Here is a 52,615-nt window from a genome sequence, read left to right on the forward strand (position 1 = left end):
AATGGATCTCGGCGTCACCAACCGTCCCGGCTCCCGCTTCGGACCGCGGGCGGTGCGGACCATCGAGCGCGTCGGCCCCTATAACCACGTGCTGAAGACCGCGCCGACATTCGAGATGAAGGTCGCGGATATCGGCGACGTAGCGTTCCGTAGCCGTTACCGGCTGGAAATGTGTCACGAAGACATCGAGAAGCGCCTGAACCAGGTGGTCGACGCCGGCGTCATTCCGCTTTCCGTTGGCGGCGACCATTCGGTCACCCATCCGATCCTGAAGGCTGTCGGGCGTGACCAGCCGGTCGGCATGATCCATATCGATGCACATTGTGATACCGGCGGCGCCTATGACCTGACCAAGTTCCACCATGGCGGCCCGTTCCGCAACGCTGTCCTCGATGGGGTGCTGGACCCGACGCGGGTGATCCAGATCGGCATTCGCGGTGCGGCCGAATATCTATGGGAGTTCTCCTTCGAGAGCGGCATGACAGTGATTCATGCCGAGGAGATCGGCAAGATGGGCATCGAGGCGGTAATCGCCAAGGCCCGCGAAGTCGTCGGCAACGGGCCGACCTACCTTTCTTTTGACATCGACAGCCTCGATCCTGCCTTTGCGCCAGGCACTGGCACACCGGAAATCGGCGGCCTGACCAGTCGACAGGCATTGGACATCCTTCATGGGCTGAAAGGCCTGAACTTCATCGGCGGCGATGTCGTGGAGGTCGCGCCGCAATATGATGCGACCACCAACACCGCGCATGCCGGAGCTCAAATGCTGTTCGAGATCCTCAGCCTGATCCGCTTCAGCCCGGCGATATCGACAGGAAGCTAAAATGCTCCATCCCGACAATCTCGTGGGCAGGTGTGAAGGTGGCACGATGCTAGCCATCTGGAGCACTGGAGATGCTTGAGCAGCAATACCAAGGATGGCGCTTGATAGGGAGTGAAGACAGTGACAGTGGATTTTCGATTGCTGAGGGCAGAAGATCCCGCATTGGAAGCCGTCGCAATGCTTATGGAGGAAATGCAGCGACACAATAATGTGTCGTGCCCGTCGAGAGCTGAAATTATAGCCGGATTGAGGAGAGGGCCGCCAAACGCCGAAATCATGGTGGCAGTAGAACAGGATGATGCCTGCATTTTCCGCCTTCAGCGCGATTTATCCGGGACCCAGTCTTCAGGCAGGAATCTTTCTGAAAGAGCTGTATGTGAAGCAGACTTGTCCCAGCGGTGGAATTGGCAAGGCTTTAATACGGGAGCTTGCCATCATCGCTAGAGAAAGAAATCTAGCCCACATCGATTGGACCGCCGAGGCAAACGATCAGCGTCTCCTGCGATTCTACGATCTTCTTGGTGCAACACGTAAACCTGAGAAGCTATTCTATCGACTGGATGGCAAAGCGCTCCTCTCATTGAGCCCCAGGTAGCCACGTTTTGAGCCTCCACTAACTGCTAGAGCGTTTCACTACTTTATGGAGTCGTGGCTGGCGCGGCTGATGGTTCGTTCTCCTTCATTGAGGATCGATCGGGCATGGTGCGTGCTGAGCGGCGAGGGGATAAGGTTGGTGATCAAGGGCGGATCGGTGGATCTGCATCCGGGATCCGCGCCCGCTCGTTTCGTGCCGACTGTCCCACGCAAGCGAGCGGCCGCTTCGAAACTGCGCGGCGGGAACGAACAGGAGCGGTAGAAGGAAGGATCGCGCCGGACTTCCACCTGATCATGGTGACGTTGAACGGCAGCGCTTTGCGTCACGCATCCCGCACCGACGACGGTTTCCGCCATGGTGGCCATGACGCCACGGGAATGACATGTTTCCTGCCTGCAGGTTGTCACCGACAGCTTTCGCTTCGTGACGGCGCCTGGGATTGGGGTGCTATCGCCATGGATCCGGCAGCGGCAAGCCCGAAGCTTAGCTAAAGGGGTGAGAACTAGATGGGGTGGTTGTCGTCTTCTCCATCCTGTGGCTTAAAACCACATCATATAGGCCTATTGCCATGCCGTGAGGGGAGGACGGCAACCGCCCCATCTTGCTCTAACCCAAAATGATTAGGCTGATCAGATATGGGCGGACATGCCCCAGCACCCTCTTTGAGGATGTTGGCGCAATCCGCACATCGCAGAACTCCGAAACTTTTCGTTGAAAATGGCGTGATGAAGATCGTGTTTGGGCATGCTCATTCCATTTCTCTTCAGCGCCAATGCCAAGGGCGAGCGGAAATAGGCGGCGGCCTTTAACGAAGCATCTCTTGTGGAGTGCTTCGCGCCGTCGTCCTCAAACGTCATAAATGATATATAAACGGATCATAACGAAAAAATTGATCCGTAAATGCGTCTTTCGTTTTGACTGGAAGGGATGATTATGTTAGCTGAGCCACCAGCCCAAAGGAAACCGGACGGGGAGTGACGATGGCACGCGCTCAGTTAGATGCACTGTTGGATATCGGGCAACTGCTGAAGGCTACGCGCAAGGTCAAGCGGTTGACCCAGGGGCAGGTCGCCGACATGGCGGGGATATCGCGTCCCCGCTATCGAGAAATCGAGGCAGGAAGCAGTTCCGCACGAACGACGACCCTGATCAACATCGCTCGTGCTCTTGGGCTCGAGCTGATGCTCATCCCACAGGCGATGGTGCCGGCCGTCGATGCTTTGCTGCGACCACAAGACGATCTTGATGATCTTCCGGCATTCGTTGCAAATCCAGATGGTGATCGTAGTGACTGAGGCTTTTCCCAATCCGAGATCAGTCTCATCGCTCGACGTGCTGCTGAACGACGTGAAGGTCGGCACGATCGTAAGGACGCCCGGAGATTTCAACGCGTTCAGCTTCGAGGATAGCTATCGCGCGACAGGTGGAGTTCCCATCGTGAGCCTGTCTTTTCGTGCAGCCAGTGGGGGCTTGCGCAAGGACCCGAAGCCTGTTGCCAGAGCCTTGCCGACGTTCTTCGCCAATCTTCTTCCAGAGGACAAATTGCGCGAGGCGATGGAAAAGCACCACGCAGGAAGTGTTCGCGCCGGTAATGATTTCGACCTGCTCGTCGCGCTCGGTTGGGACCTGCCAGGTGCGATCCGCGTCGTGCCGAGCGACCGGACGGTTGATCACCTCGAAGATGTACCCGTTTTCAAACCGAAAGCACGGTTTTCGCTTGCCGGCGTGCAGATGAAGCTCTCGGTCATCAAGAACACGGGGAAAGGCGGCGGCCTGACCCTGCCGCTTGGTGATGAGCAGGGTTCGTATATCGCCAAGTTTCCTTCCACCACATTTCCCGGCGTCTCGGAGAACGAGTATGCCAATCTTGCTTTGGCAGAAGCGATCGGAATGGAGGTGCCGGAACGCGAACTTGTCGAGCAATCGGAGTTCGAAGGAATTCCAAAAGAGTTCGAGACGCTGTCAGACGGAAAAGTTCTGCTCGTCAAACGTTTCGATCGTGGCGCAAACGGCGAGCGGATCCATGTCGAGGATTTCGCGCAGGTATTCGGCGTCTATTCTTCGCGGAAATACGAGGGCGCCGCCTATCATGATATCGCGGCAGCCTTGAACGTTGCCGTGTCGTCCGCCGCCGCTCTAGAGTTTGTCCGCCGATTGGCTCTGGCTGCCTTGACGGGCAATGGCGACATGCACCTGAAAAATTGGTCATTGATCTATCGAGGTGTCGGCGACAAACCGGATCTCGCGCCTATCTATGACGTGCTCTCGACGATCCCGTACATCCCGTCGGACGCTATGGCTCTGTCGCTCGGCGGCGAGCGTCCTTTCAAGGCATTGAATGCACAGCGATGGAAAGCCTTCGCCAATCGCGCACGATTGCCGGAAGCCGCGGTTTTGAGGGTGGTGGTCGAAACGGTTGAGCGCGTAAATGATCGCTGGTGGTCGCTACCGGAACGCGATGTCGTTCCGGCAAAGGTTCTCGAGCGCACGGATGCACATGTCAGGCTGATGACACCGATCCTCTGCACATGTGCAAACTGAGCGCCCGGTGGCGCAGTGAAAAAAAACGCTGTACCAAACATTTAGGTTGGGGGCATGCATAATGAGTGATCTACCTGGTTTGAATCGCAGTCACCATGGTAGAGATCGAGCATGGGATTTAGGGTTTTCATTCACCGTACAGATTCGATCTATGGCGACAGCCCGGCTGAGCGATACCAGTTCCCGAGCCAGTATCTTGGCCGTGTCCAAGCCTGCGTTGGAGACTGGATCATTTATTACGAACCCCGAAAAGTGGCGGCAACGCGTGGATATTTCGCGGTGGCCAAAGTCGCACAGGTGGTTCAAGATCCCAAAGCATCCCGGATGTATCTGGCTCTGCTCGAACCCGGCAGCTATCTCGATTTCGGCAACGCCGTTCCCTTCAGTGGTCCAGACGGCGTGATTGAGCGCGGCGTTCTGAACGAAGAGGGGCGGATTTCGGGACGCGCGCAGGCAGCAGTGCGACCAATCTCAGCAGCGGATTTCAGCCGCATTCTGTCGAGCGGACTTGAGATCGACCGGAGTTGCCGCGATCCGGGGAAGCTGCTGTGACGTCGGAAGCGAGTGGGTTTTGGGCCAGTGCCCAGGCTACGTTCATATTCGAACAGGCGAGGGCGCGGGTCACGCAGCTTTCGTCGCGTATTGTACGCGATCGCCTGTTTCGTCGATTAATTTTGCAAGCGTACGATAAGCGATGTGCAATAACGGGCTTGAAGCTGATCAACGGCGGCGGCCGGGCCGAGGTCGATGCCGCTCACATTCGCCCGGTTGAAGCGAATGGTCCGGACATCTTATCGAACGGCATCGCCTTGTCGGGAAGAGCTCACTGGATGTTCGACCGCGGTCTTATAGGTTTGTCGGACGACCTGGAGGTTCTGATCTCCCGCCAAGCAAACGATCGTGACAGTATCCAGGGTCTTATAAACAGGACTGGAAAGGCGATCGGTCCGGCTGGTATTCACGAGCGCCCGCATCCAAGGTTTCTACAATGGCATCGTGGGAATACGTTCAAACATTAGTATGCCAAAGGTTCAGATCCTTTCAAGAGGTAGGTTGGCGGACAGGCATCTTCTTTGAGATATAAAACCTTCCAAGCGATATCGAGGACATCAGATATCATGGCGGTGGCCACATACCCACACATGTGTTAATGTGGGCTTTTATAGTTCAGGAACACGTTAGATGAGCCGATTGACGATCGACATAACCGACCAGCAACATCAAAGCCTAAAGGCGCTGGCTGCTTTGCAGGGCAAGACAATCAAGCAGTATGCACTCGAGCGCCTCTTTCCCGGTGACACGGATGGAGAACGGGCCTGGGAGGAGTTGAAGACGTTGATGAACACGCGCATCAATGATGGGCTCGCCGGAAAATTATCGACCAAAACCGTTGGTGAGATCCTCGACGAGGAGATTGCTGAGGGTCGTGTTTGACGGCCTACATTCTTACCGCAGAGGCAGAATCGGATCTGCGGTCGGTAATCCGCGACACGCGTGCGCAATGGAGCGCCGCCCAGGCACGTCGCTACGTCTCAACTTTGGAGCGAGTTATCGCACACCTTGCCGAGGGCAAAGGTCCTTTCAAGGATATGAGCGCGCTTTATCCGGCGTTACGAATGGCGCGATGCGAACATCACTACATCCCTTTGTCTGCTTCGGGAGGATGCGCCCGCCCTGATCGTCGCGATCCTTCATGAACGAATAGATCTCATGAAGCGTTTGGCTGGTCGCCTGAACGAATGATTTTGGACGAAGGCGAGATTACCTGATCGCAAGGTCGATAAATCGGTTACTATCGTGTGGTGAAAAGCGGGGTCGCCAGTTCCGATCCTTTCAAGAGCAATACGATATGAACTTCCACTACAACACGCCTCCGCTCACTCTTCCCGATAGCTGGCCACTCCCTATCAAGTTTCCGGAACGGACGGCTGTAGATTCCGGATTGGACGAAGTTGCAATCCGAATTGGACGCATGTAAAATCCGACCTGAACGCATCGTCAATCCTAGAATTTGGTAGTGATCAGGAGGAAAAATAGATTGAAAGGGGAAAGTCCTTCTGATCTCCTTTATCCGAGGGGCGCAGCCGAGCGAATTAGGGTCGCGCTCGAAGATACGCCAGTTGTACTTGTGAACGGACCGCGTCAGTGTGGCAAGACGACGTTGGCTCGAACCTTGCTCCAGACAGATCGTCCGTATTTCACCTTAGATGACGAAACGACTTTACTATCAGCAAAGACCGATCCAGTCGGCTTCGTTCGTCAGATTGATACCGCCATCATAGACGAGGTGCAGCGAGCACCGGAGTTGTTGCGTGCCATAAAACAGGCGGTAGACAATGATCGGCGGCCTGGACGATTTTTGTTAACCGGCTCAGCAAACATTCTCGCACTCCCGACGATTTCCGATAGTTTGGCCGGGCGGATGGAAGTAGTCACCTTGTTGCCCCTAGCTCAGTCCGAAATTCGACGCAACCAGTCGAACTTCCTCGATTCCGCTTTTGCCGGAACGGTCATAGCCCCTCGCAATCCAACGGTCGGAAATGACCTGATGGAGCGGGTGCTCATCGGCGGATATCCTGAGATGGTCGGTCGTGGCGATCCCCGCCGTCGATCCGCATGGGCTAGAGAATACATACGAGCCATCGTTGAACGAGATGTGCGCGAAATTGCCGACGTCGAACGCCTGGACCAAATGCCACAGCTTCTACGGGCGCTTGCGCATCATTCGGGAAAGTTGGTCAATTTCACCCAATTGGCCGGCCAGGTCGGCATCGATGACAAGACCGCCCGGCGATATATCGGACTCTTTGAACAGCTGTTCCTAGTTCGTCGCATCGAGCCCTGGTTTCGAAACCCTTTGAAGCGTCTTGTTAAGACACCGAAGCTCCTGTTTCTCGATAGCGGTCTCTTAGCTTCGTTTGTCGGAATGACGATCGATCGAATTTCAAGTGACCGAGGACTATTTGGTTCATTGCTGGAAACGTTTGTCGCCGGCGAAATCCTTCGGCTTGCGACCTGGAGCGAAGTCCAATCAACCTGCCATCACTATCGGGATAAGGATCAGGACGAAGTAGATATCCTTCTCGAAGACGAAGCTGGCAATATGGTTGGACTTGAAGTCAAGGCCGCGGCAACGGTGACCGCAGCAGATTTCAAAGGCTTACGCAAAATAGCCGTGGCCACGGGACGCACCTTTAAGGCAGGCTGGGTGCTGTACGACGGCGACAAGATCCTGCCATTTGGTGATAATCTTGCGGCGATACCGCTATCTTGTCTCTGGGGCGATTAAGAGGGGCGTTTAAGGTAAGGGCAGGATTAAGTTCGATTCCCTTCAAGGCGAAATACCTGGCTCGGGCAGGGCGGATTTTCAAATGATCGCATGCTCACAAGAAGTCGTCGAAGTCGATAGGGACTGAAAAGCCAGCCTTGACTCGGTCCATAACGACCATCGTCTTGAACCCCTTGATGTCGGGGTTCTCATAGAAGAATTTGCGTGTGAAGCCCTCGTAATCCTCCATGCTACGTGCGGTCACGATCAGCACGAAGTCGGAATCTCCTGTCACGTAATAGCCGTTCATCACCTCCGGCGTCTGGCGAATCGATTGCTTGAAGCGGTCTACGATGTCGGCGCGTTCGCGCTCCAGCGAAACCAGAACCAGCATCGCTATAGGACGTCCGATCGTCTTCGGCTTCACGACCGAAATATCTGCCTCGATCACGCCCTCCTCGCGAAGGCGCTTCATTCTGCGTTGTACCGCTGTGGCTGACAAACCGACGAGGGCTCCAAGTTCCTCGGTACTGTAGCGGTTATGAGATTGGACAATGCTCAGGAGCCGGGCATCAAGTCTATCAAGCCGCATCGATTTCTCGCAGGTTTTCTTCGCATATTGGGCAAAGAAAGCAGGAATCCAAAGCAAAGACAACCCATCTTGCTGAATAACAGCGCTGCACTGCACATAAGATTCTCGACAAGAACATGATGAGGGGCAAAAATGTTGAACGCGATACCGACAGCAAGTCATGCGTTGAAGCGGTTGGGCGATGCCGCGTTGCTCCGCGATCGGTCGTATGTTGACGGCGCTTGGGTCGGGACGGCGACATCGACGCATGTGCTCGACCCCGCGACACAAGAAGAGATCGCGCGGGTTTCAGACTGCGACAAGACGCTACTCGGCCAGGCCGTGGATGCCGCTGAGCGGGCCTTTGTGGGCTGGCGCGATCGTTTGGCACGTGAACGTGGAAAGTTGCTCTTGAACTGGGCGGGCCTCATTCGCGAACACGCTCGTGACCTCGCGATCATTCTGACGGCAGAACAGGGCAAGCCGGTGAGCGAATCTGATGCGGAAATACTCTACGGCGTCGGATTTATTGAATGGTTTGCCGCTGAAGGTGAGCGAGCCTATGGCGAAACGATCCCTGCCCATAAGTCTTCGAGCCGGCTCTTCGTATCGATGCAGCCGGTTGGCGTCTGCGTAGCCGTGACGCCCTGGAATTTCCCGAGTGCAATGATTGCACGTAAGGCTGCGGCGGCTATCGCTGCCGGATGCCCAGTCATCGTAAAGCCGGCGGCCGAGACACCACTTTCGGCGCTTGCGCTTGCCGAGCTTGCTCACCGGGCCGGTTTTCCAGCGGGCGTGTTTCAGGTCGTTACCGGTGACGCGGTTCTTCTCACCGATGAATTGCTTGCCGACGAGCGGGTACGCGCCTTCAGCTTCACCGGCTCGACCGAGGTGGGACGACTTTTGCTTGGAAAAGCCGCGCGATCGGTCAAGAAAGTGTCGATGGAGCTCGGGGGCCACGCGCCCTTCATCGTCTTTGATGACGCCGATATCGACGAAGCGGTCGACGGCTGCCTCGCGGCGAAGTTTACGACGTCAGGCCAAGACTGCTTGGCCGCGAACAGGATCTATGTTCAGGACGGCATCCACGACGCGTTCGTCGAGCGTCTGTTGAAGCGGGTCGGCGGGCTCAAGATCGGTCCAGGTTTCGAACCGGGTGTCGATATCGGCCCGATGACAAAGCGATCCGTGGTCGAGAAATGCCGATCGCATATAGTCGACGCCCTTGAAAGAGGTGCCACGCTGCTGACGGGCGCCGTGCCTGATCCAGCTGCCGGCAATTTCGTTGCCCCGACACTTCTGGTCAACGTTCGTCCCGACACGCTGATCGTCACCGAAGAGACGTTCGGTCCGGTTGCCCCGGTGCTCAGGTTCGGCAGCGAAGATGAGGTAAGGCAGGCGGCGAACGCCAGTGAGATGGGCTTGGCCGCTTATGTCTACACGCAGGATCTGAAACGGGCGATGCGCCTGTCCGAAGCCCTGGAATACGGAATGGTCGGTGTCAACACCGCCTCGTTTACCGGCGCCCCCATCCCCTTTGGCGGGTGGAAGCAATCGGGGCTTGGCCGTGAAGGCTCACGACATGGCCTGCAGGAATTCATGGAATTGAAATACGTCTGCTTTGGCGGCTTGGCCGCGTAAGGAAATGAAGATGACTGATATCGCTGAAATCGCCGAAATGGACCGCAGGACGGTTCTCCATCCCTTCACCTATCTGAAGGACTACGCCAACGGCAACACCGATCCCACTATCATGGACACCGGCAAGGGCGTCCATATCCAGGATGCGACCGGCCGAGAATATATCGATGGTTTTGCTGGCCTCTACTGCGTCAACATCGGTTATGGCCGCACCGAGGTGGCCGAGGCAATAGCCCGGCAGGCTTACAAGCTTGCCTACTATCATTCCTACGCCGCCCACACCACCGAAGAGCTTGCCCGTCTGTCGGACCGACTGGTGCGGATGGCTCCCGGCAACATGTCCAAGGTCTTCTACGGCCTCTCCGGTTCTGACGCCAACGAGACCCAGGCCAAGATCGTCTGGTACTACAACAACCTCCGTGGCAAAACGCACAAGAAAAAGATCATCGCACGAGAACGCGGCTATCACGGCTGCTCTATTGTCTCGGGATCGATGACCGGACTGAGCTTCTACCACGATCATATGGACCTGCCGGTCACAGGAATCCTGCGCACCGGCGTTCCGCATTATTATCGCGGCGCTCATCCAGGTGAGACCGAAGAGGCATTTTCGCAGCGTCGCGCCGATGAGCTCGAGGCGCTGATTATCGCTGAAGGTCCAGATACGGTCGGCGCGTTCATCGCCGAGCCGGTTCTTGGGACCGGCGGGATCACGCCGCCACCTGCCGGATATTGGCCGAAGATTCAGGCTGTTCTGGAGAAATACGACGTCCTCCTCATCGCTGATGAGGTCATCTGTGGCTTCGGGCGGACTGGCGCGATGTTCGGCTCTGATCTCTACGGTATGAAGCCGGATTTGGTCACGGTCGCCAAGGGTCTGACCTCCGCTTACGTGCCCCTGTCTGCCTCGATCGTGTCCCAGAAGGTTTATGAGGTCATGGAGGAGGCCACGCCGCGTGTTGGCTCTTTCTCCCACGGCTACACCTATTCGGGCCATCCGATCGGGGCAGCAGCCGCAAATGCCGTCCTCGATATCGTAGAGCGCGAGGACCTTGCCGGGCAGTCGGCAAAGAAGGGCGCCTATCTCATGAAACGGCTGAAGGCCGCTTTCGAGCAGAACCCGATCGTCGGCGAAGTGCGCGGGGTTGGCATGCTGGCAGCCGTGGAATTCGTTGCCGATCGCGGCAGCAAAATGGCCTTCGACCCGGCGCTGAAGGTTGGTGCCCGGATATCTCAGGCTGCGCGCAACCGCAATCTAATCGCGCGCGCCATGCCGCATGGGGATATCCTCGGCTTTGCACCGCCGCTGATCATGACCGAGGCGGAAATCGATGAGATGGTCGCGATCGCCAAGGCCGCCGTCGACGAAGTCCTTAAGGAGCTCGACAGCCAGGGTGCCGTGAAGAGCTGATGGATGGTCGCCCCACTGGAGAGCCTGTCCGTATGAGTGACGTCCTAAAGATCCATAATCTTGTCAAGTCGTTCGGTACGACGCGGGTGTTGGATGGCGTCAGCTTCCACATGCGACAGGGTGAGGTCATGTCCCTTATCGGTTCCTCGGGTTGCGGCAAGAGTACGGCGCTCCGTTGTGTCAATTTCTTGGAGACGCCGACTTCGGGGCAGATCGAGGTGTTTGGCGAGGCCGTTTCGGTCAGTGCCGACGAGCACGGTAGCGGCGCGGTCGTCAATGCTGCGAACATCATGCGCTTTCGCCGACAGATCGGCATGGTGTTCCAGAATTTCAATCTGTGGCCGCATCGCACCGCCCTCGGCAATGTTACAGAAGCGCTGGTCTACGTGCTGAAACTTGCAAAGCCGGATGCCATCGACGTCGCGCTCTCGGCTCTCTCCAAAGTGGGCATGGCGGAGTTCAGGGATCGGTATCCGCACCAGCTTTCGGGCGGGCAGCAGCAGCGGGTCGCGATCGCCCGCGTTCTGGCGATGCGCCCGAAGCTGATGCTCTTTGACGAGCCAACCTCCGCGCTCGATCCGGAATTGGTGGGTGGAGTGCTCAAGGTCATACGAACGTTGGCCGAGGAGGGGGCGACCATTCTCCTCGTCACACACGAGATGCGGTTCGCGCGCGATGTATCGAACCGGATGATATTCCTGCAAAAGGGGCGCCTTGAGCAGGACGATACGCCGGAAGAACTGTTTCGCAATCCCGCTTCGCAAGCGGTGAGGCAGTTTCTTTCCAGTGTCATGCCGGCCAGTGCCTAATGGCAGGCCACCACAAAAACCATAAAGGGGTAACGGAATGATCAGCAGCAAATTTTTCAAAGGCGCACTCGCATCGAGCCTTCTTCTGGCCGCGGCAACGAGCATGGCATCCGCGGAGGAGGGCGTCCTTCGAGTTGGGACAGAAGGTGACGCGCCCAAATTCAGCATGGCCGATCCGAGCGGAAATGTGACGGGCTTCGACGCCGATATCGCCAACGGCATCTGCGATGAGCTCAAGGTGAAGTGCAAGTTCGTGGTTCAGACCTTCAGCTCGCTCGTGCCCTCCATGGACAGCGATCGCTTCGACGTGATCATCTCGGGCCTGAGCATCACCGAGGAGCGTGCCAAGAAGATCGGCTTCACGATACCATACGCGACGACGCCACAGTATTTCATCGTCGCCAAGGATTCGCCTCTCGCCAAGTTGAAGACGCTTGCCGAAGTCGAAAAGGCGCTTGACGGGAAAAGCGTTGGCGTCGTCACAGGCACGACTTATGCGAAGTTCGTCCAGAAGAACATTCCCTCCGCAGACCTGAAGACCTACGACGCCACGACGCAGCAGCTTGCTGATCTCGCGAGCGGCCGTATCGATGCCGCCTATGGTGACTCGCCAACCTGGCAGGATTTTCTTGCCACACCCGATGGCGCAAACTTCACTAAAATCGACGTGAAGGTCATGGCTATGGACGACCCTGCGACGCTCGGAAAGGGCATGGGCGTTGGCATGCGTAAAGATAACACCGAACTCAAGGCCAAGATCGACGCAGCGCTTTGCAAGATGGTCAATGACGGAAAGGTCAAAGAGTCGTCGATGCATTGGTTCCAGGACGATTATACCATCCCCTGCAAGAAGTGACCCTTTGACAAGGCGACCTGCCTCGGCCCTTGTCGGGGCAGGTCAATGGGATGGTACTCATGCTGAATGATTTCTGGGTTTTGATGGTAGAGCGCGGTTGGGCACTGGCTCTGCTTCAGGGCAGCGCTGTGACGATCGCGATCGGGCTTCTCGGTATGGCGCTTGGCGTTATCGTTGCAACCCCTTTGGCCGTCATGCGCTGGCGACGGGTCCCCGTCGTGTCGCAGTTTGTCGATGGCTATAGCATCGCGATCCGCGGCGTGCCGGGGTTGCTGGTCATCTACCTGCTCTTCTTCGGATCGATCGATTGGATAAGGGCCGTGACCACGGTCTTCGGCTTCCAGCAGGCAACTGAAAACGTTTATCCGTTTATCATCGGGGTTCTCGCGATCGCGGCGATTTCCTGTGCCTATTCGATCGAGGTGATCAGGGGCGCGCTTGAGGCGGTGCCACGTGGGCTGCTCGAGGCGGCGCATTCGTTGGCTCTGCCTTGGAACATCACCTTCTTCCGCGTGACACTTCCGCTTGCCCTGAGGCTGGCGCTCGGTGGTATCAACAATGTCTGGCAAATGACCATCAAGGATACGTCGCTGATCTCAGTCGTCGGCTTGCAAGAATTGATGCGGACTGCTGCGATCGCAGCCGGGATCACCCGCTCGCCGCTCCTCTTCTATTGCATCGCGGCCGTGCTGTTCTTTTCCATGACGACGGTCAGCCAGTCGGTGTTTTCGGCAGCCGAACGCTCCCTCAATCGCGGCTTCGGAGGGCGCTGACATGGATTTCAGCATCATCGATTACGCGGTGCCGTTTCTGCTTGTCGGCACGAAAGTGACGCTGCTGATCGCGGTCTTTGGCGTTGGGCTGGGCTTGCCGTTCGGCGTTCTGGTCGGCCTCGGACGCGGTTCGAAGAACAAGATTCTCCACCGAGCCTGCGATATCTACTGCGCGATTTTCCGCGGCACGCCAATGCTGGTGCAGGTCTTCATCATCTATTACGGTCTCGCGCAGGTGAGTTTCATTCGCCACAATCCGGTGATTTGGTGGATGATTGGTAGCGGACTGAACGCTGCAATCCTGGCTGTGGTCTTGAACACCGGCGCCTACACCGCCGAGATATTTCGGACGGCCTTCCTCTCGTTGCCGAAAGGCCTCATCGAGGCGGCGGAAGCCTGCGGGATGTCTCCGTGGCACGTGTTTACGCGCATCAAGTTTCCGTTGGCGCTGCGCCAGGCACTCCCCTCCTACAGTAGCGAAGTCGCGATCGTCGTCAAGGAATCGAGCCTCGCCTCGACAATCACAGTTCTGGAGATCACCGGCTATGCGAAGCGGTTGATGAGCGAGACCTTCGCCATCATGGAGATTTTCATCATCACTGCCGCCTTCTATCTCGCCATCAACATCGTCACGCTCACATCGTTGAAAATTCTCGAACGGCGCCTGTCGTTCAACCGATAACAACGTCCTCAGAAAGGTCTGTCATGTCCAAACTTACATTCATCGACCAGAACAATCTTCCCGAGCCCCGTAAAGGTCAGCCGTTGCCGGAGCGGCTCCTCGAAGGCGACCCACGCTTTCTCTCCTGGGATATCGCGAAAACTGAGGATGGTCAGGTGTCCTGCGGTCTCTGGGAGGCAACCCCTGGTGCCTATCGTTCGATCAAGGGCAAGGTATTCGAGTTCTGCTACATCCTCTCGGGCGTATCCGAGCTGACCGAAGACGGCGGCGAAACCCGCCGTATTAGCGCCGGCGATTCCTTCGTCATGCATCCCGGCTTCGAAGGTGTGTGGAAGGTCATCGAGACTACCCGCAAGATCTGGGTCGAGCGCAGCTGATCCACGCCGCACCACCTCCGCGCAACATCGATACGGTACATGCTCATGCCTCTATCCGCTCAGACATCAGTTCAATCGACACCTTATTGGTGGGATGATTGCGACTTCCCGTCATTGCCGGTTCGACCACTAAATCCAACCTGCGACGTCGTCATCGTCGGTGGCGGATATACCGGGCTTTCCGCCGCGATCGAGCTTGCGCGGGCCGGGCGCCACGTCCAGCTCTTCGATCGGCAAGCCCTTGGTGCGGCGGCCTCCAGCCGGAACGGCGGCATGGCCAGCGGCAGTATTCGACCCAGCCCAACAGAGCTGATCAAGCGGTTCGGGCAAGAGCGCGCCAATGGCATCCTGATCGAGGGAAAGACTGCACGTGAGGATCTCTGGCACTTCATGGAAGAAGAGAAGGTCGATTGCGATTTCTTTTTATCGGGCCTTTTCGATGGTGCGATGACGTCGGAAGAAACCGACGATCTGCGCCGCTACGCGGATCTGCTCCATCGCAAGCTCGATATCGAGGCGTTTGCGGTGGATAAGGATGATGTCCGTCAATACATCGGCACGGATCTGTATGTCGGCGGCCTTGTCCGCAAGGACATTGGCGGCCTGCAGCCGGCCAAACTTCTGGCCGGAATGATCAGGATTGCCGCTTCCACGGATGCGCAGATCCACGAAAACACTGCCGTGCTCGGCTCCACCGAGGAAGCCGGCGGCGTCAGGGTGCGCACGGAACGCGGCGAGGTTTTCGCGAAGACCCTTCTCGTGTGCACGGATGGTTATACGGATGGGTTTGATCCATGGCTGCGCCGCCGCCTTGTTCCGGTCCGCAGCCGGATCATTGCAACGGAGCCGCTTGGCAAGAATGTCATGGATCGGCTGATGCCGGCGCGTATGATCCATGGCGACCAACGCAAGCTGAGCTACTACTACCGCTCGTCGCCGGATGGCTCCCGCATCCTCTTCGGCGGCCGCGATGGAACGACCGAGGGTGATCCGAGCGCGCCGACGGTGCACCTGCAAACGGAGCTCGCGCGCTTGTTCCCCGAGCTCGCCGGCGTCGGACTGACGCATAGCTGGTTCGGTTACGTCGCCATGCACCGCGACATGATCCCGCGTATTTTCACCACAGGCAACACCATCTATGCCACCGGCTATTGCGGTTCGGGCGTCGTATGGGCCCGCTGGCTGGGAAAGAAGGCCGCCCTCAAGGTCTTGGGCGACAGGGAGCAGCCTCGCAGCGCTTTCGACTTCGACCCTGCGCCCAAAGCCGTCCCTTTCTATAGCGGACGCCCTTGGTTCATTCCGATCGTCTACTCGATGTATGAGCGGCACGACAAGAAGACGCTGCGGTGTGTGAAGCAGCGGTGAAACGGATATGACCTTTCTGTTCCTCTGCGATGCGGAGCGCGGTGCGGTGTTTGCAAGAGCTTTTGCCGAGCACCTTTCCGGCATCCGCTTTTCCATGGATGTGGATGCCGTAGATCCGAAAGATGTTCGCTACATCATGACCTGGAAGCCGCCGAAAGATCTTGCGCGCTATCCGAACCTCGAAGCGGTGCTCTGCATAGGCGCCGGTGTCGATCAGTTCGCGAATGCCTTACTGCCACAAGACGTCAAGCTGATCCGCATGGTCGATGAGGGCATTACTCGCATGGTCATCGAGTATGTCGTGATGGCGGTTCTGTCGCTTCACCGCAATCTGCATGTCTACATCGATCAGCAACGTCGATGCCTGTGGAGCGAAGTGATCCCGCAGGCTCAATCAGCCGATCGCCGGGTGTCGGTTCTCGGCATGGGCGTCCTCGGGCAGGCCGCGCTCGCCAAGCTTCAGGACTTTGGTTTCAAGCTTTCCGCATGGAGCCGATCGGCTCGATCGATCGATGGCGTTGAATGCTTTCGTGGTCAGCATGGCCTCTACGAAATGTTGGCCACGACCGATATTCTCGTCTGTCTGCTGCCGCTGACCTCGGAGACGATAGGCATCTTGAACGAGCGGCTGTTCTCGGCATTGCCACGCGGCGCGAGCCTGGTGCACGCGGGCAGGGGCCGTCAGTTGGACAGTGATGCCCTTGTTGCCGCCCTCGACACTGGCCATCTCTCCGGGGCCTTTCTCGACGTGGTCGATCCCGAACCGCTTCCTTCTGATCACCCGCTGTGGAGCCATCCGAAGATGATCATCACACCGCATATCGCGGCCATCACACAGCCTGCATCGGCAGCGATGACCACGATCGAAAACCTGAAATTGCTACAGGCCGGCCGGGCGCCGATTGGCCTTGTCGACAGGGAAGATTTGTCATCATGATCCTCAAGAACAAGCAGTTGCTGAGGCAGCAGGCGCTCATCGACGGTCAGTGGGTCAGCGCCGAAAGCGGCAAAACCATCGACGTCTGCGACCCGGCCACGCTCGAGGTTCTGGGCACGGTGCCCGACATGGCCGCAAAGGATACAGGTCGTGCGATAGGCCGCCAACTCGGCATTCGGCGCATGGAAAAGGAAGACTCACGCTGAGCGTGCTCAGCTACTCGAGACCTGGCATGATCTTCTTCTCGCCAACATCGACGATCTGGCACTGATCCTGACCAGCGAGCAAGGCAAGCCACTTGCCGAGGCTGCCGGCGAAATTCGTTACGGGGCTTCGTTCGTCAAATGGTTCGCCGAAGAGGCTCGGCGGATAAACGGAGCAACCATACCATCACCAACAGCCGACCGGCGCATCGTCGTCCTCAAAGAACCGGTCGGCGTCTGTGCGATCATCACCCCATGGAATTTTCCGACTGCGATGATAACGCGAAAGGTGGCGCCGGCGTTGGCCGCAGGCTGTACCGTCGTCATCAAGCCGTCGGATCTAACGCCGTTCTCCGCCGTGGCTCTTGCCTATCTCGCCGAGCAGGCCGGAATTCCGAAGGGCGTGATCAATGTCGTCACCGGCATGCCCGACGGTATCGGCGATGAACTGATGCAAAACACCATCGTCCGCAAGATTTCGTTCACCGGATCAACGCGCGTCGGTTCACTTTTAATGCGCGGTGCTGCCGATAGCGTCAAGCGCCTGAGCTTGGAACTCGGCGGAAACGCACCATTCATCGTTTTCGACGATGCCGATCTCGAAAAGGCGGTCGAGGGCGCGATCGTATCGAAATTCCGCAATGGCGGTCAGACCTGTGTCTGCGCCAACAGAATCCTGGTGCAGGACGGTGTCTACGACGCTTTCGCAGAAAAGTTGAGCGCTCGCGTCCGATCGATGACCGTCGGTCGCGGGATCGATATTGGCGTCGATATCGGCCCGATGATCAATCAGCCGGCCATCGCGAAGATCGAACGACATGTCGCCGATGCAATCGAGAAAGGCGCGCGCGTGATCGCAAGCGCCGAGGTCGTATCAAAGGGCGAGCAATATGCGACCCCGATCGTGCTTGCGGATGCGACAGTCGACATGGTCCTGGCGAGCGAGGAAACGTTCGGTCCCGTCGCGCCGCTATTCCGCTTTAAAACGGAGGAAGAGGCGATCGCGATCGCCAACGGAACGCCCTATGGACTGGCCGCCTATTTCTATACCGAGGGCCTCAGCCGATCTTGGCGGGTCGCAGAGGCGCTCGAGTTTGGGATGGTCGGTCTCAACACCGGTGCGATTTCGACTGAGGTCGCACCGTTCGGCGGGATTAAGCAATCTGGCTTGGGGCGAGAGGGAGCTCAGGCGGGGATGGAAGAATACCTGGAGATCAAGAGTTTGCACATTGGTGCATTGGCCTAAGCTCATTGATTCCGCTGGATATTTTTTACCTCGTCGACGGTTCATATCCTTTCAACATCAGAAACTTAACTCGGTGATTAGGATAACCGCCGACTATAGACCTCGCAGCCTGTGGCTCATCGTTCTCGTCTCCTGCAATTCAGCGCTCGACCAGATCTGCGCGCTGAACGCTGAGCCAGTGGGCAGTACCGAGCACTTCCTGAAGATGTGCCGCCATGGCGGCGCGGGCAGCTTCCGGCTCTTTCTGTTCGATTGCGCTGACGATCTGCCAGTGCTGTGCGAGAAGCGTCCGCAGGTGGATCGCATCGGGAAGGCTAAGATAGCGGACGCGGTCCATCTGCAGCTTGACGGTCTGGATGACACGCCAGCTCTTGGAAAGGCCGGCCTCCTCACAGAAGCTTCTGTGAAACGCCTCGTCCAGCTCCAGGAAGAGATCGCCATCTTCCTGCGTCACCGCAAGCTCCTGCCGGGCCAGATTTGCTTTGATGTCGATCAGGAACTGGGAAGAACATTGCCCGGCCAGTCGCCCAACCACCGCGACTTCGAGGGACTCACGGATGAACTGCGCTTCCTCCACATCTCTGATCCGGATGGGGGCTACAAAGCTTCCACGCTGAGGAAGGATGTCGATCAGGCCCTCATCGGCTAGGCGAATAAGCGCTTCACGCACAGGTGTCCGACTGACGCCCAATTGCAGCGACAGTTCCTTTTCGCTGAGGGCTTCCGATGGAAGGATCGCAAGCGTGATGATGGCGCGGCGGATGCGTTCATAGACCTGTGGCGCAATTGGCATCCGCAGGTTGATGGGTTCAAGGCCAGCAGCTGGAGGCGACGCAGCCTTATCGCTGATCGTGTCTTCCATCGTACGTTTGTCCGCCATCGTTTCCCCTTTGGGCGATCGAAATCGCCGATATCCGCAAATCGCACATGTTTTAAAGGCAGTCTATCACTGTCATTGACATACTACCATGGTAGTATGTATGTGTAGCCTAGGGAGAAACGGGAGGACCTTCGAAGAACGACTTTCAGCCGCCCTCCGGCGGTGCGCACAACAAACTGTGTGATCATAGTCGATCGTCGGAGCAAAGCCACCGACCCCAGGCCCGGCAGAAGCCGGTCCTTTCACAGGGAGTTGGAGGAGAGAACATCCATGAAGATCAATTACAGAAACACGGCTGTGTCAGTTGCGCTCGCGCTGCTTACCGGCACGGCCATCGCCTCATTGGCGCGCGCCGAGGACGGTGTCGCCAAAGGTGATACCAGCGGAAAGAAGATCGCGTTCAGCAACTCCTACGCCGGCAACTCGTTTCGCCAGGTGATGATCAAGAGCTTCCAGGATATGGGGGCAAAAGCCAAGAGTGATGGCAAGATTGCCGATACAGCCGTTGTCAGCGCCAACAACTCGGTGACCGAGCAGGCTTCGCAAATCCAGAACCTCATCCTGCAGGGCTATGACGCCATCATCGTGCTCGCCGGCTCCGACACGGCCCTCAATGGCGCGATTAAGGATGCCTGCGATGCGGGTATCGTCGTCGTCGCATTTGCCAGTGGGGTCACCGAGCCATGCGCCTACGTCGTCGACTACAACCTCAATTCTTACGCCAAGGCAGAGCTTGATTTCATCAAGCAGAAGCTGGGCGACAAGCCGGCCAACATTCTTGAAATTCGCGGTATGGCGGGTGACGGCTTCGATAAGCGCCTTCACGACGGCGTCGTGAAGGCGCTGGCTGAGCATCCGAACTACAAGAGCGTCGGCGAGGTCTACGGTCAGTGGACTTCCACCGTGGCGCAGAAGGAAGTTTCTGGCATCCTTCCATCGCTGCCCAAGGTCGATGCGGTTCTCACGCAGGGTGGCGATGGCTATGGTGCTGCGCAGGCTTTCAAGGCTGCCAAGCGCGATCTGCCGATCATCATCATGGGCAATCGTCAGGACGAGCTGGCGCTGTGGAAGCAGGAGCATGATGCATCCGGCTACGAGACCTTCTCGCTCGGCGCGACACCTTCCGTTTCCCAGGTCGCCTTCTGGGTTGCCCAGCAGATTCTTGCCGGCAAGAAGGTGCCCAAGTTCGTCGAAGTTCCGCTGCTGCAGATCAATCAGCCGGCTCTCGATGCCTGGCTAAAGACGGTTCCCGAGGGCGGCGTGGTCAACGCTCAATATCCGCAGGATCTCGTAGCCAAGATTATCGATGCAAACGTCAACAAGACCGATCTTCCGGCCGTTCCCGCCCCGAAGTGAGACTGATCATGACTGACCTGCCAACCACATTTCCGGATACCGCCATGGCGGAAACGCTGATCGATGTACGCGATGTGAGCAAGAGCTATGGCTCTGTCCATGCGCTTGGCGGTGTCGACTTCCGTCTTGCCGGCGGAGAAGTGGTTGGCCTGGTCGGTCATAACGGTGCCGGGAAGTCCACACTGATGAATGTCCTGTCGGGCGCCGTCCAGCGCACGGCAGGCAGCTTCCGCTATGCCGGGGCTGAGATGGACGCGTGGAATGCCGCCAAGGCCCAGTTAAACGGGCTTCGCTGTGTCTTTCAGGAGCTGTCGCTCTGTGCAAACCTGTCCGCAGCCGAGAACACGCGGGTGATCCACAGGCAGTTGCGGGGTCCTGGCTGGCGCGGTCGGGCGCGCCAATTGATCTCCCAGGCGCTGGACGACATCTTCCCTAGTCACGGCATCGATCCGAATGCGAAGATTTCGGAACTCTCCATCGGCTCCCGCCAGATGGTCGAGATTGCTCGCGCCTTTACGGAGACGGATATTCGCGTTCGCTGCGTTATCCTCGACGAGCCGACCTCCTCGCTCGGCCATCAGGCGACTGAACAGCTTCTGGCCTACATTCGATCGGCTGCCGCGCGCGGTGTCGCCTGTATTCTCATCACACACAGGCTGAATGAGATCATTGCCGTCTGCGATCGTGCCGTTGTCATGGTCGATGGCAGGATCATTGCCGAGCGGAGCACCCGTGGCCTTTCTCGATCCAACCTTGTCGAAATGATGGGGGGCATCGAGGCAACCCACAGCCGCATCGCGTATGGCGAGACCCGCAGGACAGGCGTCGTTCAGATCGCTCATCCCGGTGTCGATAGAGCGGATCGTCCGGTCATGGCTTCAGCCGGTGAGATCATCGGCTTTGCTGGCCTCGATGGCCACGGCCAGCGTGAACGGCTGCGATCCATCTTCACCTCCATAAACAGGGCTGGAAAGACGCCGGCCGCCTATGTTGCCGGCGACCGCGGGCTCGAGGGTGTGTTCGGCCTTTGGTCGATTGCCGATAACTTGACGATCCGCAGCCTGAACGCGTTGCAGCGCGCCGGCTTTGTATCGGCCGATGCGGCGAGATCATTGGCCTCCAGCTGGTCGTCGAGGCTGAAGGTCAAGGCGCCCTCGATAGAAACGCCAATCCTGTCGCTCAGCGGCGGCAACCAGCAGAAGGTGCTTTTCGCCCGGGCTCTCGCCTCGGATGCCGAGGTCATCTTCCTCGACGATCCCATGCGCGGCGTCGATGTGGGCACCAAGCAGGAGGTCTACCAGCTAATACGCGCCGAAGCCGACCAGGGGCGGACATTCGTCTGGTACACGACCGAGATGGAAGAACTCAACAATTGCGACCGCCTATATGTCTTCCGTGAGGGCAGGGCCGTCGAGGAAATCCGGGGCGATGACATCAGCCATGCGCGCATCTTGGAAGCTTCGTTTGGAGGCGCACATGGCTGATGTTATGATCAGGCCAACATCTAACGCCAGGCCGCCTTGGCTTTCCGCAAGCCTGCAAGTCGGGTTGCCGGCCGTTGCTCTTATCCTCATGCTCGCCGTCATTTTCTGGATTCGGCCGACAGCCATGAGCTACTTCGGCTTTACCCTGCTGTTCAAACTGGCGACGCCGTTGGTGCTTGCCGCGCTGGCACAAATGCTAATAATCATGCTCGGCGACATCGATCTGTCGAATGGCGCCTTTGTCGGGCTCATCACTTGCATCACGGCGCTCCATCTCGCAACGAACCCGCTGCTGGCAATCGTCCTCTATTTCGGTGCCATAGCCGTCTATGCCGGGATGGGCCTGCTCATCCAGGCTCGCCAGCTTCCTTCCATCATCGTTACTCTCGGCATGTCGTTCATCTGGCTCGGCACGGCCATCATGATACTGCCTTCGCCAGGTGGCGCAGCACCTGCCTGGCTTGCGGGCTTCATGACCTGGCGGCCGCCCTTTGTGCCACTGCCGATCCTGCTAGCGGTCATCGCCGCTGTTGCCGGGCACTTCGTCATCACACGATCTTCCTACGGTGCCATCCTACGCGGTGCCGGTTCAAATCCGCGTGCCATCGAGCGGGCAGGCTGGTCCACCACGCGCATCAGGATGATGGTCTATGCGGCCGCCGGTCTTCTCGCATGCCTTTCCGGCATCACGCTCACGGGGCTCACCACCTCGGGTGATCCGAATGTCGCTCCGGCCTACACGCTGCTGGGTGTCGGCGCTGTCATACTGGGTGGTGGCTCCTTCAACGGTGGGATCGTCTCTCCGGTCGGAACGGTCATCGGTGCCCTGACACTTTCTCTTGCCGGCTCGCTGCTCAGCTTCCTGCAGGTGCCTCCTACCTGGCAGATTGGTGCCCAGGGCGGCATCCTGTTCCTGGTACTTGCCGGTCGCGTACTCCTGTCCGAGAAAAAGCCATGAACCGTCGTCTCTCTCTTGCTCCCTGGACCTACGGCTTCATCGTCGCGCTTGCGATGTGGATTGCAACCACGGCCTATGCCGGCTTCGATAGTGCCGAGGCGACCTTGACAGCCGCCCTGACATTCGGCGCCTTCAGCGTCTTGGTTGGAACCGGACAGATGCTCGTCATCGCATCCGGACCAGGCAATATCGACCTGTCCGTCTCCTCCGTGCTGACTCTCGCCGCCTACGTTTCGATGACAGTCATGAAAGCGCAGGACCATATGCTTTTCGCTGGACTTGCAGCGGCCGTTGCCGTTGGTGCTCTCGCTGGCCTTCTGAATTTTCTCGCCATCACACTCCTCCGCCTGCCGCCGATCATTGCTACTCTTGCCTGGAGCTTCGTCTTCCAGTCCTTAGCCTTCAATTTTGGCGGCGAGGCAACGCTGAAGCCGCCGGCCATGCTTTCGGCTTTCACCCTCTGGCGCATCGGCGGCGTTCCCTTCATGCCCTTGGCCGTGATCCTGCTGACGCTTGCAACGATGATAGTCCTTTCGCGTGGCGTCTGGGGCAGGCGGCTGCTTGCCGTCGGACAGAGCGAACCGGCGGCAAAGCTCGCCGGCATCTCGGCCGGTCGCGTCAGGCTGATTGCCTATTGCCTGTGCGGCGCCGCCGCGGGCCTTGCTGGCTTTCTCCTCTCCGGATTTTCCGGCGGCGCGGCGCTCAACATGGGTGACATCTACCTGTTGGAGTCGATTGCGGTCGTGGTTCTCGGCGGCACGAGCGTGGCCGGCGGTCAGGCAAACGCCTTAGGCATTTGGGGTGCCGCACTGTTCTTCAATCTGATGGCGACAATGCTCAACACCTTCCAGATGCAAGCAGGCGTCCGCTTCGTGCTCACTGGGGCGCTGATCATCCTGATCGTCGCCATTGTACCGCGGCCGAGGGTGGCCTGAAATGGCGGACATCAGCAGTCTTAGAACCCTGTTCAGCGAAGAGCACTTCACCTTCGTCGATCTGACACATCCGATGAAGGCGGAGATGCCAGTCTGGCCGACGCATCCGCGCTTCTGTCAGGAGGTCATCGAGAGCTACGACAACGGCGATGTCGCCTGCAATCATTCTCTCTGCCTCAGCGAACATTCCGGCACTCATTTCGACGCCCCGCGGCATTTCGTCAAAGGTGGAAGCTCGATCGCGGAGATCGCCCTCCCACGGTTCTTTGGCCGCATGGCAACCATCAGCGCTCTAGACGCGAAGCCGTGCGAAGGTGTCGATGCGGCCCGGATTCTGGCCTTCGAGGAAAATCATGGACAAATCGAGGCCGGTGATGCCGTGTTCTTCCATTTCGGCTGGGATCGCTTCTGGGAGGATGTATCACAACACGGGCGCTTTCTCAGCGACTGGCCGGGGCTTTCGAAAGAAGCGAGCGAACTCCTGCTTGCCAAACGTGTTCGGATCGTCGGCTCGGACTGCCTTTCGATAGATCATTATGGAAGTAGGGATTTTCCGGCGCACAACACATTACTCGGGGCCAATATTTTGGTTGGCGAGAATTTTGCCAATCTCGGTCAACTGCCGCCCTACTGTTTCCTCACCGCATTGCCCCTTCCGATCGAAGGAGGCTCCGGCTCCCCCGCAAGGGCGGTTGCGCTTGTCGGGGCACCCGGCAGAAGCGAGCAAGGGATTTCACTACAAACCGGCATAATTTCAAGAGGTAAGGTATGAGACATACATGGCGCTGGTTTGGGCCGGTTGACAAGGTTAGCGTCCGCGAAGCTGCCCAGGCAGGAGCGCAGGGCATCGTCAGTTCACTGCATCACGTGCCGACTGGGACGGCATGGACGACAGAAGAGGTTGAAAAGCGGCAGCAGGAAGTTCGCGCCGGCGGCCTCGAGTGGGAGCTTGTCGAGAGTATTCCGGTTTCGGAAAGCATCAAGACCATGTCCGGGGATTGGAAGGCGCATATTGCCGCGTGGCAGCAGAGCCTTCGTGTGCTGGCCAAAGCCGGCATCTCCACCGTCTGCTACAATTTTATGCCGGTTCTGGATTGGACACGCACCGATCTGCGCTGGGAAACGCCGATCGGCGCGCGCGCGATGCGCTTCGATCTGATCGACTTCGTGGCGTTCGACCTTCATATGCTTCAGCGCCCCAACGCGAGGGCTGAGTTCTCCGCTGCTGTCATCGAGCAGGCCGATGCGCGCTTCCGCGCCATGTCGGATGAAAAGAAGGCGGCATTGTCGCGCAATATCGGCGCCGGTCTTCCCGGTTCCTCGGATGGTTACAGCATCGGCGAACTCACGGAAGCGCTCGGCCGCTATGCGGCCATCGATGCCGGCAGATTGCGGAAGAATCTCATCCACTTCCTCTCTGAAGTCGTGCCGGTGGCCGAAGAACTGGGCATGCGCCTGTGTGCCCATGGCGATGATCCGCCGTGGCCACTGCTCGGCCTGCCGCGCATATTGTCGACCGAAGCGGATTATCTGGAAGTCCTGCGCGGGGTCGACAGCATGGCAAACGGCGTGACTTTCTGCACTGGCTCGCTCGGCGTACGGCCGGACAATGATCTGCCCGCCATGCTCCGTCGACTGGCACCAAAGATCCACTTCTTCCATCTTCGCAACGTCCGTCGCGAGGAGGAGCGGATGCCGTGCTCCTTCTTCGAGGCCGAGCATCTCGAAGGCAATACGGACATGGTGGCGGTTATCGCCGCGATCGTCGCCGAGGAGAAGCGCCGCAAGGCGGAAGGACGCAGTGACCACCAGATATTCATGCGGCCTGATCACGGACAGGAAATACTGGAGGACATCACGCGTGGCGCGCAGCCCGGCTATCCTGCGATCGGGCGGCTCAAGGGCCTCGCAGAACTGCGGGGCATCGAGCGGACTTTGTCGCACGCGAGCTATGGATTAGCCTGACCACTCACCTTTTTGCCGTACCCGGCCTCTTTCCGCCTGAACTGACGGAAAATAACGTCTGGCGCGGGAAGGTGGACGCGCATCTAAAGCAGATGTTGGCCGGCTGATTTCCCGAACGCAGCATACGCGTTGGGTCATTGCTGCCATAAATATGGACTGTGGAGACGACATGGTTACGATATCGGTACTCGAACCGCACAAGCTGGCGATCGATCAGCGCGAGGTTCACCCTCCATCAAAGGGAGAGATTGCAATACAGGTCATGAAAGCCGGAATTTGCGGCTCCGACATGCACATCCTCCATGGTTCGAACCCTTTCGTGAATTATCCCCGCATCATCGGGCATGAATTTGCCGGGGTGGTAACCGCGCTCGGCGGCGGTGTATCGGGGCTTGCAGTCGGCGATCATGTGGTCGCGGATCCTGTGATATCCTGCGGCCATTGTCACCCTTGCCGGATTGGCCGCTCCAATGTGTGTGCCAATCTGCAGGTTATCGGCGTTCATCGCGATGGCGGCTTTCGGTCGATTGCCGTGGTTCCCCAGGAAAACGCCGTCCGGATTTCGCCTTCGCTAGGCTTCGACGTCGCCGCTCTTGCCGAGCCGCTTGCGGTGGCAGCCAATGTGCTTTGGCGTACGGGTTGCACAGCCGACGACACAGTCCTGATCTACGGCGCGGGGACCGTCGGCATCACGGTGCTGCAGGTGGCAAAGATGCGCGGAGCGCGCTGCCTTATCGCTGATATCGACGAGAAGCGGCTTGATCGCGCCATGGAGTTTGGCGCCGATGCGGTTATCAATTCCAAGCTGAAGTCCGTCGCCGAAGCCGTCGCGGGTGAAATGGACGGTCTCGGACCATCGGTTGTTATCGATGGCGCCGGAATTCCCGCACTTCTGGATGAGGCCTGCCGTATCGCAGGGCCGGCAGGGCGCATCGGTCTGCTCGGCTTTTCCGCCGCGCCCTGCAATGTCAGCCAGCAGGAGATCGTTCGCAAGGAGCTTACGCTTGTCGGCTCCCGCCTCAACCGCCGTTTCATTCCCGAAGTCGTCGAGTGGTTGGAGGCCGGCAAGCTGAAGCCGTCGAATATGATCACGCAGACCTTCGGCGCTAAGGATGCTCGCGCTGCTTTCAATCTCATCGAACAGAATCCCGAGAAGACTTTGAAAGTCCAACTGGCCTTCGACGCCTGAGCACTGTTTTAAACGGCTACCCACGACCAGAAAAGGCTTCAGCATAGCCTGCGTCGGCGAGTGCATCATCAAGCAGTCGAGTCTCGGCGAGGACCAATGGCGATTGGCTTTCGCCGCGGATACGTTCAACACACTCTGGACGATGCGTGGTCTTTTGCCGGAGAATCGCGTCCTGGACTTTGTTTCCGTTTTCGGCAACGATCCCTTTTCGCGGCGTCAGATCGAATTACTGGTAGGCACGAGGATCGGCATCGTGCAAAGCCCGGCTCTCCCGGGTTTAAAGCCTGGAATTTCTACCATCACCCTGAATGGCTATGAGCGCAACTTCGACTACTGGCGCAGCCAATCCGCTGCCCGGCGGTTGGCTTCGTACTTTGACCTGTTTGCGGCGAGACTCGAGGATCGCGATCTCATCTATTTCTCCGCAATAATCCTGGCAATTCTTACCTTTGACTACCAGAAGGTGCTTCTCGATGCGCTTTAATCGTCTAAGCGTAAGGGAGCGATGATCGCATTCGATCCAAATTATCCGGAGCCAGACTGTGGGAGACACCGGAACCGGCCAGCATCCGAAAAGGGTCGCCACGCCATTGAAGGCAACCATGCGCCAGAAGAGGTCATTGCAATGATCTTGGTGTGGCCCATCCGCGAATCGCCGTATTTTTAGCCTCGGAATCTTCTCGACGCGCCACCATTCGTTCGACCTCTGCTATGTACTGTGTTCCCCAACTGTAAAGCGGCCTCAGCGCTTCAGCGAGCGTATGTCCGAAGGGAGTGAGCGAGTATTCGACCTTTGGCGGAACCTCCTTGAAGTCGGTGCGCTTGACGACTCCGTCCACCTCCAGCTCCTTGAGCTGCTGTATCAGCATCTTGTCGCTGACGCGCCCGACGGCGCGCCTGAGTTCACCATAGCGCCGTCCGTCACCGAGGAGGTGAAACAGGATTAGCGGCTTCCACTTCCCACCGATAACGGCCATTGCGGCATCAAGGCCGCAGGTAAAACCAGATGTACTCACTGCGCAAATTCCTTATGCTTACCAAAAAGTGCATACTGGTATAACAGAAACCAAAAGTCTATGTCGACGTGGCATTACATCTGCAAGGAGATCGAGATGGGCAGACTTGAAGGAAAAATCGCTGTTGTTACGGGTGCAACGAGCGGTATCGGTCTCGCCACCGCTAAGCTGTTTGCTGCGGAAGGCGCGCATGTCTACATCACCGGACGCCGCAAGGACGTTCTCGACAAGGCTGTTAGGGAATTCGGTGGAACCGTCACTGGTATCAAGGCGGACTCAAGCAGCAACGCGGATCTGGACCGTCTGTATGAGCAGGTGAAGTCGGAACGTGGCCGCCTCGACGTTCTCGTTGCCAATGCCGGCGGCCTTACGACACTTCCTCTGGGGCAGATTACTGAAGAACAGGTGGACGAGACCTTCGGTCGCAACGTCAAGGCGGTGATCTTCACCGTGCAGAAGGCCCTTCCTCTGATGGTCAGAGGCTCGTCCATCATCCTGATCGGTTCCACTGCAAGCATTGAGGGCCGTCAAGGCTTTTCTATATATTCCGCCTCCAAGGCTGCAGTACGCAATCTGGCCCGGTCCTGGGTGCTTGACCTCAAGGAAACAGGCATTCGCGTGAACGTTCTTTCCCCCGGACCCACCCGTACCCCTGGCTTGCTTGCAATGGCAGGCGACGACAAAGATCAGCAGCAGGGTCTTCTTGACTACATCGCCTCCCAAATCCCGTTGGGTCGGGTTGGTGAACCGGATGATATTGCCAAGGCCGCCCTGTTCCTCGCCTCGGACGACTCGAGCTTTGTCAACGGCGCCGAACTTTTTGCCGACGGCGGCCAGGCTCAGGTCTGACGTGAATTTTTGGATGCGGTCTTGGGGCCGCTCCTGCCTTTGCACAGGCTTCTGCGGAGATCCCCTTCGGGCCGAAAGCGACTTCAGCCGTTTGTTCGTCCCGAATAATTCCACGGCAAAAGCCCATCGATCCGGTTCTGCTTGTGTCCGTTGATGATGACACTAAGCGTCGCGGTCAAATAAGCCAGCGGATCACGGCATTAATTTTTAAGGTTTATGACGATCGTTGAACTATGCCGAGTGTCTCTTCTATTGTTTGCAGCGAACCGTGCGGTCCCAGCCCGTTCGGCGGGTCGCGGTTGTTTGGCACGCGGCATACTTCTCATGCTTAGATGGCGTTCAGGAATTCCAGAAGCCGGTCGCTAGGTCGAAATCGCTCGGCCTTGGCGCGTTCTTACTGCTTCAGCTTTGCGAGTGCAGATTTCTTCAGTTCGAGATGCGCATGAAGATAGGTTGTCTCCACGGAGATTTACGGTGATTGATCATTGCTGACGAGATGAGGTGATCACGCCGGTCCAGACTAATCCACTTTAAATAAGCATCGCCGATCTTTCGATGACGGGTTGCAGGTTCGTATTTCATCAAGAGCGCAATTTGCAGTGTTTGTTTCCGACCTTGCTGTACGAAGGCCGATGCCTTAGCGCACGAATGGCGCTTGGGAGCGTCGGCGCTCGATTTGCGGCAATAAGCGGTTCCCGACCACCGACTTCTCCGCCCTAATCGTTCATGTAGTCGTGAACAATCCGCGCAAAATTTGGCGCGGTGACGGCAAGTCTCGCAAGCAACTCGGTCGTGACCAGCGCCGGCCTTCGATAGCCATTGGCTTGCCGATGGAGGACGTTCCTCACCATGGAGGGAGTTGCGTCAAACAACGCGCATAGAAATTCATCAGGATGCACCGCACTGATGCCGGCTGGGAGATCATAAAAGTCCCGAGTATTCGCGGTGACAATTGCTACCGCGCCGGAGACCGCTGCAGCCGCCGTTACGTGCCGGTCTTTGCTATCGTTGCGCATCGCCGGTTCAAGTTTTTCCCACCCTTCAACCATCGCCTCGGGAAATGCTTCTTCCATAACCTCGCGCAGAGTGTTGGCCGCGGTCGCAGGCATCCCGTAGTCTTTAACTAGGTTGTTTGTCATCTCTTCCAGAATTCTGGAGGACCAACGGATTTGAAAGAGCCCGGCGGCGGCACAGCGCAGGAGGGTGTCCCGCAGTAGCATTGGGAAAAGGACATTTGCGTCCAGGACTACGGTTATCATTTCACTGTCGTCGCTCGGTTTGACGCCTTTGATCTAAGAGCGCGGAGTCATTTATTATTGAATGGACAGGACTTAAATTGTCCCGCAGGCGGCATCAAGTCGAGGACGCGTATTGGCCTCCCAGCTCCCTAGTTTGACACGAACAAAGGGAGGTTGCGTTTGTAGCGTTTATGGGCCATATTGCGCCCATGGCTACATCACATCGCAATCCTTCTTCATCAAGATCGAAACAGTCGTCCAGCGCAGTTCTCCCAATCGAAAGGACGGCAGCTGCGCGCTTGGCAAGTATGCTTGTCCAGCGGACAACAAAGCAGGCAGAGTCGGTACAAATCGTGCTCGTCAACGGCGAGTCCGTGGAATTGCCAAGTGTGCTTGCCGACGTGATGTTCCGTGCCGCGCAGTTGGTGGCGGAGGGACGACATGTCACGGTGCTTGCCGATGAAGAACTCCTGTCCACCCAAGATGCTGCTGAGATTTTGGGTGTTTCTCGGCAATATCTCGTTCGTTTAATCGATCGGGGAGAGATAAGTGCAGAAAAGGTCGGAACGCATCGTCGGCTCCGAGCCAACGATATCGAAGCGTTCAAGATCGCGCGTGAGGCAGGACGCAACGCGGCGCTCGATCGCCTAACCGCACTCAGTGAGGAATTTGGTGGTTACGACTTGGGTGGTAACACTAAACCCTCTTCGCCAAATTAATACCATGCGGCAGATTCTGTTCCGCCGCCAGCATGTCTTCAACCATCCGCAGGCTGAGCGGAAACCGGAAATACAGCCACACGTCATGGGCGATGATTTCGGTGGGAAAACGATGGTAGGATCTCGGTCTGTGATGGTCCGTCATCTCACAATGAAACCGACGATTCGTTAAGTTGACGATGCCAGTTAGAGCCTGAAACGCTATGGCCGTCGCTCGGGTTCGCCATGGAAGGCAATGTCGCCGTCGTGCAGCACGGAAAATTTCAAGCTTAGAATCCACACAAGAAGTCCAGCAGCGCTATAGGCTGCACCCAATGCCGAAACACCAAGCCAGCCTGCCTCGGAATAGGCGATCGTCGATGTCGTTGCACCGGCGGCACTTCCTACGGAGTAAAACACCATATAGCCGCCAACCAACCGACTGCTCGCCTCGGGATGCCGCGTCAATATGATGCTTTGATTGGTTACATGAACTGCCTGCACCGAAAGGTCGAGAAGAAGGATGCCGATGAGCAGTGTGGGAATTGATTGGGGCAGGAGCGCGATCAGCTCCCATGACAGGACAAGCAGCACGAGCGAGTAGCCTGTTGTGCTCTGCGCGTGTCCGCGATCTGCCAGCTTCCCTGCAAATGTGGCAGCGACTGCGCCCGCTAATCCGACTAGCCCGAACAATCCGATTTCTGTATGCGAGTAACTGAACGGCGCTGCGCTGAGCGGAAGCACAAGCGTGGTCCAGAACGCACTGAAGGTTGCAAAGATCAAAAGTGCTAGAATGCCACGCAGCAGCAGAACTCGGTCTCGTAGAAAAAGGATTGGCATGGAACGTAGAGACGACAAGTAGCCTTCGTTAGGCGCAGTTGGAGTCAGGCTAGGTATGACGCAACCGAGGAGAACCGTGATGACGACCATCACGGCGGCTGATGTCAGATAGACCGTTCGCCAACTACCCAGATCCGTGAGAACTCCCGCTATCGATCGTGCGGCAAGGATGCCGATCACGACGCCGCTGGTTACGATCCCCAAGGCCTTCCCACGTTCGTGAGAGGAGGCCTGCGTTGCTGCGAAGGCGACAGCGACCTGCGCATTGACTGCCAGCAATCCAACGATTGCCATTGCCACCATAAGCACTGTCTTGGCGTTGGCCTTCGCCACGACAAGCAAAGCTGCGGCCGACAGACTTGTCAGGGCGATAACGAGCTTCCGGCGATCAACGAGATCACCAAGCGGCACCAAAAAGATGAGGCCAAGTCCATAGCCGATCTGCGTCAGTGTAACGACCAATCCAGCGTGTGCCGGAGGAATGCTAAAGGCTGCCGCCATCTGGTCTAAAAGGGGCTGCGCGAAATACACGTTGGCAACGCTTAGACCGGCAGTCAGGGCGAGGGCCAGCGCCGTCCCCGTGGTCAAGCCTCGCTCTTGTCGCCGTCCAGCATTTGTCTCGATCCCATATCCATCTTTACATCGCAACATCGAATTGTGCCTGGTCCTATATTGAAACCACTTGTGTCGCACCATTTCTAGTTCTAAATCAGGACCACATTTGGAGGAAGAAGTCATGGTGAAGCGGACCAGTGTATGGGATACGGGCTGTCCTGTGGCGCGGGCACTTGACGTGATCGGGGACTGGTGGTCACTCCTCATTATCAGGGATGCGTTCGATGGAATCCGTCGCTTTACCGAGTTTCAAAATAGCCTTGGTATCGCAAAGGGTATGCTTGCGGCGCGCCTAAAAGGCCTAACCGAGCAGGGTATTTTTGAGCTTGGGCCCGCGTCCGACGGAAGTGCTTATCGAGAATATTCTTTGACGGAAAAGGGACGCGGCCTTTTCCTCATTATAGTTGCTCTTAGGCAATGGGGGGAAGACTATCTTTATGCGCCTGGCGAACTTCACTCAGTCCTTGTAGAGCGGTCCTCCGGTTCATTGGTAGGACGTCTAGAGCTGCGCGGCGGCCATGGGCATCCGCTGGACTGGCGCCAGACCGAAGTCAGGAAAATTGCGAACGCCTGATCCACCGACTTAGTCCAAGCCAATTCCTACCTGCAACGCGTTGGAACGATAGGTTCGGGAGCAAACCCTGTCGATGGGGGTAGAGGCGCTACAGGGCGAGTTCCTGTGCCGCCGCCGCAAGGAGAGACATAGCATTGGTCGAAGACCGTATGGCTTCGATCCCTAATAGATTTATCAACTGGACCTGCGCTTGTTCCCAGGCAGCCATTGCTTCGCCCATCAATCGTTCGCCGCGCTCGGTCAGCACGAGACGCTTGCCGGCTCGACCTCGGCTGCCGATGTTAGCAACGAGGTCTCTCTGAACAAGGGTCTGGATGCTCCGGCTCAGCGTCGTAGGATCAACGCCAGCCCTTGCTGCCAGTTCGACGACTGTCGGCTGATCACTTCCTCCGATACCAACCATTAAGCTGAACTGTTCAGGGGTGATCGAAAGCGTCCGGAAGGCATTGTTATAAAAACGTGTGAGCGCTCGCGCGGTCGAGCGCGCCTGAAAAGCGGGGCAGGTCGCCTCCACCCGTCGGTATAGATCGGCTAACTCAGTCATTCGAGCCCTCGACAAATCCAAATGGCTAGAATACTGTATATGCATTATTGCTGGAGATCTATGGTATGCCTGCTTTTGTTCACGTTAATTTTCGCATCAAGGACAGCAAGCGCCAAGCAAGGATCGCCCCTATGTTTCAACAGGCTCTGCAAACCGCTGGCGGACGCATCGTGCATTTTGGTCCCGTCGTTGAGCTTTTGGAGGGGGATGCGCCGTTGCCTATGGCAGGCATTTTCGAGTTTGAGACGGTAGATCACGCGCTGGCATTTTACCGATCGCCCGAGTATGCACCCATCAAGGCAGAGCGAGATCTTGCGCAAGAAGCGCGAATATTCATTGTGGACGCAAGTTGAAATGATAGCCGCATCTCATCCGGCCTCTGTGCCATGGCCGTTCGATGCCGCCAATAGGCGAACGATTTGAGTGACGGTGGGATGCCTTACTGCTTCCGATTTTAGCCAGCGGTTCGAATCCTTTCAAGACCTGAGAACATGTGCCGAAGGCTAACTACTCGTCTTTCCGCTGACATCTGCATAGTTGTGCAGGACTGCACTCGACGCGACGCGATTCCCACCAGCTCTTGATCAGGCAGCAAGACCGTGAGCCTCCAACGCTTTAAACAGCTCGGTCTCACCCACCGGCTTGGTCAGAAAGGAGGCGTTGGCGGGTAGCTTCGCATGATCTGGATTGTATCGTCCGGAAATAACGATGATCCGGCAATCAGGCCAGCGGTCACAAACCCGGCGCGCCAGTTCCAGTCCATCCATCGAGCCCGGCATGTCGATATCGGTGATGAGCGCTGAGACATCCGCTTCAAGCAGGATCGCCCAGGCCTCGTCGGCATTGGCCGCTTCCAGCACCGCGTAGCCGGCATCTTGGAGGGTATCGGCGAGATCCATCCGTATCAGGCCATCATCTTCGACGACCAGAAGTGGTCCCTTTGTTGATAAGGCCATATCAGTGCTCCTTTTGGAAACCGGCAAGATCGGCCGAAATCGAAAACCTCAGGCCGTCGGCCTCGTAGTCGATGGACAACTGACAGTCCGCCGTGCCGTTGAGGCCGGCTCTGATCAGACGGCTGCCTGTTCCTTCTTTTTCGGGTCTGGACACCGGCGGCCCGCCCGTTTCTTTCCACTCGAGCTTGAAGCGATCGCGGTAGGTGCCGCCGACACACCACGTCAATGTAATGCGGCCGTCCGGACTTGAAAGCGCACCGTACTTTACGGCGTTGGTCGCCAATTCATGCAGGATCAGCGATAGCGAAAGGGCGGGTCGAGACCCCACCGTCATATTCGGACCAGCCACGAGAACGCGCGGATGGTCGGGACTATCGTGGATGGCGGTCATCTGGGCCACCAGATCGCCAACTCTCGAATGACCTGTGCCGCCTTCGATGATTGCATCGTGCGATCGGCTGAGAACCGAGATCCGGTCGCTCAGGTTCGTGCGTGCGGTCTGCGTATCGATTGCGTGCCGCAGCGTTTGCGAGGCGATCGCCTGGACCATGGCAAGCTGGTTTTTCAGTCGGTGGCCGAGCTCGTAGGCGAGCAGCTCGCGATGCTTTTCTTCGGCCCTCAGTGCCGTGACATCGCGGGCTTGAACGAGAATGCCGGTGATGCAGCCTTCCGGACTGCGGGTCGGCTGATAGACGAGATCAATTAGCCGGTTCTGCTCTTCGCCTTCTGGTCCCCGGTTGAGCTTGACCGGCAGGTTTTTTGCGACGAACGGCTCACCGGTTGCAAAGACACCGTCCAGGATCCCGATGAAACCTTGGCGAATGACCTCGGGCACGGCCTCCGCGACCGTTTTTCCAATAATCTCGCGCCCCACGCCGATCATCGCATAATATTCTTCATTGGCATATTCGAACACGTGATCCTTGCCCGTCAGCATGGCAATGCCGCCTTGGCTGAGTTCGAAGACCTGCATGAAGCGTTCCTTGAGGTCGTCCTGCGCGCGGCGGGCACGCACCTCCGATGTCGTCTCGGTGCAGGCGCAGAACATGCCGAGCACCGAGCCCCATGGATCGCGTACCGGCGTATAGGAGAACGCGAAATGGGTTTCTTCGGGATACCCGTTGCGGTGCATCGTGAACTGGATGTCAGCCATCGACGTACCCTGGCCGGCATAGGCGGCCGAGATGATCGGCTCGACCTGGTCCCAAATGTCATGCCAGAGCGACTGGAAGCTCCCACCGAAGGCAGCAGGATGGCGATTGCCGCACATCGCGGCATAGCCGTCATTGTAAAGCGTCGTCTGCTCAGGCCCCCAGACGATCAGCATGGGTTGCAGCGAGCCGAGCATGACGCTCGTCAGTGTCTTGAGCTCAGGGGGCCACGCTGTCTGCGGACCGAGCGGAGACGTTGCCCAATCGAAGCCCTCAAAGATCGTCGCGCAGCCGCTGGGTGGAAACTGAATGGTCAAAGCCGGCTGTGATCCTGATGTTGAGCGGTGGCTGATATATGGGCGCCCGACGACGTTTGGAAAGGCTTGATCACCCGGACAGTTAATTCGGGAGTATCGGCAGGACGGCGTCTCAGATCGGCTCACGTCTATCGCGCCGTCGAGTATGGGAACATGTGAAGATGGACATTAAAGCCCTATGGCCCTAATATCGCTCTCATCGTTCGCAGACTGGTAGGGCGCGGTCGGCTGGGAGATGATCCGCTCTTGCCCCGAGCAGGAGTGAAGCAGTGTCTATCTCCATCGAAATCACTCCCGTCGATATCGAAACCTCGAAAATCGCGACACCCCTGTCGACGCTGAACAAGGCGATCGCGGCTATGGGACGCGCCGAGAGCTTCGAAGATGTGGTGGAAACGCTGCGCGCGACCGCGCGATCGCTGATCGGATGCGATGGCATCGCCATCATCCGTCGCGACGGCGATTTCTGCCACTACATCGAAGAAGATGCGATTGGGCCGCTTTGGAAGGGCCACAAATTTCCTGCTTCAGCCTGTATCAGCGGCTGGGCGATTATCCATCGGCAAACCGTGCTGGTCCCCGATGTCGTCAAAGACAACCGGATCCCCCACGAGCTCTATGCCGGCACCTTCGTAAAGTCGGTTGCGATGGCACCAGTCCGTGTCGAAAGCCCGATCGGTGCTATCGGGGCCTACTGGGCAAGGCCGTATTCGCCAGCCGAGTGGGAAGTCGATGTGCTGGAAACGCTCGCGGGCGCGGCTGCAATTGCAATCGATAAGACCCAGGCAGTCCAAACCGTTGCCAACGCCGACAAGCCGCCAGTCGTGGACGATGTCGCAAGCGCCGAAGACTTTTCCAAGGATATCGCACGCGTCGCCGGTATCGCGGCTGTCCCGACAATCCTCGATGTCGTCCTGCGCATGACGGGAATGGGCTTTGCTGCCGTCGCCAGGGTCACTGACGATCGCTGGATCACGTGCCAATCGCTCGATCATGTCGGCTTTGGCCTCAAGCCCGGCGACGAACTGCCGGTCCAAAGCACGCTCTGCGATGAAATCCGCGGGCATCGCCAGCCGATCGTCTTCGATGATGCTGCCGAAGAGCCGCTCTACCGCGACCACCATACGCCGCGGATCTACGGTCTGCGCAGCTATATCTCCGTGCCGATCATTCTGGCCAACGGCCAGTTTTTTGGCACGCTCTGCGCTATTGATCCCAATCCGGCAAAGGTCAACAATCCGCAAGTCATCGGCACATTCAAGCTGTTTGCTGAGCTGATCGGCCATCACCTCTACGCGGATGACCGTCTCAAGGCGACGGAAGAGCTGCTCGAACGCGAGAAGGATCTGTCGGAGCTGCGCGAGCAGTTCATTGCCGTGCTTGGCCATGACCTGCGCAATCCGATTGCCGCTGTCGACGCCGGCACCTCGCGGCTCCTGAAGGAAGGCTGGACGGCGCGCAGCCCTCTCGTCCTGAAACTGATGAAGGCCAGCATATCTCGGATGATCGGGCTTGTTGACAATGTAATGGATCTGGCCCGGGCGAGAATGGGCGGAGGCATTACCCTCGATCTGGCAGAGGACGATCTTGGCCTCACCCTTCGCCATGTTGTCGAAGAGCTGCAGTTGTCTCATCCGGATCGGGAGATTGCCGTTTCGCTCGATCTCCCGGCAGCACTTGCCATCGACAGACTGCGGCTTGCCCAGCTGTTTTCCAACCTGGTGTCGAATGCCATCACCCATGGTGTCGAGACCGAGCCCGTCAGGATCGTCGCTGGCGTGCATGACCGGATCTTGGAAGTGTCCGTCGCCAACGGCGGGCAGCCGATTTCTGAAGAGACGATCGCAAAACTGTTCCAGCCATTCCGACGCGGTGATCTGCGGCCGAGCATGCAGGGGCTCGGCCTTGGTCTGTTTATCGCCTCGGAGATCGCTGCGGCTCATGGCGGCACTATCATTGTGAACTCGGATGAGATCGAGACACGCTTCACCTTCCGCATGCCTCTGGTCGGTTGAGGCTTTAGATGACCGCGGTGCGGTTCGCCTCAGGTGAATTCAGTGGCTTTGATGGCTGACTTCTTGTGAACACATTGGTTGCGTACTAGGTCCTATCGGCATTGCTGATGAGCACTGAATGAATTCGCCGCTCGCAATGCTTCGTCGCCATCTGGCTTTGACCAAGGATGTACTGGCATTGATAAAGAGGCGACGGTGAGGAAGGTCGGTGCGATTTCGCCCCGGCCTTTTTGTTGTCGCGACTTCCAATCACTTGGATGGTGCGTCGGTAAGCATATGATTTCCCAGCGGTTCGAAACCGAGGGTTGCTGGTTCAGATCCCTTCAAGGAGCGGGAAATAAGAAAGCCTCAACGCTCAGGAACCAGCCGCGAAGAAGCGCGGCTGTTCTGTAATAGAAAGACATCACGCTTTCAATTTGCTTAGCGGCGAAGGGTTGTAGGTGATTTGCCATAGATGCGTCGGAAAGAGCGGCCCATGTTGGACGCGCTGCTAAAGCCAACGTCAACCGCTATGTCGATCAATGGTCTGTTGGTGCTAGTGATCAGATGGCTTGCGCGGCGCAGCCGCAGCAGCTTGTAAGCTTCTGCTGGAGAGTAGCCCAGAACGTTCTGAAACAGCCGCTCCAGTTGACGACGCGACAGTTGTACGGCTTGCGCGAGACGTTCGATTTCCATCGGCTCGGCAATATGCTGCTCCATCAAAAGCAGCACGGCGTTGACGCGCTGATCGATTTCGTCGCTGTTATTGCGCGGCTGCATGGGCACGCGTGACTGGCTGTCGCTGGCCTTGCGCGGTGAGGTGATTTGCAAAATGTCGAGTGCATTGCGTTCCGCATCGCGACTGACCTTGGCGCGCACGATAAAGGCTGCCAGATCAGCAGAGCTGGCGCCGCCTGCGCAGGAACCGCGTTTCCCACCGAAATTGAAAAGCCGGTCCGGCCTGACACGGAGATCGGGAAAACGCTCCCGAAACGCCTCGAAGTGCAACCAGCTCACGCAGGTCTCGTGCTCCTTCATATGGCCCGCTTCGGCCAGAATGAAGGAACCGGTGCATACTCCGAGCAACGGTATATCGAGGGCTGCGGCGCGTTTCAGATAGTCCAGCCTCTGCCGGTTACACGCCACATCCTCCGAAAGAAGACCACCGACGACGACAAGAGCATCGAAGCGCTCCGGCGACACCAGATCGCTGGTAGGCGCAACGCTGACCCCGCAACTGGAGCGGATGAGATGCCGCGTATCACCAAGCACTTCCCAATCCGCCAGCACTCTGCCGGAACGGTCCAGCTCATCGCTTGCCAGACGCAGCGTATCGACAAATAGCGAAAAGGCCGAGAGGGTAAAGGCGCGACCGAGAATGAAACCGACTTTAAGCCGCGCACGAGATTGAGGTTTGCAATTGGGTTGTATCTGCTGCATCCGACGTTCCTGAACACACAGTTTCTAGGAGACCGATCTATAGCCCCTTCATCCACTCATCCGTCAAATTTCATCTCCTAATCGTACAATGAGAATTTTAGATTGGTGGCGAAGGCTTTTGCCTTTCTATTCGCAACGAAACTCAGGGTGAGACGATGCGGCTGGCTGTGCGTCTGTGAAGGGCTTCTGATGCGAGGCCTGCAAGTTCCTGCATGAACAGGTCCATGATGTTCGATGACTTTTCGTCCTGCCGCGTTGCAATGACAAATGGTGACTTCAATGTTGTAGTTGATGCTAGAATCGGCTTGAGTTTAGATGCCTCTACCCATTGCCGCGCGTAATGTTCTGGGAGGTAGCCAAGGAAACAGCCTGACATGATAAACATGGCTTGTGCTTCCATATTGGAGGCGAAAGCTTTCGTTCTTGCGTTTGGAAAAAATTCGAGTTCTTGGCGATTTGCGTAAGGTCTGACAACAAAATCGAATGTCTCAACGAGGTCTTGCGTCACATCCTCAGGAGCGAACTGAAACAGGGCATGACCTTCTGCGCAATAAAGGACATGCATTTCTTCCTTGAAAGGCGTCGTCTTGATGCCGCGAAATGGTTGAGCATGTGGTAATATTGCTAAATCCAGACCTCCAACGGCGATTTCTGTGAGCAATGCTTCCGGATGACCGACCGTGATCTCGATCCTTGCCTCTGGAGCTTTGTTACTGATCTTTGCGATAACGTTGGGCAACGGGAGTTCGTCATCGGTAACTGTATTATCGATCAGGCCCAGTCGAAGCGTTCCGGTAATCTTGTTTTTTAACTTGCCAATATCGCTCTCAAACGAATTGAGAGCGAGATAAAGCCCTTTCGATCTTTCATAAACAACCGATCCGCGGTCTGTGAGCTCAAAGCCTGAACGGCCTCGGCGGCATAGAGCGAAGCCGAAGCGATCCTCTAGAGCTTTGATGTGAAAGCTGACAGCAGATTGACTGAGCCCGAGTGATATTTGCGCGCCAGTAAAACTGCCGTGTTCCACAACAGAGCGAAATACCGCGAGCGATCGCAAGTCTGATTGGCTAATCTGCACGTCATTCCTCATATCAACATTTCTGATGTAAACTGCAGCACTCTCCTATTTTTCTGGAATTCTGTCCATGTTCTCATCGTTTCGCAAACCGTCGTGCTCCGAAAGTGCGGGGACAGATTTTCCAAAAAGGATTGAGATGAGCGAACACGGTTACGAGAAAGGAAGGCTGGATTTGCCTTTCGTCGGCATTTCCACTTTTGCGAAAAGCCCCTATGTGGCTGACTGGGATGCTATTGACGCCGATGTTGCGGTATTGGGCGCGCCATTCGACTTTGGCACGCAATGGCGGGCTGGCGCCCGTTTTGGGCCGCGTGGTATAAGAGAGGCTTCCACACTTTTTTCTTTCGGTCACTCCGGCGCTTATGATCACGAGGATGATTGTACTTATCTCGAAGATGTTCGCATCGTCGATATAGGAGATGCCGATATTGTGCATACGGACACGGGGCGAAGCCACGCAAACATCGAACTGGCAGTGCGTAAGATTTTAGCTGCCGGGGCTCTTCCGGTAGTGCTGGGCGGCGATCATTCGATCAATATTCCCTGCATCAATGCCTTTTCAGATCAGGACGATATCCATGTCGTTCAAATCGACGCTCATCTGGATTTTGTCGATGAGCGGCATGGCGTGCGCTTCGGTCATGGGAGCCCGATGCGCAGAGCTTCGGAAAAGGCCTGGGTCAGTGGAATGACACAACTCGGTATTCGCAACGTCTCGTCCACAGCGAAAGAGGGTTACGAGCATGCGCGTTCGGTAGGCTCAGACATTCTCTCGGTTCGGCAAATCAGAAAGCTTGGTGTTGAAGCGGTGCTCCAGCGTATCCCTGAAGGGAAGCGATATTATCTCACGATCGATATCGACGGGTTTGATCCATCTATCGCGCCCGGTACCGGCACGCCGAGCCACGGTGGTTTCATCTATTATGAGGTGCTGGAAATCATAGCTGGTCTGGCGAGCCGGGGAACGATTGTCGGTATCGATCTGGTCGAGGTCGCGCCCGACTACGACCATACCGGTTCGACGGCTATTCTCGCTGCTCAGTTATTGCTCAACACGATAGGCCGCGCATTTGCGAAGCGTCCATCCTCATAAGCTGCCCTCATGCGGTGATGACTGCAACTTATTTGCACTGCAACATAGCTCGCAATACCTTCAATCTCAGACCCGCGCAAAGACGGGCCAAACAGCAAAATATCTCCAGAGAGGTCATGATGAACAAGGCATTTTTTACGGCGACGGTGTTCGCCGCGCAGGTATCAGCAACGCTCGCATTCGGAGCGGAACCACTGTCGGTGATGAGCTTCGGCGGTGCTTATCAGGAGGCTCAGCGGAAGGCGGTTTTCCAGAGCTACACCGCAGAGACCGGAAGGCCGATATCTGAACAGGAATACGGCGGTGAGATTGCCAAGATCAAGGCGATGATCGATTCCGGCAACACGACCCTCGATGTCATCGATGTTGATGCTCCGACCCTGCTTCAGGGGTGCGATGAGGGCATTTTTGAGCCCATGCCGTGGGACAAGATTGGCGACCGCAGCGATTGGATCGATGGAACCTCGTCGGACTGTGGCGTTGGGACCGTTGTCTATGCGACGGTACTCTCATACGACTCTGAAAAGCTGAAGGACGCTCCAACGAAGCTTGCTGATCTGTTCGATCTCAAGACCTTCCCCGGCAAGCGTGGTCTTTGGAAAAACCCTGCCACCAATCTGGAGTTTGCCCTGTTGGCGGACGGCGTTGCGCCGGGTGATGTTTACGAAACGCTTGCTACACCCGAAGGCGTTGATCGGGCCTTTGCCAAGCTCGATACGATCAAGAGCCAGATCGTCTGGTGGGAGGCTGGCGCGCAGGCACCTCAATTGCTGGCGTCCGGCGAAGTCTCCATGACGACGGCCTGGAACGGTCGTATTTTCAACGCCAATAAGGAAGGCCGCAAGTTCGGTATCGTCTGGGACAACCAGATACTGGACACCGATTTCTGGGCAATCCCCAAGGGTGCGAAAGACATTGAGGCTTCGATCAATTTCATCCGTTTCGCGGTGGAGCCGAAAATCCTCGCGCAGACCACGAAATACATTCCCTATGGACCAGTTCGGAAAAGTGCGTCGGAATTTGTAGATCCAGCAAATGCCAAGGATTTGCCGACCAGTCCCGAAAACCTTCGTGCTTCTCTGACTCTTGATAATGCTTTCTGGGCAGACCATGGCGATGAAATTCGCAAGCGCTTCACGACCTGGCTTTCGAACTGACATGGTGGTGTCATCCATGGACAGGATTGGGAAAAATGACGAGTGGCTCGAAAAGGAGCTACTCGGACTGGACGCAAGCCCCGCAATGGTTACGTTCGAGAATGTTCAGAAAACCTATGACGGAAAAACGCTCGTCGTTAGGGATCTCAACCTGACCGTCAGGCAGGGAGAGTTTTTGACGATGCTCGGTCCATCGGGTTCGGGAAAGACCACGACATTGATGATGCTCGGCGGCTTCGAGCAGCCGACGAGTGGACATATCAGGTTGGGTGGGCAGGCGGTCGAACGATTGCCGCCGGAGAAACGAAACATCGGTTTCGTATTCCAGAATTACGCGCTTTTCCCGCATATGACCGTGCACGACAACATCGCCTTTCCACTGCGTTACAGGGGTATTCGCGGTGCGGACGCTTCTGCCCGTGTAAAAGCTGCGCTCGAAATGGTTAAGCTCGACGGTCTATCCGAGCGGAAGCCGCAACAACTGTCTGGCGGACAGCAACAACGCGTCGCGCTGGCCCGGGCGATGGTCTTCAATCCAAAGCTCATCCTCATGGATGAGCCTTTGGGGGCTCTGGACAAGCAGTTGCGTGAGCATATGCAAATCGAGATCAAGCAAATCCAGAAACGGCTCGGTATCACGATGGTTTATGTCACTCATGACCAGTCGGAAGCTCTGACCATGTCGGACCGCATCGCCATCTTCCACGAAGGGCGTATCCAGCAACTATCCGACCCTGTTTCCCTATACAATTCCCCGGAAAACCGGTTCGTCGCAAACTTTATCGGCGACAACAACACGCTGCCTTGCACCGTTCTGGCCATTGAGAACGGCATGTCTGTGCTTCAGATGGCCGATGGAACAGTGCTGAAAGGCGCGGGCAACGATGTGAAAGTTGGGCAGCCGGTCACTGTGTCGATCAGGCCGGAGTCTCTCGGCTTCTATTCGTCTGATTTACAGGTAAGCAACCTCATCGAAGGCACGGTGCTCGACAGCACGTTTCTAGGCGATCGAGCGCGGTTGAGCGTGAAAGTGTTCGGAGACGAGCAGATTGTAGCTTCGGTGCCCGCCAAGAGCGTTGGTCTGGGTCTCGCTCCTGGGACGCTGGTGCGGTTGAGATGTGACGCAACAGATTGCCGGATTTTGACCCAATGAGCGAGAATGCTTTGAACCCGGTTTCCACAAACCTCCTCCGCGTTTCTTTAATGCGATCAGAGAGGCCGATGAAATTGCGTGCCTTCGCGTTGGCGCTACCCGCAATTCTGTTTCTGTCTCTTACTTTTGCATTGCCGATCGGCCTTTTTCTCTTTTCCTCGTTGAATAATCCGGAGGTCGTGGAAACTCTGTCCAAAACGATCACAAGCCTTTCGGATTGGGACGGCCATTCAGTGCCCGCAGAGAACGCCTTCGCTGCCCTCATTGATGACCTCACCAAAGCAAAGAAGGAAAGTACCGCCGCCTCGCTGGGCAAGAGGTTGAATTATGAAAACGCGGGCATGCGAAGCCGGATTATGTCTCTGGTGCGGAAGGTCGACCAGCTCAAACCCGGCCCTATTGCGCCACAGGTTGTGGCTTTGGATGCGGCATGGGGCGAGCCTGAGACCTGGCGGATTATCCAGCGCAACGGCCATTCGCTGACGCCCTATTATCTGCTTACGGCGATTGACATGCGGCTTGATGATGCAAATGCACTTGCGGCTGTACCGGCAGAGCAGGCTGTTTTTCTCGACATCATCGGTCGTACCCTATGGATTGCAGCACTCGTCACTGCGGCGACGTTGATGCTTGGCTTTCCCACAGCCTACATCGTATCTGTCGCTCCCGCACGGCTGGCTGCCTTCATGACGCTTCTGATATTGCTGCCGTTGTGGACGTCTTTGCTGGTCCGCACGACGGCATGGGTCGTTCTTCTGCAAACGGATGGTGTCATCAATCAGATATTGACCGGGCTGCACATCACGACCGACAAACTCCAGTTGATGTTGACGCGGTTCGGAACCGTGACTGCGATGACGCATATCCAGCTTCCCTTCACCATACTGCCGATCCTCGCTGTGATGAAAACCATCCCGCAGGCGCAAATGCGTGCTGCACGCTCTCTGGGAGCCCCGGCGCTTTCCGCATTCTGGCGTATCTACGTGCCGCAGACACTTCCAGGCGTAGCTGCCGGGTGTCTTATGACCTTCATCCTGTCGCTGGGATATTACATCACGCCAGCGCTTGTTGGCGGGCCGAGGGACCAGATGCTTTCCAACTTCATCGCGACCTATATCAACCGCGACCTCAATTGGGGCATGGCGGCGGCTTTGGCCTTACTGCTTCTGGTCATGACGCTATCGATCTATCTTCTTTTCCTGCGTCTAGTGGGCGCTGAACGAATAAAGCTGGGGTGAGACCATGTGGCTTCCTGTCTACGCAACACCTGCCGAACGCGCGGCCAGAATTCTTGTATTTCTCCTCGCCTGTACGGTGCTTCTGTTTCTTATCGGACCGCTGCTCGTCATCTTTCCGCTGTCCGTCTCGAAGGATCCGTTCTTCACCTTTCCCATCAAAGAGTTTTCGCTTCGCTGGTACTCGGATTTCTTCCAGAATAGCAGGTGGACGCAAAGTCTCTGGAACAGTCTCGTCACGGCGACTGCAAGCACCACCATTGCCACCCTGCTTGGAACTGCCGCGGCTCTTGGCCTATCGCGCCCGAACTTTCCCATGCGAAAATTGGTCATGGCCCTGATTGTCTCACCGATGATTATGCCGGTGGTCATCGTCGCAGTCGGAGCCTATCTGTTTTTCGGTTTTCTCGGGCTCACGAACACACGCACGGGGCTGGTCATGGCGCATGTCGGTATGGCCGTGCCATTCGTGGTAATTACCGTGATGTCGTCTCTCTCCACCTACGACACCAATCTGTCGCGTGCTGGAGCAAGCCTCGGCGCTGGGCCAGTTTCGGTATTCCGCAATATAACGCTCCCACTGATCCTGCCAGGGGTACTCTCAGGCGCGCTCTTGGCCTTCGCGGTGTCTTTCGATGAGGTGATTGTTGCACTTTTCATGACGGGCGCGGAGCAGCGAACTCTTCCGGTTCAGATGTTCTCAGGAATACGGGACCAGATCAATCCGACCATAATGGCCGCTGCAAGCCTGCTGACAATCTGTTCGGTAAGTCTCTTCCTGCTGATCAGCATATCCAGCAGGCGGCGCACATCAAAGTGATCTAGATGGTCACTCGGCGAGAAAGGCATCGGCGAAATAGGCAGCGAAGCTTTCCGCTACTGGTGAGCGCTTTTTGTCTGCGCTCAAATAGATGCCGACGACCACGTCCGCTAGCCGAGGGAGATTGAGGTCGCCGTCCAGCAACTTCAGTTTTGTCGGAACAATGCGTCTAGCCAGGACCGTATTTCCAAATCCAGAGCCGACCGCCGCTTCCAGACCCGCAAGACTTGGGCTGGTGTACACCAGCTCATAACCTCGCCCCTCTCGTTGCAGAGCGGTCAGCATCGCGCGACGATAAAGGCAGCCTTCTGGATAACAGACGATGCGCATCTGTTCGCCATGTTTCGTGGCTAGGGCGTCGTTCACGTCACCCACCCAGTTCAGTGGCTCCTTCCATGTCATGAACGCGCCTTCAGCGGGTCCGTCTGGTGTCATCGCCACAACAATGTCGAAAACGCCATTTCGCAACCCTTGCAGAAGGTTGTGCGAGAGGTCGCAGACCACTTCGAAGGTGAAGTCGTGACCGCTCTCCTTCAAGCGGGGGATAAGTCTTGGCAGGAAATGATCGGCATAATCATTGGGAATACCAAGCCGGATCTTTCCCTTACCCTCTCGTTTCGAGAGACGAAGCACCATTTCGTCGTTCAGCGCAATCATCTGCCTCGCATAGGTGGCGACGAGTTCACCCGATTCCGTGGGCTGGGTCGGTGCATCTTTCACGAACAGGCTGACATCCAGCAGTTCCTGCAGCTTCTTCATTTGAAGACTGATTGCAGGTTGCGTGCGGCCAAGCTGCTCGGCGGCGCGTGTATGGCTCTTGAGGTCGATGACCGCTAGGAACGTGCGCAGAAGATCGGTCGGGATATTTCTCATTGGTCGATCACCTGAAAATGCGACAGCGGGCCTGTGAACAAGCCCGCTCTGCGAGATGTCTGATCAAGATCAGGGCTTGATGATATTGTGCTCAGGGCCGAAGGGGAAGCCGGTGATGTTTTCCGCGCCAGTTTCTCCGATGACAAGGATGTCATGCTCTCGATAGCCGCCTGCACCCGGCAAACCTTCAGGCAAGGTCAGCATAGGCTCCATTGATACGACCATGCCCGGTTGCAGGACCGTATTGATGTCTTCGCGGAGTTCGACACCGGCTTCACGTCCATAATAGTGAGACAGCACGCCGAATGAGTGGCCGTAACCAAAAGAGCGATAGCCCAACAGACCTTCTTCCCTGTAGATCTCGTTGAGTTCAGTGGCGACATCGCCACAGCGTGCCCCGGGCTTTAGAAGCTCCAGACCTCGGCGGTGAACTTTGCAGTTCACTTCCCATATGCGTAGATGCGCTTCCGAGGCGTGGTCGAAAAACAATGTGCGCTCCAGCGCTGTGTAATAACCTGCGATCATCGGGAAGCAGTTGAGAGACAGAATGTCACCTTTTCCCACTTTTCTGGATGTGACCGGGTTGTGCGCGCCATCCGTGTTGACGCCGGACTGGAACCAGACCCAAGTATCCATCAGTTCGGCATGCGGGAAGGTTTTTGCGATATGTCGCACCATCGCCTGTGTGCCCGCAAGAGCAACCTCATACTCCGGTACGGCTTCCTTGACTGCGGCAACGACGGCTGCACCGCCGATATCGGCTGTGGCGGCTCCAGCCTTGATCAGAGCTATCTCTTCCTCGGACTTGATCGTTCGAAGCCACATGGTTGGCGCGCCAACATCGACAAGTTCAACATTGGGGAGAGCGGCCTGCAACTGAACTCTGAGATCGATGGTAACATGATCGAACTCTATTCCCAGACGTCTAACGCCGGGAAGGAGTTGCTGGAGCGCATAATAGTAATTGTCGCGTTGCCAGTCGGTATAGGTGAGATTATCTCCGAACGTACGACGGTAGGGCTGCCCTGCATCGATCCCGGCGCTTACCGTGGTCGCATTCTCGTCCGTAATCACGAAGGCGTATTTGCGGCCAAAGTAGCAATACATGAAATCTGAAAAATAACAGACGTTATGATAAGACGTTAGCACCGCGGCATCGAGCTTCAATTCTTCAAGGATACGGCGCATCGCATTCTGACGACGGCTCATTTCCCCGGATGAAAACGTCGGCTCGACCTTCTGGCCGTTATGCATCTTTTGCAGCCGCAGAAGTTGGTTCGGCATTTCTCCAGCGTGGACATTCATTTTCTGACAACCCCTTCTCGTCAAGCAGTTGCCCATTGATAAAAAGTCCTCGCCTAAAAAGGTAATTAGAAGTTCCTATGCCATCATAATAGTTGAACGATAATGGAACCTTCGATCTCCACGGTCATCGGCTATGCGGGCTTCAGAGCATTCCATTTTCTTGTTTCGGCGATGCGGCTGGGTATAGGTCCGTCGCGTCGTGGTATGAGCGGAGCAGTGTCTACTGCAAAACCTTATTGGCAATTCGCGCTATATAGGCGTTTTTAATCGAAATTCAGAAATAGGTCGCGAGTTCGATCCCACTCAAGAGCTATGCTCAGAGATCAGGCCAATGGTAGAAGGCCATCCGACACTCCTAGCTAGTCAATTCCAGGCAGAGAGATTCTTCCAGTTGGCCGGGAAGCCCATCGCGGCCTGGTCTGCCAGTGGGCATGAATCCATCAGGCCTGCGATCTGTTCGCGCCATTGGTTGTTCGGTGCAACGATATCCATAAGATAGCCGAGAACTGCAATGGTGTTGTAGACTCGCCCCTGCGCATTTCCATTCATAGCCAGCTTTAAGCTCGCAGGAGACGTCGGCACAATCATCTTTACCGTCACCTGTTTGTTCCAAAGTCGGCCGTGATGGGCACAGATGTTGCGGATGTATGTCAGGTGATGGGCGAGCGATACCAAAACCGATTCATCCAACCCATAAACCTTGGCGATCGCCTGCCGATCCGGCCGGTTCTTGAGATTATTATACCACATCGAGAGTTGCCCCAACGATATCACTTCGGCTGTCATCCAGATGGGTGGGTGCTCTGGATCGTCGTATTTATTCCTGTAGTGAAGTATGAAGGTATCTTTCGACCTTGCCAGATCCTCGATCAATTTGGCGAAGGCTTGAGCATATCGATCTGGCCGGTGATAGAGACCAGGATCGAGATAGCCGTGTGGCCCGTATTTCATGGCAAGGTAATGTGCCCAGCTACCTCGCAAGGATACTTCAATCCTTTCGATCGCATCCATCACGAGGAGGCGCAGCCGCCTATCAAAAATGTATAGCTCCAAGACTTGGTCGAAGGAGGTTCCAGCTTTAAACCCATGCTTGCCACTAGCCTGTGACACGTCCTCGAATGGCAACCAGTAGGCCCGCAGCCGATAATAGCTTATATGCTGGAGGCAATGGGCAGCGTGGGCATGATCTGGGACAGCCATTCCCCTTGCTTCCAGCAAGGCGATTTGGTCGGGAATGGAGACGGAGGGCTTTTCGAACTTCATGCCATTTCATAGGCGGATTCGAATAGCTATAAAACAAAAAACCCGCCGGGGTGCGCAGTTTCGGAACCGAGGTTCCGTCCGAGGCGTGGCGGGTGTTGTTGAGCAACGATATGGAGCAATCCTATTAAGAAAGCAACAATGGAAGGATAAAAAATGTACCCATCTATGTGGGTTGCAGGCCAAGCCATTGATGCGGAATCAAGATTTCTTNGGTTCCGTCCGAGGCGTGGCGGGTGTTGTTGAGCAACGATATGGAGCAATCCTATTAAGAAAGCAACAATGGAAGGATAAAAAATGTACCCATCTATGTGGGTTGCAGGCCAAGCCATTGATGCGGAATCAAGATTTCTTTCAAGGAGCGATCTGACCGAAATCGAGCGTATACTTAGGGTCTGGCCGACGACAGGTGGCTGCCCATTGTTCGATGGAACAGTTGTAGAGCGAGAAGCCGTCTGCCTGGCAGACACTCTCTCGGCCGGCGCCATCATCATCGGCAAGACCAAGTTGCGCGAGGTGACGGCCGGCAATCAAGACAATCCCTGGCAAGTATCTGTTTCCGAACGCACTCGCTCTCGATGAGCGAAGGCTGCATCAACGAGGTCCGCGGTTCGTGTCCCTTCAAGAGCAAAATCAACCGCTAGCCCGTCCATACCTATTTTCTCGAGATAACTTTCGGCTTTGGTTGATATAGACGCCGTTTGACATTCGGACGCAAAGCATTGCTGAGATCTTTGTGCGCGGTCGAAAGGTCGAACCATTCGGGATCGAAGTAACCACCGCACCACCGAATGGTTTCGGCAAACTCGGGATCGTCTGGATCGGCAATGATCTCCAGAAACCGCTCGTACCCTGATACGCCACCGACGTCTTCAGGCGGTCGCGCCCGTTCGCCGGCGACGCAGCTTCCGTGCTTGGGCGCGGTGCCGAGTGTCAAAAAGTCCTCGACCACGACGGTATGCCGCCAACCGTCCCCGAAATCATAGTGGTAGCCGAAGACAGCGCCCTGCTCAAAGTCAAGCAAACGAACCTCCCTATGATCGAAGACCCGAGGATCGTCGTCGGTCGCGTCCTCCTCCAGGATCTCAACATCCCCATAGCGAAGACCGCCGATCCGGAACTCATAGAGATGATAGTTCCACCAGTTGAAGGCTGCCTGAATGCCGAGATGCAGATGTTCCAGGTTCCAGTAAACAGGCAGAACCAGACGGCGCCAGATGACGGGCTCGATTTCATCGATGGAAACTTTAATCTGAACGGCGTTTGTGGCTTTGAACATTGCCGGATTGAACAAGGTTGCCAGTAGGCCGTCAAGATTAGTGCGCGCACCACGCGCCTGAGATACTCCGGTGGCATAAGGAATTAAAAGTCATTCCAAATGGCTCCAGTTCCATCAAGTGTCAGAGTAACTCACCAGATCAACAAGCCGGCTTTCAATGGTAATCCAACTGATTCCTGCTCGGCGGACGTGATTTGTTGAGGCTTCGCGCTGGCGACCATCGCTGATATATTAGACTTTCAAGTGGAATCCGTCATCCCAATGCCGACTGCTGGATGGCGTCAGTTCTCAGGTCGCAAAGATCCTATGCGCCACCCGGAAGCGCTCAGGCCGACTTGCGCTGGTGGGCTCGAAACGCGGCCGGCGGCATTCCATTCGCGCGGACAAAGGCGCGGTTGAATGCCGCTTCGGAGGAATATCCTGCTTCGAACGCTATGCTGCTAATCGCCTGGTCTCCCTGGAGCAGTTGCTCTCTCGCAAGGAAAAGCCGCCAATCGCGCATATAAGAGATCGGTCCGGTCCCAAGGATGTTCTGAAAACGCTCGGAAAGAACGCTTCGGGAGGCACCCACTTCATTCATCAAGTTATTTAGCGTCCATGCACTCAGCGGATCGCGATGAATGAGTTGTAGGCACCTCCCGACGATCGGATCCCGAATGGCAGCCAGCCAGCCGGTCGTGCGGTGCGGCTCGGCAGAAAGCTGTCGGCGTAGGACCTCAAGCAAAACGATCTCGGTAAGGCGCTCCAGGATCGCCATTCCACCGCTGTGCGGGCAGTCCACCTCCCGGACGATTTGCGAGACGACCCCGTTGAGCCAGTCGTTCTCGTTGGCGGTGGAGACGTGAATGAATTCCGGCAGCGCCTCGCGAAAGGGCAGAAAGTGCATTGCCTCACAACGGACATAGCCGCAGAGAAAGCGGACCACGCGGTCAGAGTCGCCGAAACGCAAGATCGGCGTCTCAGACCAGGGCGATGGCGGTAATGCCCCACCTGGATCGAAGATCTGCCCTCCTTCGCCCGCGCCGATAAAATGCGCGCTGCTGAACGGGAACGCCGTTATGTCGCCTTCGCGTAGGGTGGTGCGTCGACCATTAAATTCAATCCAGCATGATCCGCCGCAAAGAATGTGAAAGCCGATGGCGTCCTTTGGTCGGTAAGACGCCGGGGAAGCATCGGTCTCCCAATCGCCCGATGGCATATAGCAATATTGAAGAGCTTCCGTGATACGGATCCGACGCAGCGCCTCGCTTATTAGCGTCTGGGGGTTTGCCTGCTCCAATCTTCGAAACTCCTGTGGAAGCGTTAGCTCAAAGACTTGAACGGTTCCGCTCCGATTCTTGCATCGGCCACGGCTGCAGATGGCCGAACGGTTACGCGACCTGATCTTGTTGCACAGCAACGCCACGAGCATTCTTAGGAGTCGTTAGACGTCCAGGCAGCGTAGTTCACCGAAGCATAATATCAACGCGGAAATTCGATCAATTCAAGCGGCATTCCAGACAAAGACGTAGAGACCACCGCCTTTTAGGGTGCGCGCAACAACCTGAAAGGAAATTTTCCATGGCCGAAACCAACAAGAAACTTGTCATCCTGATCACGAAAGGCATCGAATCCGAATTGTCGTCGGTGGCGTTCACGATCGCAAATGGGGCAATCACCGCTGGCCTCGATGTCAGCCTATTCCTTACGAGCACTGGTATCGACCTTCTGCGGAAACGCGGACAGACGATGACGCAGGTGGCGCCGCTCGATCCCCTCGCTAAATTGATTGACGATTTCATGCAGGGAGGCGGCGCCGTTTGGGCCTGCACGCCTTGCGTTACTTCTCGCGGCTATGAGCAGTCAGACCTGCTGGATGGGGTGATAATCACCGGCGCCAGCCTCATGCATGCGGCAATCAAGGAAGGTGCTGCCACTCTCTCCTTCTGATTGGTAACTACGGCATCTGATGTCTTCAACGCGCAGAAATGCCCCGAAGGCATCAGACCGGCATCCTGGAAGCGCTCGTTCGCTGTCGGCCTGCTGATTTGATTGCGCTTTAAGCTCCGACCGTTCTGGTCGTCGAACGACTTCTTGGCGATAGCCGGCCGTCCGAACGTCGTGTCGGCGGTTCGAACTTCTTAAAGAGCAAGCGGAACTTGGAAACGCGAGCATTGAGTGCCCGATTCGCCGAGCGTTAAAGCCGCGCTGCTTGTGCAGGGTCGACTGCTTTGACTTCTACGGTCACGTCCATTGACAGGAAGGCGTCAGCCGCACCCATGA

General features: G+C 56.8%; 52 protein-coding genes and 4 pseudogenes (1 of these 56 cut by a window edge). 38 read left to right on the forward strand and 18 right to left on the reverse strand.

Going from position 1 to position 52,615, the window contains the following annotated elements; all coding sequences use genetic code 11:
* The 9 genes and pseudogenes from speB (VQ830_RS18705) to VQ830_RS18745 form a co-directional block, all read left to right on the forward strand.
* A protein-coding gene (speB, locus tag VQ830_RS18705) for an agmatinase (protein WP_337269671.1) crosses the window boundary here: on the forward strand, positions 1 to 826 show its 3' portion. The gene continues 233 nt to the left of window position 1, outside the view; 826 of the gene's 1,059 nt are visible here — the last part of the coding sequence; the start codon falls outside the window, past its left edge; it ends in the stop codon at positions 824 to 826.
* A 298-nt stretch (positions 827 to 1,124) separates the two neighbouring features.
* The gene (locus VQ830_RS18710) at positions 1,125 to 1,421 is read left to right on the forward strand and encodes a GNAT family N-acetyltransferase (RefSeq protein WP_438618234.1); all 297 of its coding nucleotides are present in this window, start codon (positions 1,125 to 1,127) and stop codon (positions 1,419 to 1,421) included.
* A gap of 104 nt (positions 1,422 to 1,525) precedes the next feature.
* A complete protein-coding gene (locus VQ830_RS18715; protein ID WP_337269672.1) occupies positions 1,526 to 1,912 on the forward strand; it encodes a hypothetical protein in 387 nt (128 codons plus the stop codon).
* Positions 1,913 to 2,401: 489 nt separating this feature from the next.
* Complete coding sequence (locus tag VQ830_RS18720; RefSeq protein WP_337269673.1) at positions 2,402 to 2,716, forward strand: helix-turn-helix domain-containing protein; 315 nt, start codon at positions 2,402 to 2,404, stop codon at positions 2,714 to 2,716.
* Positions 2,697 to 3,962, forward strand: coding sequence for a type II toxin-antitoxin system HipA family toxin (locus VQ830_RS18725; protein ID WP_337269674.1), 1,266 nt, complete (start codon positions 2,697 to 2,699; stop codon positions 3,960 to 3,962). The genes VQ830_RS18720 and VQ830_RS18725 overlap by 20 nt, the downstream gene beginning before the upstream one ends.
* Before the next feature lie 111 nt (positions 3,963 to 4,073).
* Positions 4,074 to 4,981: pseudogene (locus VQ830_RS18730) on the forward strand (HNH endonuclease).
* A 163-nt stretch (positions 4,982 to 5,144) separates the two neighbouring features.
* Positions 5,145 to 5,396 carry a type II TA system antitoxin, ParD family gene (locus VQ830_RS18735; protein WP_337269675.1) on the forward strand — a complete coding sequence of 84 codons (252 nt, stop codon included), beginning with the start codon at positions 5,145 to 5,147 and terminating at the stop codon, positions 5,394 to 5,396.
* Complete coding sequence (locus VQ830_RS18740; RefSeq protein WP_438618209.1) at positions 5,393 to 5,659, forward strand: type II toxin-antitoxin system RelE/ParE family toxin; 267 nt, start codon at positions 5,393 to 5,395, stop codon at positions 5,657 to 5,659. Before VQ830_RS18735 ends, VQ830_RS18740 begins: the two co-directional genes overlap by 4 nt.
* A gap of 341 nt (positions 5,660 to 6,000) precedes the next feature.
* Positions 6,001 to 7,251 carry an ATP-binding protein gene (locus VQ830_RS18745; protein WP_337269676.1) on the forward strand — a complete coding sequence of 417 codons (1,251 nt, stop codon included), beginning with the start codon at positions 6,001 to 6,003 and terminating at the stop codon, positions 7,249 to 7,251.
* 94 nt (positions 7,252 to 7,345) lie between these two features.
* On the opposite strand, the gene VQ830_RS18750 is transcribed toward VQ830_RS18745, so the two are convergent.
* Positions 7,346 to 7,822 carry an Lrp/AsnC family transcriptional regulator gene (locus VQ830_RS18750; protein WP_337269677.1) on the reverse strand — a complete coding sequence of 159 codons (477 nt, stop codon included), beginning with the start codon at positions 7,820 to 7,822 and terminating at the stop codon, positions 7,346 to 7,348.
* 132 nt (positions 7,823 to 7,954) lie between these two features.
* Between VQ830_RS18750 and VQ830_RS18755 the strand changes: the two genes are divergently transcribed.
* The 10 genes and pseudogenes from VQ830_RS18755 (at position 7,955) to VQ830_RS18800 (ending at position 18,101) form a co-directional block, all read left to right on the forward strand.
* Entirely contained in the window at positions 7,955 to 9,442 is a 1,488-nt protein-coding gene (locus tag VQ830_RS18755) for an NAD-dependent succinate-semialdehyde dehydrogenase (RefSeq protein ID WP_337269678.1), read from the forward strand.
* A 10-nt stretch (positions 9,443 to 9,452) separates the two neighbouring features.
* The gene (locus tag VQ830_RS18760) at positions 9,453 to 10,853 is read left to right on the forward strand and encodes an aspartate aminotransferase family protein (protein ID WP_337269679.1); all 1,401 of its coding nucleotides are present in this window, start codon (positions 9,453 to 9,455) and stop codon (positions 10,851 to 10,853) included.
* Between the two features lie 32 nt (positions 10,854 to 10,885).
* Positions 10,886 to 11,662, forward strand: a complete 777-nt coding sequence (locus VQ830_RS18765; protein ID WP_337269680.1) for an amino acid ABC transporter ATP-binding protein — start codon at positions 10,886 to 10,888, stop codon at positions 11,660 to 11,662.
* A gap of 37 nt (positions 11,663 to 11,699) precedes the next feature.
* Positions 11,700 to 12,518, forward strand: coding sequence for a transporter substrate-binding domain-containing protein (locus VQ830_RS18770; RefSeq protein ID WP_337269681.1), 819 nt, complete (start codon positions 11,700 to 11,702; stop codon positions 12,516 to 12,518).
* A 59-nt stretch (positions 12,519 to 12,577) separates the two neighbouring features.
* Complete coding sequence (locus tag VQ830_RS18775) at positions 12,578 to 13,291, forward strand: ABC transporter permease (protein ID WP_337269682.1); 714 nt, start codon at positions 12,578 to 12,580, stop codon at positions 13,289 to 13,291.
* Between the two features lies 1 nt (position 13,292).
* Positions 13,293 to 13,973 carry an ABC transporter permease gene (locus tag VQ830_RS18780; RefSeq protein WP_337269683.1) on the forward strand — a complete coding sequence of 227 codons (681 nt, stop codon included), beginning with the start codon at positions 13,293 to 13,295 and terminating at the stop codon, positions 13,971 to 13,973.
* A gap of 23 nt (positions 13,974 to 13,996) precedes the next feature.
* Complete coding sequence (locus tag VQ830_RS18785; RefSeq protein ID WP_337269684.1) at positions 13,997 to 14,350, forward strand: cupin domain-containing protein; 354 nt, start codon at positions 13,997 to 13,999, stop codon at positions 14,348 to 14,350.
* Positions 14,351 to 14,389: 39 nt separating this feature from the next.
* Positions 14,390 to 15,715, forward strand: coding sequence for an NAD(P)/FAD-dependent oxidoreductase (locus VQ830_RS18790; RefSeq protein ID WP_337269685.1), 1,326 nt, complete (start codon positions 14,390 to 14,392; stop codon positions 15,713 to 15,715).
* Positions 15,716 to 15,722: 7 nt separating this feature from the next.
* Positions 15,723 to 16,652 carry a 2-hydroxyacid dehydrogenase gene (locus tag VQ830_RS18795; protein ID WP_337269686.1) on the forward strand — a complete coding sequence of 310 codons (930 nt, stop codon included), beginning with the start codon at positions 15,723 to 15,725 and terminating at the stop codon, positions 16,650 to 16,652.
* Positions 16,649 to 18,101: pseudogene (locus tag VQ830_RS18800) on the forward strand (NAD-dependent succinate-semialdehyde dehydrogenase). The gene VQ830_RS18795 and the pseudogene VQ830_RS18800 overlap by 4 nt, the downstream one beginning before the upstream one ends.
* A 139-nt stretch (positions 18,102 to 18,240) precedes the next feature.
* Here the strand turns inward: VQ830_RS18800 and VQ830_RS18805 are convergent.
* A complete protein-coding gene (locus tag VQ830_RS18805; protein WP_337269687.1) occupies positions 18,241 to 18,981 on the reverse strand; it encodes a GntR family transcriptional regulator in 741 nt (246 codons plus the stop codon).
* A gap of 297 nt (positions 18,982 to 19,278) precedes the next feature.
* Here VQ830_RS18805 and VQ830_RS18810 point away from each other — a divergent pair, with 297 nt between their 5' ends.
* The 8 genes from VQ830_RS18810 (at position 19,279) to VQ830_RS18845 (ending at position 27,352) form a co-directional block, all read left to right on the forward strand.
* Positions 19,279 to 20,337: an ABC transporter substrate-binding protein gene (locus VQ830_RS18810; RefSeq protein ID WP_438618236.1), complete on the forward strand. Its 1,059-nt coding sequence runs from the start codon at positions 19,279 to 19,281 to the stop codon at positions 20,335 to 20,337.
* 8 nt (positions 20,338 to 20,345) lie between these two features.
* Positions 20,346 to 21,821, forward strand: a complete 1,476-nt coding sequence (locus tag VQ830_RS18815; RefSeq protein WP_337269689.1) for a sugar ABC transporter ATP-binding protein — start codon at positions 20,346 to 20,348, stop codon at positions 21,819 to 21,821.
* The gene (locus VQ830_RS18820; RefSeq protein WP_337269690.1) at positions 21,814 to 22,779 is read left to right on the forward strand and encodes an ABC transporter permease; all 966 of its coding nucleotides are present in this window, start codon (positions 21,814 to 21,816) and stop codon (positions 22,777 to 22,779) included. Before VQ830_RS18815 ends, VQ830_RS18820 begins: the two co-directional genes overlap by 8 nt.
* The gene (locus tag VQ830_RS18825; protein WP_337269691.1) at positions 22,776 to 23,714 is read left to right on the forward strand and encodes an ABC transporter permease; all 939 of its coding nucleotides are present in this window, start codon (positions 22,776 to 22,778) and stop codon (positions 23,712 to 23,714) included. The genes VQ830_RS18820 and VQ830_RS18825 overlap by 4 nt, the downstream gene beginning before the upstream one ends.
* A gap of 1 nt (position 23,715) precedes the next feature.
* Positions 23,716 to 24,486, forward strand: a complete 771-nt coding sequence (locus tag VQ830_RS18830) for a cyclase family protein (protein WP_337269692.1) — start codon at positions 23,716 to 23,718, stop codon at positions 24,484 to 24,486.
* The gene (gene uxuA / locus VQ830_RS18835) at positions 24,483 to 25,679 is read left to right on the forward strand and encodes a mannonate dehydratase (RefSeq protein WP_337269693.1); all 1,197 of its coding nucleotides are present in this window, start codon (positions 24,483 to 24,485) and stop codon (positions 25,677 to 25,679) included. Before VQ830_RS18830 ends, uxuA begins: the two co-directional genes overlap by 4 nt.
* A 169-nt stretch (positions 25,680 to 25,848) precedes the next feature.
* Positions 25,849 to 26,868, forward strand: coding sequence for a Zn-dependent oxidoreductase (locus tag VQ830_RS18840; RefSeq protein ID WP_337269694.1), 1,020 nt, complete (start codon positions 25,849 to 25,851; stop codon positions 26,866 to 26,868).
* A 103-nt stretch (positions 26,869 to 26,971) separates the two neighbouring features.
* Positions 26,972 to 27,352 carry a carbohydrate kinase family protein gene (locus VQ830_RS18845; protein ID WP_337269695.1) on the forward strand — a complete coding sequence of 127 codons (381 nt, stop codon included), beginning with the start codon at positions 26,972 to 26,974 and terminating at the stop codon, positions 27,350 to 27,352.
* A 133-nt stretch (positions 27,353 to 27,485) separates the two neighbouring features.
* Here the strand turns inward: VQ830_RS18845 and VQ830_RS18850 are convergent, their stop codons facing one another.
* Positions 27,486 to 27,884: a winged helix-turn-helix transcriptional regulator gene (locus VQ830_RS18850; protein ID WP_337269696.1), complete on the reverse strand. Its 399-nt coding sequence runs from the start codon at positions 27,882 to 27,884 to the stop codon at positions 27,486 to 27,488.
* A 96-nt stretch (positions 27,885 to 27,980) separates the two neighbouring features.
* Between VQ830_RS18850 and VQ830_RS18855 the strand changes: the two genes are divergently transcribed.
* Complete coding sequence (locus VQ830_RS18855; RefSeq protein WP_337269697.1) at positions 27,981 to 28,733, forward strand: SDR family NAD(P)-dependent oxidoreductase; 753 nt, start codon at positions 27,981 to 27,983, stop codon at positions 28,731 to 28,733.
* Positions 28,734 to 28,816: 83 nt separating this feature from the next.
* Here VQ830_RS18855 and VQ830_RS18860 read toward each other — a convergent pair.
* Together VQ830_RS18860 and VQ830_RS18865 are read right to left on the reverse strand one after the other, a co-directional pair.
* A pseudogene (locus tag VQ830_RS18860) lies at positions 28,817 to 28,927 on the reverse strand (transposase domain-containing protein); the annotation flags it as partial.
* A 522-nt stretch (positions 28,928 to 29,449) separates the two neighbouring features.
* The gene (locus VQ830_RS18865) at positions 29,450 to 29,992 is read right to left on the reverse strand and encodes a VapC50 family PIN domain-containing toxin (RefSeq protein ID WP_337269698.1); all 543 of its coding nucleotides are present in this window, start codon (positions 29,990 to 29,992) and stop codon (positions 29,450 to 29,452) included.
* 287 nt (positions 29,993 to 30,279) lie between these two features.
* Here VQ830_RS18865 and VQ830_RS18870 point away from each other — a divergent pair, with 287 nt between their 5' ends.
* Positions 30,280 to 30,690 (forward strand): helix-turn-helix domain-containing protein, encoded by a 411-nt coding sequence (locus VQ830_RS18870; protein ID WP_337269722.1) that lies wholly within the window; start codon positions 30,280 to 30,282, stop codon positions 30,688 to 30,690.
* Positions 30,691 to 30,715: 25 nt separating this feature from the next.
* Here the strand turns inward: VQ830_RS18870 and VQ830_RS18875 are convergent.
* Together VQ830_RS18875 and VQ830_RS18880 are read right to left on the reverse strand one after the other, a co-directional pair.
* Positions 30,716 to 30,835, reverse strand: a pseudogene (locus tag VQ830_RS18875) (IS6 family transposase); the annotation flags it as partial.
* Positions 30,836 to 30,891: 56 nt separating this feature from the next.
* Positions 30,892 to 32,160, reverse strand: coding sequence for an MFS transporter (locus VQ830_RS18880; protein ID WP_438618218.1), 1,269 nt, complete (start codon positions 32,158 to 32,160; stop codon positions 30,892 to 30,894).
* Between the two features lie 85 nt (positions 32,161 to 32,245).
* Between VQ830_RS18880 and VQ830_RS18885 the strand changes: the two genes are divergently transcribed.
* On the forward strand, positions 32,246 to 32,698 hold the full coding sequence (locus VQ830_RS18885) for a winged helix-turn-helix transcriptional regulator (protein ID WP_337269700.1): 453 nt from the start codon (positions 32,246 to 32,248) through the stop codon (positions 32,696 to 32,698).
* An 88-nt stretch (positions 32,699 to 32,786) separates the two neighbouring features.
* Here the strand turns inward: VQ830_RS18885 and VQ830_RS18890 are convergent, their stop codons facing one another.
* Complete coding sequence (locus tag VQ830_RS18890) at positions 32,787 to 33,242, reverse strand: MarR family winged helix-turn-helix transcriptional regulator (RefSeq protein WP_337269701.1); 456 nt, start codon at positions 33,240 to 33,242, stop codon at positions 32,787 to 32,789.
* A 65-nt stretch (positions 33,243 to 33,307) separates the two neighbouring features.
* On the opposite strand from VQ830_RS18890, the gene VQ830_RS18895 reads away from it, so the two are divergent.
* A complete protein-coding gene (locus VQ830_RS18895) occupies positions 33,308 to 33,595 on the forward strand; it encodes a DUF1330 domain-containing protein (protein ID WP_337269702.1) in 288 nt (95 codons plus the stop codon).
* A 231-nt stretch (positions 33,596 to 33,826) separates the two neighbouring features.
* Here VQ830_RS18895 and VQ830_RS18900 read toward each other — a convergent pair whose 3' ends face one another.
* Both VQ830_RS18900 and VQ830_RS18905 read right to left on the reverse strand, forming a co-directional pair.
* A complete protein-coding gene (locus VQ830_RS18900; protein ID WP_337269703.1) occupies positions 33,827 to 34,198 on the reverse strand; it encodes a response regulator in 372 nt (123 codons plus the stop codon).
* Position 34,199: 1 nt separating this feature from the next.
* Entirely contained in the window at positions 34,200 to 35,666 is a 1,467-nt protein-coding gene (locus tag VQ830_RS18905; protein WP_337269704.1) for a PAS domain-containing HWE histidine kinase family protein, read from the reverse strand.
* Positions 35,667 to 35,935: 269 nt separating this feature from the next.
* On the opposite strand from VQ830_RS18905, the gene VQ830_RS18910 reads away from it, so the two are divergent.
* On the forward strand, positions 35,936 to 37,681 hold the full coding sequence (locus tag VQ830_RS18910) for a GAF domain-containing sensor histidine kinase (protein ID WP_337269705.1): 1,746 nt from the start codon (positions 35,936 to 35,938) through the stop codon (positions 37,679 to 37,681).
* Positions 37,682 to 38,101: 420 nt separating this feature from the next.
* On the opposite strand, the gene VQ830_RS18915 is transcribed toward VQ830_RS18910, so the two are convergent.
* Together VQ830_RS18915 and VQ830_RS18920 are read right to left on the reverse strand one after the other, a co-directional pair.
* A complete protein-coding gene (locus VQ830_RS18915) occupies positions 38,102 to 39,100 on the reverse strand; it encodes a GlxA family transcriptional regulator (protein WP_337269706.1) in 999 nt (332 codons plus the stop codon).
* 142 nt (positions 39,101 to 39,242) lie between these two features.
* The gene (locus VQ830_RS18920; protein ID WP_337269707.1) at positions 39,243 to 40,178 is read right to left on the reverse strand and encodes a LysR family transcriptional regulator; all 936 of its coding nucleotides are present in this window, start codon (positions 40,176 to 40,178) and stop codon (positions 39,243 to 39,245) included.
* A 136-nt stretch (positions 40,179 to 40,314) separates the two neighbouring features.
* On the opposite strand from VQ830_RS18920, the gene speB (VQ830_RS18925) reads away from it, so the two are divergent.
* The 5 genes from speB (VQ830_RS18925) (at position 40,315) to VQ830_RS18945 (ending at position 45,636) form a co-directional block, all read left to right on the forward strand.
* Positions 40,315 to 41,271 (forward strand): agmatinase, encoded by a 957-nt coding sequence (gene speB, locus VQ830_RS18925; protein WP_337269708.1) that lies wholly within the window; start codon positions 40,315 to 40,317, stop codon positions 41,269 to 41,271.
* Between the two features lie 119 nt (positions 41,272 to 41,390).
* Positions 41,391 to 42,428: an ABC transporter substrate-binding protein gene (locus VQ830_RS18930; RefSeq protein WP_337269709.1), complete on the forward strand. Its 1,038-nt coding sequence runs from the start codon at positions 41,391 to 41,393 to the stop codon at positions 42,426 to 42,428.
* A gap of 16 nt (positions 42,429 to 42,444) precedes the next feature.
* Positions 42,445 to 43,581 (forward strand): ABC transporter ATP-binding protein, encoded by a 1,137-nt coding sequence (locus VQ830_RS18935; RefSeq protein WP_337269710.1) that lies wholly within the window; start codon positions 42,445 to 42,447, stop codon positions 43,579 to 43,581.
* Positions 43,582 to 43,649: 68 nt separating this feature from the next.
* On the forward strand, positions 43,650 to 44,819 hold the full coding sequence (locus tag VQ830_RS18940) for an ABC transporter permease (protein ID WP_337269711.1): 1,170 nt from the start codon (positions 43,650 to 43,652) through the stop codon (positions 44,817 to 44,819).
* 4 nt (positions 44,820 to 44,823) lie between these two features.
* Positions 44,824 to 45,636, forward strand: a complete 813-nt coding sequence (locus VQ830_RS18945; RefSeq protein ID WP_337269712.1) for an ABC transporter permease — start codon at positions 44,824 to 44,826, stop codon at positions 45,634 to 45,636.
* A gap of 9 nt (positions 45,637 to 45,645) precedes the next feature.
* On the opposite strand, the gene VQ830_RS18950 is transcribed toward VQ830_RS18945, so the two are convergent.
* The 6 genes from VQ830_RS18950 to VQ830_RS18975 form a co-directional block, all read right to left on the reverse strand.
* Positions 45,646 to 46,509: a LysR family transcriptional regulator gene (locus tag VQ830_RS18950; protein WP_337269713.1), complete on the reverse strand. Its 864-nt coding sequence runs from the start codon at positions 46,507 to 46,509 to the stop codon at positions 45,646 to 45,648.
* 69 nt (positions 46,510 to 46,578) lie between these two features.
* A complete protein-coding gene (locus tag VQ830_RS18955) occupies positions 46,579 to 47,793 on the reverse strand; it encodes a M24 family metallopeptidase (protein ID WP_337269723.1) in 1,215 nt (404 codons plus the stop codon).
* A gap of 384 nt (positions 47,794 to 48,177) precedes the next feature.
* On the reverse strand, positions 48,178 to 49,077 hold the full coding sequence (locus VQ830_RS18960) for an Abi family protein (protein ID WP_337269714.1): 900 nt from the start codon (positions 49,075 to 49,077) through the stop codon (positions 48,178 to 48,180).
* 351 nt (positions 49,078 to 49,428) lie between these two features.
* Positions 49,429 to 49,623, reverse strand: coding sequence for a hypothetical protein (locus VQ830_RS18965; RefSeq protein WP_337269715.1), 195 nt, complete (start codon positions 49,621 to 49,623; stop codon positions 49,429 to 49,431).
* Between the two features lie 106 nt (positions 49,624 to 49,729).
* Positions 49,730 to 50,353: a plasmid pRiA4b ORF-3 family protein gene (locus VQ830_RS18970; RefSeq protein WP_337269716.1), complete on the reverse strand. Its 624-nt coding sequence runs from the start codon at positions 50,351 to 50,353 to the stop codon at positions 49,730 to 49,732.
* A gap of 325 nt (positions 50,354 to 50,678) precedes the next feature.
* Positions 50,679 to 51,632: an AraC family transcriptional regulator gene (locus VQ830_RS18975; protein WP_337269717.1), complete on the reverse strand. Its 954-nt coding sequence runs from the start codon at positions 51,630 to 51,632 to the stop codon at positions 50,679 to 50,681.
* 281 nt (positions 51,633 to 51,913) lie between these two features.
* Here VQ830_RS18975 and VQ830_RS18980 point away from each other — a divergent pair, with 281 nt between their 5' ends.
* Positions 51,914 to 52,282: a DsrE family protein gene (locus tag VQ830_RS18980; RefSeq protein ID WP_337269718.1), complete on the forward strand. Its 369-nt coding sequence runs from the start codon at positions 51,914 to 51,916 to the stop codon at positions 52,280 to 52,282.
* Positions 52,283 to 52,615 lie beyond the last annotated feature (333 nt).

Origin of the sequence: Oryzifoliimicrobium ureilyticum (assembly GCF_037199735.1) — a bacterium.
In the GTDB taxonomy this organism is placed as follows: Bacteria; Pseudomonadota; Alphaproteobacteria; order Rhizobiales; family Rhizobiaceae; genus Rhizobium; species Rhizobium ureilyticus.

Excerpts from the sequence above, each read along its gene's own strand:
- VQ830_RS18710 (WP_438618234.1), top strand. The coding sequence starts at position 1,125 with ATGCCTGCATTTTCCGCCTTCAGCGCGATTTATCCGGGACCCAGTCTT.
- VQ830_RS18715 (WP_337269672.1), top strand. The coding sequence starts at position 1,526 with ATGGTGCGTGCTGAGCGGCGAGGGGATAAGGTTGGTGATCAAGGGCGG.
- VQ830_RS18720 (WP_337269673.1), top strand. The coding sequence starts at position 2,402 with ATGGCACGCGCTCAGTTAGATGCACTGTTGGATATCGGGCAACTGCTG.
- VQ830_RS18725 (WP_337269674.1), top strand. The coding sequence starts at position 2,697 with ATGGTGATCGTAGTGACTGAGGCTTTTCCCAATCCGAGATCAGTCTCA.
- VQ830_RS18735 (WP_337269675.1), top strand. The coding sequence starts at position 5,145 with ATGAGCCGATTGACGATCGACATAACCGACCAGCAACATCAAAGCCTA.
- VQ830_RS18750 (WP_337269677.1), bottom strand. The coding sequence starts at position 7,822 with ATGCGGCTTGATAGACTTGATGCCCGGCTCCTGAGCATTGTCCAATCT.
- VQ830_RS18755 (WP_337269678.1), top strand. The coding sequence starts at position 7,955 with ATGTTGAACGCGATACCGACAGCAAGTCATGCGTTGAAGCGGTTGGGC.
- VQ830_RS18760 (WP_337269679.1), top strand. The coding sequence starts at position 9,453 with ATGACTGATATCGCTGAAATCGCCGAAATGGACCGCAGGACGGTTCTC.
- VQ830_RS18765 (WP_337269680.1), top strand. The coding sequence starts at position 10,886 with ATGAGTGACGTCCTAAAGATCCATAATCTTGTCAAGTCGTTCGGTACG.
- VQ830_RS18770 (WP_337269681.1), top strand. The coding sequence starts at position 11,700 with ATGATCAGCAGCAAATTTTTCAAAGGCGCACTCGCATCGAGCCTTCTT.
- VQ830_RS18775 (WP_337269682.1), top strand. The coding sequence starts at position 12,578 with ATGCTGAATGATTTCTGGGTTTTGATGGTAGAGCGCGGTTGGGCACTG.
- VQ830_RS18780 (WP_337269683.1), top strand. The coding sequence starts at position 13,293 with ATGGATTTCAGCATCATCGATTACGCGGTGCCGTTTCTGCTTGTCGGC.
- VQ830_RS18785 (WP_337269684.1), top strand. The coding sequence starts at position 13,997 with ATGTCCAAACTTACATTCATCGACCAGAACAATCTTCCCGAGCCCCGT.
- VQ830_RS18790 (WP_337269685.1), top strand. The coding sequence starts at position 14,390 with ATGCTCATGCCTCTATCCGCTCAGACATCAGTTCAATCGACACCTTAT.
- VQ830_RS18795 (WP_337269686.1), top strand. The coding sequence starts at position 15,723 with ATGACCTTTCTGTTCCTCTGCGATGCGGAGCGCGGTGCGGTGTTTGCA.
- VQ830_RS18805 (WP_337269687.1), bottom strand. The coding sequence starts at position 18,981 with ATGGCGGACAAACGTACGATGGAAGACACGATCAGCGATAAGGCTGCG.
- VQ830_RS18815 (WP_337269689.1), top strand. The coding sequence starts at position 20,346 with ATGACTGACCTGCCAACCACATTTCCGGATACCGCCATGGCGGAAACG.
- VQ830_RS18820 (WP_337269690.1), top strand. The coding sequence starts at position 21,814 with ATGGCTGATGTTATGATCAGGCCAACATCTAACGCCAGGCCGCCTTGG.
- VQ830_RS18825 (WP_337269691.1), top strand. The coding sequence starts at position 22,776 with ATGAACCGTCGTCTCTCTCTTGCTCCCTGGACCTACGGCTTCATCGTC.
- VQ830_RS18830 (WP_337269692.1), top strand. The coding sequence starts at position 23,716 with ATGGCGGACATCAGCAGTCTTAGAACCCTGTTCAGCGAAGAGCACTTC.
- uxuA (WP_337269693.1), top strand. The coding sequence starts at position 24,483 with ATGAGACATACATGGCGCTGGTTTGGGCCGGTTGACAAGGTTAGCGTC.
- VQ830_RS18840 (WP_337269694.1), top strand. The coding sequence starts at position 25,849 with ATGGTTACGATATCGGTACTCGAACCGCACAAGCTGGCGATCGATCAG.
- VQ830_RS18855 (WP_337269697.1), top strand. The coding sequence starts at position 27,981 with ATGGGCAGACTTGAAGGAAAAATCGCTGTTGTTACGGGTGCAACGAGC.
- VQ830_RS18865 (WP_337269698.1), bottom strand. The coding sequence starts at position 29,992 with ATGATAACCGTAGTCCTGGACGCAAATGTCCTTTTCCCAATGCTACTG.
- VQ830_RS18870 (WP_337269722.1), top strand. The coding sequence starts at position 30,280 with ATGCTTGTCCAGCGGACAACAAAGCAGGCAGAGTCGGTACAAATCGTG.
- VQ830_RS18880 (WP_438618218.1), bottom strand. The coding sequence starts at position 32,160 with ATGTTGCGATGTAAAGATGGATATGGGATCGAGACAAATGCTGGACGG.
- VQ830_RS18885 (WP_337269700.1), top strand. The coding sequence starts at position 32,246 with ATGGTGAAGCGGACCAGTGTATGGGATACGGGCTGTCCTGTGGCGCGG.
- VQ830_RS18890 (WP_337269701.1), bottom strand. The coding sequence starts at position 33,242 with ATGACTGAGTTAGCCGATCTATACCGACGGGTGGAGGCGACCTGCCCC.
- VQ830_RS18895 (WP_337269702.1), top strand. The coding sequence starts at position 33,308 with ATGCCTGCTTTTGTTCACGTTAATTTTCGCATCAAGGACAGCAAGCGC.
- VQ830_RS18900 (WP_337269703.1), bottom strand. The coding sequence starts at position 34,198 with ATGGCCTTATCAACAAAGGGACCACTTCTGGTCGTCGAAGATGATGGC.
- VQ830_RS18915 (WP_337269706.1), bottom strand. The coding sequence starts at position 39,100 with ATGCAGCAGATACAACCCAATTGCAAACCTCAATCTCGTGCGCGGCTT.
- speB (WP_337269708.1), top strand. The coding sequence starts at position 40,315 with ATGAGCGAACACGGTTACGAGAAAGGAAGGCTGGATTTGCCTTTCGTC.
- VQ830_RS18930 (WP_337269709.1), top strand. The coding sequence starts at position 41,391 with ATGAACAAGGCATTTTTTACGGCGACGGTGTTCGCCGCGCAGGTATCA.
- VQ830_RS18935 (WP_337269710.1), top strand. The coding sequence starts at position 42,445 with ATGGACAGGATTGGGAAAAATGACGAGTGGCTCGAAAAGGAGCTACTC.
- VQ830_RS18940 (WP_337269711.1), top strand. The coding sequence starts at position 43,650 with ATGAAATTGCGTGCCTTCGCGTTGGCGCTACCCGCAATTCTGTTTCTG.
- VQ830_RS18945 (WP_337269712.1), top strand. The coding sequence starts at position 44,824 with ATGTGGCTTCCTGTCTACGCAACACCTGCCGAACGCGCGGCCAGAATT.
- VQ830_RS18950 (WP_337269713.1), bottom strand. The coding sequence starts at position 46,509 with ATGAGAAATATCCCGACCGATCTTCTGCGCACGTTCCTAGCGGTCATC.
- VQ830_RS18955 (WP_337269723.1), bottom strand. The coding sequence starts at position 47,793 with ATGCCGAACCAACTTCTGCGGCTGCAAAAGATGCATAACGGCCAGAAG.
- VQ830_RS18960 (WP_337269714.1), bottom strand. The coding sequence starts at position 49,077 with ATGAAGTTCGAAAAGCCCTCCGTCTCCATTCCCGACCAAATCGCCTTG.
- VQ830_RS18970 (WP_337269716.1), bottom strand. The coding sequence starts at position 50,353 with ATGTTCAAAGCCACAAACGCCGTTCAGATTAAAGTTTCCATCGATGAA.
- VQ830_RS18980 (WP_337269718.1), top strand. The coding sequence starts at position 51,914 with ATGGCCGAAACCAACAAGAAACTTGTCATCCTGATCACGAAAGGCATC.